Origin of the sequence: Actinomycetospora aeridis, assembly GCF_037400275.1 — a bacterium.
GTDB classification, from domain to species: Bacteria; Actinomycetota; Actinomycetes; order Mycobacteriales; family Pseudonocardiaceae; genus Actinomycetospora; species Actinomycetospora aeridis.
In genome coordinates this window covers 336,631-391,575 of the sequence record NZ_JBBEGL010000002.1, presented here as the reverse complement: position 1 = coordinate 391,575, position 54,945 = coordinate 336,631, and the positions used below count along the sequence as shown (strand labels likewise).

Annotated in this window: 58 protein-coding genes (2 of these 58 cut by a window edge); 27 read left to right on the top strand and 31 right to left on the bottom strand. The window is 74.6% G+C overall.

Translation table 11 applies throughout. The features are described 5' to 3' along the window. A protein-coding gene (gene xylB, locus WCD41_RS07330) for a xylulokinase (RefSeq protein WP_337712747.1) crosses the window boundary here: on the bottom strand, positions 1-459 show its 5' end (the start). Its footprint begins 939 nt before the window's first position; 459 of the gene's 1,398 nt are visible here — the first part of the coding sequence; the start codon lies at positions 457-459; its stop codon lies off the left edge, out of view. A gap of 35 nt (positions 460-494) precedes the next feature. Here xylB and WCD41_RS07325 point away from each other — a divergent pair, with 35 nt between their 5' ends. Continuing rightward, positions 495-2,174, top strand: a complete 1,680-nt coding sequence (locus tag WCD41_RS07325; protein ID WP_337712746.1) for an NAD-binding protein — start codon at positions 495-497, stop codon at positions 2,172-2,174. 66 nt (positions 2,175-2,240) lie between these two features. Then, on the top strand, positions 2,241-2,720 hold the full coding sequence (locus WCD41_RS07320; protein ID WP_337712745.1) for an SRPBCC family protein: 480 nt from the start codon (positions 2,241-2,243) through the stop codon (positions 2,718-2,720). A 1-nt stretch (position 2,721) separates the two neighbouring features. Here the strand turns inward: WCD41_RS07320 and WCD41_RS07315 are convergent, their stop codons facing one another. Beyond that, complete coding sequence (locus tag WCD41_RS07315; protein ID WP_337712744.1) at positions 2,722-3,717, bottom strand: LacI family DNA-binding transcriptional regulator; 996 nt, start codon at positions 3,715-3,717, stop codon at positions 2,722-2,724. Positions 3,718-3,938: 221 nt separating this feature from the next. Here WCD41_RS07315 and WCD41_RS07310 point away from each other — a divergent pair, with 221 nt between their 5' ends. The 6 genes from WCD41_RS07310 (at position 3,939) to WCD41_RS07285 (ending at position 10,033) form a co-directional block, all read left to right on the top strand. After that, positions 3,939-5,315, top strand: coding sequence for an ABC transporter substrate-binding protein (locus tag WCD41_RS07310; RefSeq protein WP_337712743.1), 1,377 nt, complete (start codon positions 3,939-3,941; stop codon positions 5,313-5,315). A 34-nt stretch (positions 5,316-5,349) separates the two neighbouring features. After that, positions 5,350-6,294 carry a carbohydrate ABC transporter permease gene (locus WCD41_RS07305; protein ID WP_337712742.1) on the top strand — a complete coding sequence of 315 codons (945 nt, stop codon included), beginning with the start codon at positions 5,350-5,352 and terminating at the stop codon, positions 6,292-6,294. Beyond that, positions 6,294-7,175 carry a carbohydrate ABC transporter permease gene (locus tag WCD41_RS07300; RefSeq protein ID WP_337712741.1) on the top strand — a complete coding sequence of 294 codons (882 nt, stop codon included), beginning with the start codon at positions 6,294-6,296 and terminating at the stop codon, positions 7,173-7,175. The genes WCD41_RS07305 and WCD41_RS07300 overlap by 1 nt, the downstream gene beginning before the upstream one ends. Before the next feature lie 53 nt (positions 7,176-7,228). Next, positions 7,229-8,320: an ABC transporter ATP-binding protein gene (locus WCD41_RS07295; RefSeq protein ID WP_337712740.1), complete on the top strand. Its 1,092-nt coding sequence runs from the start codon at positions 7,229-7,231 to the stop codon at positions 8,318-8,320. 21 nt (positions 8,321-8,341) lie between these two features. Further along, a complete protein-coding gene (locus WCD41_RS07290; RefSeq protein WP_337712739.1) occupies positions 8,342-8,644 on the top strand; it encodes a Dabb family protein in 303 nt (100 codons plus the stop codon). Between the two features lie 225 nt (positions 8,645-8,869). After that, positions 8,870-10,033 (top strand): macrolide family glycosyltransferase, encoded by a 1,164-nt coding sequence (locus WCD41_RS07285; RefSeq protein WP_337712738.1) that lies wholly within the window; start codon positions 8,870-8,872, stop codon positions 10,031-10,033. Positions 10,034-10,084: 51 nt separating this feature from the next. Here the strand turns inward: WCD41_RS07285 and WCD41_RS07280 are convergent, their stop codons facing one another. From WCD41_RS07280 to WCD41_RS07265, 4 genes are all read right to left on the bottom strand, one after another. Further along, positions 10,085-10,468 carry a VOC family protein gene (locus WCD41_RS07280; RefSeq protein ID WP_337712737.1) on the bottom strand — a complete coding sequence of 128 codons (384 nt, stop codon included), beginning with the start codon at positions 10,466-10,468 and terminating at the stop codon, positions 10,085-10,087. Positions 10,469-10,623: 155 nt separating this feature from the next. Further along, positions 10,624-11,598, bottom strand: a complete 975-nt coding sequence (locus WCD41_RS07275; protein WP_337712736.1) for an aldo/keto reductase — start codon at positions 11,596-11,598, stop codon at positions 10,624-10,626. A 44-nt stretch (positions 11,599-11,642) separates the two neighbouring features. Further along, the gene (locus WCD41_RS07270) at positions 11,643-12,071 is read right to left on the bottom strand and encodes a CBS domain-containing protein (RefSeq protein ID WP_337712735.1); all 429 of its coding nucleotides are present in this window, start codon (positions 12,069-12,071) and stop codon (positions 11,643-11,645) included. 74 nt (positions 12,072-12,145) lie between these two features. Next, positions 12,146-13,249 (bottom strand): MFS transporter, encoded by a 1,104-nt coding sequence (locus WCD41_RS07265; RefSeq protein ID WP_337712733.1) that lies wholly within the window; start codon positions 13,247-13,249, stop codon positions 12,146-12,148. A gap of 174 nt (positions 13,250-13,423) precedes the next feature. Between WCD41_RS07265 and WCD41_RS07260 the strand changes: the two genes are divergently transcribed. Next, entirely contained in the window at positions 13,424-14,065 is a 642-nt protein-coding gene (locus WCD41_RS07260) for a class I SAM-dependent DNA methyltransferase (protein WP_337712732.1), read from the top strand. Positions 14,066-14,081: 16 nt separating this feature from the next. Further along, on the top strand, positions 14,082-16,073 hold the full coding sequence (locus WCD41_RS07255; RefSeq protein WP_337712731.1) for an acetoacetate--CoA ligase: 1,992 nt from the start codon (positions 14,082-14,084) through the stop codon (positions 16,071-16,073). Here the strand turns inward: WCD41_RS07255 and WCD41_RS07250 are convergent. The 10 genes from WCD41_RS07250 to WCD41_RS07205 form a co-directional block, all read right to left on the bottom strand. After that, positions 16,009-16,506, bottom strand: coding sequence for a PAS domain-containing protein (locus tag WCD41_RS07250; RefSeq protein WP_337712730.1), 498 nt, complete (start codon positions 16,504-16,506; stop codon positions 16,009-16,011). The genes WCD41_RS07255 and WCD41_RS07250 overlap by 65 nt on opposite strands. A 176-nt stretch (positions 16,507-16,682) precedes the next feature. Next, positions 16,683-17,339 carry a CoA transferase subunit B gene (locus WCD41_RS07245; protein ID WP_337712729.1) on the bottom strand — a complete coding sequence of 219 codons (657 nt, stop codon included), beginning with the start codon at positions 17,337-17,339 and terminating at the stop codon, positions 16,683-16,685. Beyond that, a complete protein-coding gene (locus tag WCD41_RS07240; RefSeq protein WP_337713337.1) occupies positions 17,336-18,109 on the bottom strand; it encodes a CoA transferase subunit A in 774 nt (257 codons plus the stop codon). Before WCD41_RS07240 ends, WCD41_RS07245 begins: the two co-directional genes overlap by 4 nt. A 2-nt stretch (positions 18,110-18,111) precedes the next feature. Next, entirely contained in the window at positions 18,112-18,876 is a 765-nt protein-coding gene (pcaD, locus tag WCD41_RS07235) for a 3-oxoadipate enol-lactonase (RefSeq protein WP_337712728.1), read from the bottom strand. 51 nt (positions 18,877-18,927) lie between these two features. After that, entirely contained in the window at positions 18,928-19,209 is a 282-nt protein-coding gene (catC, locus tag WCD41_RS07230) for a muconolactone Delta-isomerase (protein ID WP_337712727.1), read from the bottom strand. Between the two features lie 68 nt (positions 19,210-19,277). After that, the gene (locus WCD41_RS07225) at positions 19,278-20,378 is read right to left on the bottom strand and encodes a mandelate racemase/muconate lactonizing enzyme family protein (protein WP_337712726.1); all 1,101 of its coding nucleotides are present in this window, start codon (positions 20,376-20,378) and stop codon (positions 19,278-19,280) included. Next, positions 20,375-21,292, bottom strand: coding sequence for a LysR family transcriptional regulator (locus WCD41_RS07220; RefSeq protein ID WP_337712725.1), 918 nt, complete (start codon positions 21,290-21,292; stop codon positions 20,375-20,377). The genes WCD41_RS07225 and WCD41_RS07220 overlap by 4 nt, the downstream gene beginning before the upstream one ends. A gap of 38 nt (positions 21,293-21,330) precedes the next feature. Continuing rightward, a complete protein-coding gene (locus WCD41_RS07215; protein WP_337712724.1) occupies positions 21,331-22,203 on the bottom strand; it encodes a dioxygenase family protein in 873 nt (290 codons plus the stop codon). Next, entirely contained in the window at positions 22,200-23,384 is a 1,185-nt protein-coding gene (locus tag WCD41_RS07210) for an FAD-dependent monooxygenase (protein WP_337712723.1), read from the bottom strand. Before WCD41_RS07210 ends, WCD41_RS07215 begins: the two co-directional genes overlap by 4 nt. After that, positions 23,381-24,103, bottom strand: coding sequence for an alpha/beta fold hydrolase (locus tag WCD41_RS07205; protein WP_337712722.1), 723 nt, complete (start codon positions 24,101-24,103; stop codon positions 23,381-23,383). Before WCD41_RS07205 ends, WCD41_RS07210 begins: the two co-directional genes overlap by 4 nt. Before the next feature lie 223 nt (positions 24,104-24,326). Here WCD41_RS07205 and WCD41_RS07200 point away from each other — a divergent pair, with 223 nt between their 5' ends. Both WCD41_RS07200 and WCD41_RS07195 read left to right on the top strand, forming a co-directional pair. Beyond that, entirely contained in the window at positions 24,327-24,812 is a 486-nt protein-coding gene (locus WCD41_RS07200) for a flavin reductase family protein (protein WP_337712721.1), read from the top strand. Further along, positions 24,809-26,008, top strand: a complete 1,200-nt coding sequence (locus WCD41_RS07195; RefSeq protein WP_337712720.1) for a CaiB/BaiF CoA transferase family protein — start codon at positions 24,809-24,811, stop codon at positions 26,006-26,008. The genes WCD41_RS07200 and WCD41_RS07195 overlap by 4 nt, the downstream gene beginning before the upstream one ends. A gap of 134 nt (positions 26,009-26,142) precedes the next feature. Here the strand turns inward: WCD41_RS07195 and WCD41_RS07190 are convergent, their stop codons facing one another. Continuing rightward, entirely contained in the window at positions 26,143-26,562 is a 420-nt protein-coding gene (locus tag WCD41_RS07190) for an SRPBCC family protein (RefSeq protein WP_337712719.1), read from the bottom strand. Between the two features lie 55 nt (positions 26,563-26,617). Here WCD41_RS07190 and WCD41_RS07185 point away from each other — a divergent pair, with 55 nt between their 5' ends. Together WCD41_RS07185 and WCD41_RS07180 are read left to right on the top strand one after the other, a co-directional pair. Continuing rightward, positions 26,618-26,890, top strand: a complete 273-nt coding sequence (locus WCD41_RS07185; protein WP_337712718.1) for a DUF3253 domain-containing protein — start codon at positions 26,618-26,620, stop codon at positions 26,888-26,890. A gap of 86 nt (positions 26,891-26,976) precedes the next feature. Next, a complete protein-coding gene (locus WCD41_RS07180; RefSeq protein WP_337712717.1) occupies positions 26,977-28,044 on the top strand; it encodes an alpha/beta hydrolase in 1,068 nt (355 codons plus the stop codon). A 45-nt stretch (positions 28,045-28,089) separates the two neighbouring features. Here the strand turns inward: WCD41_RS07180 and WCD41_RS07175 are convergent, their stop codons facing one another. After that, positions 28,090-29,082: an aldo/keto reductase gene (locus WCD41_RS07175; protein WP_337712716.1), complete on the bottom strand. Its 993-nt coding sequence runs from the start codon at positions 29,080-29,082 to the stop codon at positions 28,090-28,092. Positions 29,083-29,169: 87 nt separating this feature from the next. Between WCD41_RS07175 and WCD41_RS07170 the strand changes: the two genes are divergently transcribed. Then, the gene (locus WCD41_RS07170; protein WP_337712715.1) at positions 29,170-29,616 is read left to right on the top strand and encodes an LPXTG cell wall anchor domain-containing protein; all 447 of its coding nucleotides are present in this window, start codon (positions 29,170-29,172) and stop codon (positions 29,614-29,616) included. On the opposite strand, the gene WCD41_RS07165 is transcribed toward WCD41_RS07170, so the two are convergent. Beyond that, positions 29,613-30,170, bottom strand: coding sequence for a TetR/AcrR family transcriptional regulator (locus WCD41_RS07165; RefSeq protein WP_337712714.1), 558 nt, complete (start codon positions 30,168-30,170; stop codon positions 29,613-29,615). The genes WCD41_RS07170 and WCD41_RS07165 overlap by 4 nt on opposite strands. 47 nt (positions 30,171-30,217) lie before the next feature. On the opposite strand from WCD41_RS07165, the gene WCD41_RS07160 reads away from it, so the two are divergent. Further along, the gene (locus WCD41_RS07160; protein ID WP_337712713.1) at positions 30,218-31,075 is read left to right on the top strand and encodes an alpha/beta hydrolase family protein; all 858 of its coding nucleotides are present in this window, start codon (positions 30,218-30,220) and stop codon (positions 31,073-31,075) included. 6 nt (positions 31,076-31,081) lie between these two features. On the opposite strand, the gene WCD41_RS07155 is transcribed toward WCD41_RS07160, so the two are convergent. The 4 genes from WCD41_RS07155 to WCD41_RS07140 form a co-directional block, all read right to left on the bottom strand. After that, positions 31,082-31,522, bottom strand: a complete 441-nt coding sequence (locus WCD41_RS07155) for a hypothetical protein (protein ID WP_337712712.1) — start codon at positions 31,520-31,522, stop codon at positions 31,082-31,084. Between the two features lie 232 nt (positions 31,523-31,754). Continuing rightward, positions 31,755-33,398: an FAD-binding dehydrogenase gene (locus WCD41_RS07150; RefSeq protein WP_337712711.1), complete on the bottom strand. Its 1,644-nt coding sequence runs from the start codon at positions 33,396-33,398 to the stop codon at positions 31,755-31,757. A gap of 138 nt (positions 33,399-33,536) precedes the next feature. Further along, positions 33,537-33,920, bottom strand: a complete 384-nt coding sequence (locus tag WCD41_RS07145) for a transglycosylase family protein (RefSeq protein ID WP_337712710.1) — start codon at positions 33,918-33,920, stop codon at positions 33,537-33,539. Positions 33,921-34,249: 329 nt separating this feature from the next. Further along, entirely contained in the window at positions 34,250-35,086 is an 837-nt protein-coding gene (locus tag WCD41_RS07140) for an SAM-dependent methyltransferase (protein ID WP_337712709.1), read from the bottom strand. 351 nt (positions 35,087-35,437) lie between these two features. Between WCD41_RS07140 and WCD41_RS07135 the strand changes: the two genes are divergently transcribed. From WCD41_RS07135 to mihF, 5 genes are all read left to right on the top strand, one after another. Further along, positions 35,438-36,595, top strand: coding sequence for a glycosyltransferase family 4 protein (locus WCD41_RS07135; protein ID WP_337712708.1), 1,158 nt, complete (start codon positions 35,438-35,440; stop codon positions 36,593-36,595). Positions 36,596-36,815: 220 nt separating this feature from the next. Further along, positions 36,816-37,730 carry a GNAT family N-acetyltransferase gene (locus WCD41_RS07130; protein WP_337712707.1) on the top strand — a complete coding sequence of 305 codons (915 nt, stop codon included), beginning with the start codon at positions 36,816-36,818 and terminating at the stop codon, positions 37,728-37,730. Next, entirely contained in the window at positions 37,727-38,671 is a 945-nt protein-coding gene (locus tag WCD41_RS07125; RefSeq protein WP_337712706.1) for a lysophospholipid acyltransferase family protein, read from the top strand. Before WCD41_RS07130 ends, WCD41_RS07125 begins: the two co-directional genes overlap by 4 nt. Further along, complete coding sequence (locus tag WCD41_RS07120; RefSeq protein ID WP_337712705.1) at positions 38,661-39,290, top strand: class I SAM-dependent methyltransferase; 630 nt, start codon at positions 38,661-38,663, stop codon at positions 39,288-39,290. The genes WCD41_RS07125 and WCD41_RS07120 overlap by 11 nt, the downstream gene beginning before the upstream one ends. A 310-nt stretch (positions 39,291-39,600) precedes the next feature. Further along, a complete protein-coding gene (gene mihF, locus WCD41_RS07115; RefSeq protein ID WP_274284601.1) occupies positions 39,601-39,912 on the top strand; it encodes an integration host factor, actinobacterial type in 312 nt (103 codons plus the stop codon). A 111-nt stretch (positions 39,913-40,023) separates the two neighbouring features. Here mihF and WCD41_RS07110 read toward each other — a convergent pair whose 3' ends face one another. Next, positions 40,024-40,776, bottom strand: coding sequence for a hypothetical protein (locus tag WCD41_RS07110; RefSeq protein WP_337712704.1), 753 nt, complete (start codon positions 40,774-40,776; stop codon positions 40,024-40,026). Positions 40,777-41,345: 569 nt separating this feature from the next. Here WCD41_RS07110 and WCD41_RS07105 point away from each other — a divergent pair. From WCD41_RS07105 to WCD41_RS07090, 4 genes are all read left to right on the top strand, one after another. Beyond that, a complete protein-coding gene (locus WCD41_RS07105) occupies positions 41,346-42,071 on the top strand; it encodes a pyridoxamine 5'-phosphate oxidase family protein (RefSeq protein ID WP_337712703.1) in 726 nt (241 codons plus the stop codon). Continuing rightward, entirely contained in the window at positions 42,068-43,114 is a 1,047-nt protein-coding gene (locus WCD41_RS07100) for an MBL fold metallo-hydrolase (protein ID WP_337712702.1), read from the top strand. The genes WCD41_RS07105 and WCD41_RS07100 overlap by 4 nt, the downstream gene beginning before the upstream one ends. A gap of 254 nt (positions 43,115-43,368) precedes the next feature. Continuing rightward, positions 43,369-45,756: a HelD family protein gene (locus WCD41_RS07095; RefSeq protein WP_507237351.1), complete on the top strand. Its 2,388-nt coding sequence runs from the start codon at positions 43,369-43,371 to the stop codon at positions 45,754-45,756. Positions 45,757-45,981: 225 nt separating this feature from the next. Next, the gene (locus WCD41_RS07090; protein WP_337712701.1) at positions 45,982-47,391 is read left to right on the top strand and encodes a serine/threonine-protein kinase; all 1,410 of its coding nucleotides are present in this window, start codon (positions 45,982-45,984) and stop codon (positions 47,389-47,391) included. Positions 47,392-47,406: 15 nt separating this feature from the next. Here the strand turns inward: WCD41_RS07090 and eccB are convergent, their stop codons facing one another. Further along, complete coding sequence (eccB, locus tag WCD41_RS07085) at positions 47,407-48,861, bottom strand: type VII secretion protein EccB (protein WP_337712700.1); 1,455 nt, start codon at positions 48,859-48,861, stop codon at positions 47,407-47,409. A 96-nt stretch (positions 48,862-48,957) separates the two neighbouring features. Further along, the gene (locus tag WCD41_RS07080) at positions 48,958-49,467 is read right to left on the bottom strand and encodes a hotdog fold domain-containing protein (RefSeq protein ID WP_337712699.1); all 510 of its coding nucleotides are present in this window, start codon (positions 49,465-49,467) and stop codon (positions 48,958-48,960) included. 150 nt (positions 49,468-49,617) lie between these two features. On the opposite strand from WCD41_RS07080, the gene WCD41_RS07075 reads away from it, so the two are divergent. Continuing rightward, the gene (locus WCD41_RS07075; RefSeq protein ID WP_337712698.1) at positions 49,618-49,995 is read left to right on the top strand and encodes a DUF2795 domain-containing protein; all 378 of its coding nucleotides are present in this window, start codon (positions 49,618-49,620) and stop codon (positions 49,993-49,995) included. Positions 49,996-50,012: 17 nt separating this feature from the next. Here WCD41_RS07075 and WCD41_RS07070 read toward each other — a convergent pair whose 3' ends face one another. The 4 genes from WCD41_RS07070 to WCD41_RS07055 all read right to left on the bottom strand — a co-directional run bounded on the left by WCD41_RS07070 (position 50,013) and on the right by WCD41_RS07055 (position 53,186). Next, positions 50,013-50,666 carry a response regulator gene (locus tag WCD41_RS07070; RefSeq protein ID WP_337712697.1) on the bottom strand — a complete coding sequence of 218 codons (654 nt, stop codon included), beginning with the start codon at positions 50,664-50,666 and terminating at the stop codon, positions 50,013-50,015. Next, complete coding sequence (locus WCD41_RS07065; protein ID WP_337712696.1) at positions 50,663-51,799, bottom strand: sensor histidine kinase; 1,137 nt, start codon at positions 51,797-51,799, stop codon at positions 50,663-50,665. The genes WCD41_RS07070 and WCD41_RS07065 overlap by 4 nt, the downstream gene beginning before the upstream one ends. Before the next feature lie 35 nt (positions 51,800-51,834). After that, positions 51,835-52,854, bottom strand: coding sequence for a DUF418 domain-containing protein (locus tag WCD41_RS07060; RefSeq protein WP_337712695.1), 1,020 nt, complete (start codon positions 52,852-52,854; stop codon positions 51,835-51,837). Between the two features lie 77 nt (positions 52,855-52,931). Further along, entirely contained in the window at positions 52,932-53,186 is a 255-nt protein-coding gene (locus WCD41_RS07055) for a hypothetical protein (RefSeq protein WP_337712694.1), read from the bottom strand. A gap of 111 nt (positions 53,187-53,297) precedes the next feature. On the opposite strand from WCD41_RS07055, the gene WCD41_RS07050 reads away from it, so the two are divergent. Next, a complete protein-coding gene (locus tag WCD41_RS07050; protein ID WP_337712693.1) occupies positions 53,298-54,593 on the top strand; it encodes an MFS transporter in 1,296 nt (431 codons plus the stop codon). A gap of 69 nt (positions 54,594-54,662) precedes the next feature. Here the strand turns inward: WCD41_RS07050 and WCD41_RS07045 are convergent, their stop codons facing one another. Then, positions 54,663-54,945: the 3' end of a glycosyltransferase family 39 protein gene (locus WCD41_RS07045; protein ID WP_337712692.1), read on the bottom strand. 1,751 nt of this gene lie beyond the right edge of the window; 283 of the gene's 2,034 nt are visible here — the last part of the coding sequence; the start codon falls outside the window, past its right edge; the stop codon is at positions 54,663-54,665.

Genomic DNA, 54,945 nt, shown 5'->3' with positions numbered 1-54,945 from the left:
GTGCGGCAGCATCACCGAGCGCGCCCGGGCGGCGTTCTCCGGCTCGTGCTGCGCGGTCCACCGCAGCTTCGTGGCCGTGATGCTCGCGACCGGGACGGTGCCGACGGCCTCGGCCCAGGCCTCCGCGCCACCGAGCTCGTCGATCAGCGCCCGGGCGTCGGGCGCCGAGCGGGTGTCGTTCCAGAGCAGGGCGTCGCGCACGGGCTGGCCCGCCTCGTCGAGCAGCACCATCCCGTGCTGCTGGCCCGCCACCCCGATCGCCGCGACGTCGTCGGTGCCGACCTCGCCGAGCGCGCCGGCCAACGCGTCCCACCAGGCCCGCGGGTCGACCTCCGTCCCGTCCGGGTGCGGACGCCGGGCCTCGCGGATGACGCTGCCGTCCGCGGGGTCGACGACGAGGACCTTGGTGGCCTGGGTCGAGGAGTCGACCCCGGCGACGTACGTCGCAGAACGCGCCATGCCCGCAGTATCCCCACGATGAGAAGGTCCGCATCGTGACCAGCGGGGGGTTCCGGGAACGATTCGTCGTCTGCGGCGAGGACATGCTGTCGCTGCGGATGGTGGAGGCCCTGGTGCGCCAGGGTCCGCGGGGGTCGACGGAGGTCGTCGTGCTCACCGCGCCCGGCGGGGCGGTCGTCGAGCGGCTGCGCGGGATCCGCGGGGTGGAGGTCGTCGAGGTCGCCGAGCCCGACGACGAGGCGTTCGCCGCGGCCGGGGTCGGGTCGGCCACGTCGGTGGCGCTGGTCCACCGCGACGACGTGGTCAACATCCACCGCGCCCTGCGGGTCCAGGAGCTCGCCCCCACCACACGGCTCGTCGTCCGCCTGCACGCCCCGGCGCTCTCCGGCCGCATCCGCATGCTGCTGCCGACCGCCACGGTCCTGTCGGTGTCCGCGACCGCGGCGCCCGCCTTCGTCACCGCCGCCGTCGGCACGACGACCCGCCAGTCGGTCGACCTGCCGGGCCACCCCATGGTCGTGGCCGACCGCTCCGGGGTGCGTCCCGACCGGATCGTCTCCGGCCTCGCCCACCGCCCCGACCGCGGCGCCCCGGTCCTGCTCCCCACCGACGACACCAGCGCCGACCTCGTGCTCGCCCGCGTCCCCGTGCACCGCGAGGGCCGGATCGTCGGGACACGTCGCGCCCTCTGGCGGCGGGTCCTGACGCGCTCCTGGCGGCGCGCCCGCGCGAGCATGACCCGCTCGCTGGCCCGCGCGACGCTCGCGCTGGTCGGGCTGCTCCTGCTCGGCACGGTCGGCTTCGCCACCCTCGCCGACCTCTCCTGGGGCGACGCGGTCTACCTCACCGTGCTCGACACCGCGGGCGCCGCCGACCCCGACACCCACACCACGGTCGTCGCGCGCGTCATCCAGGCGCTGGTGACCGTCGTCGGGATCGCGATCATCCCGCTGGTGACGGCGGTGGTCGTCGACGCCGCGGTCAGCGCCCGCTTCGCCGGGACGCCGCAACGCTCGCGCCCGCGCCGGGGCCACGTCGTCGTGGTCGGGCTCGGCAACGTCGGCGTGCGCGTCGTCGAGCAGCTCCACGAGCGCGGCGTGCCGGTGGTCGCCGTCGACGACGACGAGGGCGCGGGCGTGACGCAGGTCCGGCGGATGGGCGTGCCCGTGATCGTCGGCGACACCACCCGCCGCCAGACGCTCGCCGAGGCCTCCGTCGACAACTGCCGGGCGCTCGTCGCGGTGGGCCGCGACGACGTCGCCAACCTGGAGACCGGGCTGGTCGGACGGTCGTTGCGCTCGCGGCTGCGGGTGGTGCTGCGGCTGCGCGACGACGACCTCGCGAGCCGCGTCGAGCGCTCGCTCGAGGTGGCGGTCTCCCGCAGCGTCTCGTTCCTCGCCGCCCCGGCGTTCGCCGCCGCGATGCGTGACCACCAGGTGGTGGCCACGGTGCCCGTCGGTCGTTCGGTCCTCCTGCTCGCCGACGTCCCGGTGGGGCGCAGCGCCCTGCTCGTCGGGCTGCCGGCGACGACGGCCGAGATCGGCGGCGAGATCCGGGTGGTCGGGGTGTTCCGCGGCTCCGGGGACGACGCGGTGCTCGAGGCCCCGCCCCGCCCGGCGCGCAAGCTCAAGGTCGGCGACCGGCTCGTCGTCGCGGCCACCCGCAGCGGGCTCGTGGACGTCCACGCCCGGTGCGCGGCACGGAACGCCTCCTGACTGTCCTTCCGTTGAATCAAGCGATATCGTTCGAGGACCATCTTCCACGAGCGACGGGAGACAGCGATGAGCACGGACACGACCACCGAGGCCGTGAGCGCGACGCGGCGCATCGAGGCGCCGCGGGAGTCGGTCTTCGCGGTGCTGGCCGATCCCGCGAGCCACGCCGCCATCGACGGCACGGGATGGGTGCGCGAGGCGCTCGACGCCCAGCCGATCACCGAGGTCGGGCAGATCTTCGGGATGGGCATGTTCCACAGCAACCACCCCGACGGCGACTACCGCATGCACAACCGCGTCGAGGTCCTCGAGCCGCCGCGCACGATCGCCTGGCAGCCGGGCCAGTACGGTCCCGACGGCGAGATCGGCTACGGCGGCTGGTCCTGGCGCTACGACCTCGTCGAGGACGGTCCCGGAGCCACGCAGGTGACGCTGCGCTACGACTGGTCGGCCGTCCCGCCCTTCCTCCGCGAGCACATCGCGTTCCCGCCGTTCGGCGAGGAGCACCTGCGCCGGTCGCTGGACAACCTCGCCGCCCTGGTCTGAGCTAACCGCCCGGCGAGCAGCCGCACGAGTCCCGGATCCGCAGCTCCGGCACGATCCGCCGGGTGGTCGGCGGGGCGTCGGGATCGGCGATCCGCGCGAGCAGCAGGTGCACGGCCGTGGTCGCGATCTCGCCGAACGGCTGGGCGACGACGGTGAGGCGCGGCGAGAACAGATCCGCCCACGGGAAGTCGTCGAAGGCGGCGACGGCGACGTCGCCCGGCACCGCGAGGCCCGCCTCGCGCAGGGCCTTGAGCATGCCGATGGCCATGCTGTTGTTGCCGGCGACGATCGCGGTCGGCGGGTCGTCCAGGGCGAGCAGCTGCCGGACCGCCGCCTCCGCCGTCGCGGTCGCCGACGAGCCGCTGACCTCGAGCTCGGGATCGACGCGCAGGCCGCGGGCGACCAGGGCGTCGCGGTGCCCGTCGCGGCGCTCGACGGTGGTGGCGAGCCCGTCCAGCCCGGTGATCAGCGCGATCCGGGTGTGTCCGTGGTCGGCGAGGTGGCCGGTCAGGGCGGCGGTGGCCTCCCGGTTCTCGGTGCCGACCTGGTCGCGCTCGGGGTCGATGAGCCGGTCGAGCAGCACCGTCGGCACCTCGTGGCGGTCGAGGTAGGCCAGGGCCGCGTCCGGGTGCGCCGACGGGGCGAGCACCATCCCGTCGACGCGGTGGTTGTGCAGGCGGGTCACGACGGTGAGCTCGTAGTCCGGGTCCTCGTGCGGGTCGACCAGCAACAGCGTGTAGCCGGCGGCGGCCGCCGCGGTCTCGGCGGCGCTGAGCAGTTCCCCGAAGTACGGGTTGGAGATCGCGGAGAGGACCAGGCCCATCGTCGTGGTGCGCGCGGTGGCGAGGGAACGGGCGACGGTGTTCGGCGTGTAGTGGGTGGCGGCGACGGCCGACAGCACCAGTTCGCGGGTGCGGGCCCGCACGGGCCGGGTGCCGTTGAGGACGTGCGAGACCGTGGCCGTGGAGACGCCGGCCATGCGTGCGACGTCCGCCATCGTGGCCATGCTCCGGCTCCCGTCTGTCGACGTGTCCTCGTTCGCGCGTGGTTCCCGGGGAGTTTGTACCCCGACCGCCGTGGTCGGCGCCTCCCTCCGAAATCGTCGGGCGCAAGCGCTTGCACGTCACGGAGTGCAGCTTTACGGTCACCCCACCGCACGTGGCCCACATCACGGTCCTCGGGCGAGGATCGGTCGGAGGCGGCGGAGCGGGAGGCGCGATGCGCGGGGCGGCGCGACGGGCACGGGGCCGGCTTCCGGCCGCACTCGGGGCGGTGGTGGCCACTCTCGGTCTCCTCGCCGGGTGCTCCGGCGCCGGGGCGCTCGGGGCCCAGGAGGGCGTGGAGACGGTCACCGTCGCCATCGTCTCCAACCCGCAGATGGAGGACGCCATCTCGATGGCGCCCGAGTTCGAGGCCGAGCACCCCGGCATCCGGCTGCGCTTCGTCTCGCTGTCGGAGAACGAGGCCCGCGCGAAGATCACCGCGTCGGTGGCCACCGGCGGCGGCGAGTTCGACATCGTCATGATCTCGAACTACGAGACGCCGCAGTGGGCACAGAACGGCTGGCTGACCGACCTCGAGCCCTACATGGCGGCGACGCCGGGCTACGACCGCGCCGACTTCATCCCGACGGTGCGCGACTCGCTCTCGTACGAGGGCCGGATGTACTCGGTGCCGTTCTACGGCGAGTCGTCGTTCCTCATGTATCGCCGGGACCTCTTCGAGCAGGCCGGCATCCAGATGCCGGCGCAGCCCACGTGGCAGCAGATCGCGGAGTACGCCGCGCGGCTCGACCAGGGCCCGGGCAACCAGCGCGGCATCTGCCTGCGCGGCAAGCCCGGCTGGGGCGAGGTCATGGCCCCGCTCGACACCGTCATCAACACCTTCGGCGGCCGCTGGTACGACCCGCAGTGGAACGCGCAGCTCACCTCGCCCGAGGTGCGGGGCGCCGTGCAGTTCTACGTCGACCTCGTGCGGACCCACGGCCAGCCGGGCGCGTCGCAGTCCGGGTTCTCCGAGTGCGCCACGCAGTTCGGCCAGGGCCAGGTCGCCATGTGGTACGACGCGACGTCGGCCGCCGGCACCGTCGAGGACCCCGCGGAGTCGACGGTCGCCGGCCGCATCGGCTACGCGCCGGCCCCGATCGTCGCGACACCGTCCTCGGGCTGGCTCTACACCTGGTCGCTCGGCATCCCCCAGACCTCGCCCCGCAAGGACGCGGCCTGGCAGTTCATGTCCTGGATGACGAGCCGGGAGTACATCCAGCGGGCCGGCAACAACCCCGACGTCGGCTGGACCTCCATCCCGCCCGGGTCGCGGCAGTCGACCTACCAGGTCCCGCAGTACCAGCAGGTGGCGAGCGCCTACGCGCCGCTGATCCTCGACGGCCTGCAGCGGGCGAACCCGCAGCAGCCGACCGTGCAGCCCGTGCCGTACCAGGGCGTGCAGTTCGTCCGCATCCCGGAGTTCCAGGACCTCGGGACCCGGGTGAGCCAGCAGGTCAGCGCGGCGATCGCCGGTCAGATCACCGTCGACGAGGCGCTCGAGCAGTCGCAGAACTACGCGGAGACGGTGGGGGAGAGCTACCAGCGATGAGCGACACGAAGCGAAGCGAGAGCTGGAGCCGGCCATGACAGCAACCCTGGAAGAACGCCCCGCCGCGCGGGAGAACGCGGGCGGCACGCCGGCCATCGACAGGGCGGAGGGGTGGCGCCGGCGCGGGCCCCTGCTCCCCGCGCTGATCTTCACGATCATCGTCACCCAGATCCCGTTCATCCTGACGCTCTACTACTCGCTGCAGTCGTGGAACCTGGTCCGGCCGGGATCGCAGGAGTTCGTCTGGTTCTCGAACTACCTCGACGTCTTCACCGACAGCCAGTTCCGCACGGTCGCGCTCAACACCGTGGTCATGACGCTCGGCTCGGTGCTCATCGCGGTGGTGCTCGGCCTCCTGCTGGCGCTACTGCTCAACCGCCAGTTCGTCGGCCGCGGCGTCGTGCGCACGCTGCTCATCACGCCGTTCCTCATCACGCCGGTGGCCGCGGCGCTGCTGTGGAAGACGGTGCTGCTCGACCCGACCCTGGGCCTGATCAACTTCGTGCTGACGCCGTTCGGGGGGTCGGGCACCGAGTGGATCAGCAACTACCCGCTGGCCTCGGTGATGGCCGCGCTGATCTGGCAGTGGACGCCGTTCATGATGCTGCTGCTGCTCGCGGGCCTGCAGAGCATGCCGACCGACCAGCTGGAGGCGGCGCGGGTCGACGGCGCCAGCGCCTTCTCGACGTTCCGGGAGCTGACGCTGCCGCACCTGCGGAGGTTCATCGAGCTCGGCGTCGTGCTCGGCACGATCTACCTGGTCAACATCTTCGACCAGGTCTACATGATGACCCAGGGCGGACCGGGCGTGGCCAGCGCGAACCTGCCGTTCTACATCTACCAGCGCGCGTTCCTGGGCTTCGACATCGGCCAGTCGGCGGCGATGGGCGTGGTCGTGGTGATCCTGACCCTCATCGCGGCGAACTTCGCGCTGCGCCTGATCTTCCGGTCGTTCAGCGGTGAGCAGGAGGCAGCCTGATGGCCGTCACGACGAGCACGCCACCGGACACCCAGGCACCCGCGGCACCGCCCGAGCCCCGCCGCCGGAAGCGCAGCGCCGCCAACGTGTGGCTGGGTGTCGTCGCCTGGGTGGTGGGGATCGCGTTCTTCTTCCCGGTGTTCTGGATGGTGCTGACCTCCTTCAAGACGGAGGCCGACGCCTACACCACCACCCCTAAGATCATCTTCGAGCCGACGCTGGAGCAGTACGAGGGCGTCTTCTCGTCGGGCGTCGGGCCGTACCTGGTGAACTCGGTCATCGCGACGGTGTTCTCGACGCTGCTCGTGCTGCTGCTGGGGATCCCGGCGGCGTTCGCGGTGTCGCTGCGCCCGGTGAAGAAGACCCAGGACGTCCTGTTCTTCTTCATCTCGACCAAGATGCTGCCGGTCGTCGCGGTGATCGTGCCGATCTACGTCGTGGTCAACCAGATCGGCATGCTCGACAACATCTGGACCCTGGTCGTCCTCTACACGGGGATGAACCTGCCGATCGCGGTGTGGATGATGCGGTCGTTCTTCCTGGAGGTGCCGGGCGAGCTGCTCGAGCAGGCGAGCATCGACGGCGCCCCGCTGTGGCGCACGCTGCGCGAGATCGTGCTGCCGATCATCTCCCCGGGCATCTTCGCCACGGCGCTGATCTGCGTGATCTTCGCGTGGAACGAGTTCTTCTTCGCGGTCAACCTGACCGCGGCCAACGCCGGCACCGTGCCGGTCTTCCTGGTCGGGTTCATCACCTCGGAGGGCCTGTACTGGGCCCAGCTCTCCGCGGCGGCCACGATGGCCGCGCTGCCGGTGGTCATCGCCGGCTGGGTGGCGCAGAACAAGCTGGTGCAGGGCCTGTCGTTCGGTGCGGTCAAGTAGGCCCGGGACACGCAGCGAAGCGGAGCTGGACCTCAAACAAGGGGAGCAGAACAGTGGCCGAAGTGGTGTTCGACCAGGCCTCGCGCATCTACACCCCGGGCGCGAAGCCGGCCGTCGACAGCCTGGACCTGACGATCGCCGACGGCGACCTCGTCGTGCTCGTCGGGCCCTCGGGCTCGGGGAAGTCGACGGCGCTGCGGATGCTGGCCGGCCTCGAGCCGATCGACGCCGGCTCGGTGCGCATCGACGGGCGCGACGTCGTTGACGTGCCGTCGAAGGACCGCGACATCGCGATGGTGTTCCAGAACTACGCGCTCTACCCGTCGAAGACGGTCGCGGAGAACATGGCCTTCCCGCTGAAGATGCGCGGGATGGACAAGGAGGAGCGCGCCCAGCGGGTCCGCCAGGCCGCCGACATGCTCGGGCTCACCGAGTACCTCGACCGCAAGCCCAAGGCGCTCTCCGGCGGTCAGCGCCAGCGGGTCGCGATGGGCCGGGCGATCGTGCGCGAGCCCCAGGTGTTCCTCATGGACGAGCCGCTGTCGAACCTCGACGCGAAGATGCGCGTGCAGACCCGCGCGCAGATCGCGGAGATGCAGAACCGGCTCGAGGTGTCGACCGTCTACGTGACCCACGACCAGGTCGAGGCCATGACGATGGGCGACAAGGTCGCCGTGCTCGCCAACGGCCAGCTGCAGCAGTACGCGACGCCGCCGGAGCTCTACGACCGGCCGACCAACGCCTTCGTCGCCGGGTTCATCGGCTCGCCGGCGATGAACCTGCTCGACCTCCCGCGCTCGTCCAGCGGCGTCACACTCGGGGGCGTGGAGATCCCGCTGCCGCGGGAGATCGCGGACGCGGCCGGCTCGCGCGACAAGCTCACCATCGGCATCCGGCCCGAGGACTGGGTGCTCGAGAGCACCGACGCCGACGCCGGCACGGTGATCAAGGCGGTCGTCGACGTCGTCGAGGAGCTGGGCAGCGAGTCCTACCTCTACGCCCACCTCGCCGACGACACCTCGACCACGCTGGTCGTGCGCGGCCCGGGCCGGGTGCAGGTGCGCTTCGGCGACCCGATCGCGGTGCGCCCGAACTCCGACGCCCTGCACGTCTTCGACCCCGAGACGGGCAACCGGCTGCCCTGAGGCACGCGCGATGATCGGGACATGATCCGCAACGTGGTGGTGGGCCGTGTCCGCGAGGGCGTGCCGGCCGAGCAGGTGGAGGCCGCGATCCAGGCGCTGCGCGACCTGACGGTCGAGGGCGTCGAGTTCCGGCTCGTCGGGGGCCAGGACCGGGGTCTGCGCGAGGGCAACGCGCACTTCGCGCTGACCGCGGACTTCGTGTCCGAGGAGGCGTACCGGATCTACGATGCCGATCCGGAGCACAACCGCATCCGCCGCGAGCTCTTCGCCCCGATCGCCGCGTCGATCGACCGCATCCAGTTCGCCCTCCCGGACGGCGGCTGAACGTCGTACCGAGGTGTCAGCGGAGTGGCTCCGCAGACGATGAGTGTCCGTATCGCCACGCGCTCGCCCGGGAAATGGTTCGCCCGGGCTGCTCCGCGCGGGCTAGCGTCCGGACCATGATCCAGCAGCTCTACGGCTGACGAGCGCCCCTCTCGCGATCACCGCCGGCCCGGTGCCGTCGGTGATCACCGCTGCCCTCGTCCACCCCCGCTCCTGGAGTCCTCGATGGCCCACGTCCTCATGGTCGGCGTCGCCGCCCACGGCCACACCCACCCGCACCTGCCCGTGATCACCGCGCTCGTCGAGCGCGGCCACCGGGTCACCTACGCGATCCCGGCGACGTTCGCCGAGATGGTCGCGGCGACGGGCGCGACGCCGCTCGTCCACACCTCCGTCCTGCCCGACCAGAGCCGCGGCGAGCAGTGGCCGACCGACCCCGTCGACGGCACCGCGCTCTTCCTCGACGAGGCGATGCTGTCGCTGCCGCAGATCGAGGAGGCGCTGGGTGACGACGTCCCGGACGTCGCCCTGTACGACATCGGCGGCTACCCCGCGATCGTCCTGGCGCGGCGGTTCGGCATCCCGGCCGTGCAGCTCTCGCCGGCCATGGTCGCCTGGGACGGCTACGAGGAGGACCTCGTCGAGGCCCTGGCGTTCCGCACGGAGCCCGGGTACCAGGCCTACCTCGCGCGGTTCGCCGCGTGGCTGGCGGAGTTCGGGATCCACGAGGATCCGGAGCAGGTCGTCGGCCGTCCGCGGCGTTCGATCGTCGAGATCCCACGCGCGTTGCAGCCGTTCGCGGACAAGGTCGACCCGGACATCTACACGTTCGTCGGACCGGACCTCGACCGCCGGGCGGCGCAGGAGCAGTGGCCCGCGTCGGAGCGCCCGCTCGTCCTGGTGTCGTTCGGGTCGGCCTACCACGAGCACCCGGACCTGTTCCGCGCCTGCGCGGAGGCCTTCGCCCCGCTGGGCTGGGAGGTCGTGCTGGCGATCGGACCGCACGTCGACCTCGCGGACCTGGGCGAGCTGCCAGAGCACGTCACGGCGCACCGGTGGGTGCCGCAGCTGGGCGTGCTCGGCCGCGCGAGCGCGTTCGTCACCCACGCCGGGATGGGCGGGTGCGCCGAGGGGCTCTACCAGGGCGTGCCGATGATCGCGATCCCGCAGGCGGTCGACCAGTTCGGCAACGCCGGTCTGCTCGAGGAGATCGGCGTCGCGCGCACGATCGCCACCGAGGACGCGACGCCGGAGACGCTGCGGGAGGCCCTGCTCGCCCTGACGTCGTCGGACGACGTCGCCGCGCGGCTGGCGGAGCAGCGCGACGCGATCCGGCGTGCAGGCGGGGCGCGGGTGGCCGCCGATGTCGTGGAGGCCGAGCTGGCGTAGGCGTCGTCAGCGGAGTGGCTCCGCGGACGATGAGTGCCCGCGGAGCCGCTCTCACACCTGGACCACCGCGACGATGTTGCCGTCGGGGTCGCGGAACATGAACAGCGTCGGGGCGCCGGGCTCGTCCGACACGTCGTCGACGTCGACGCCGGCCTCCCGCAGGCGGGCGTGCTCGGCGCGCACGTCCGGGGTCTCGACGCCGATGCCGCCCCCGCCGGGCTGCCCGCCCATGGGCGGGTTGAGCGCGAGCCGCGCGGTCGAGCCCGGCGGCGCGACCTCGACCCAACGCGCGCCGCCGTCCTCACCGAACCGGGTGTCGCCGCGCAGCTCCCATCCGAGCTTGTCGGTGTAGAACGCGATGGCGGCGTCCTGGTCGGCGACGGTGAACATGGCGACGCCGAGGTTGGTGACGGTGGTGGCGGTGGGCGCGGTCATCGGGTGCTCCTTCGTCGGGACCCGACGTACGGTAGGGCGACTCCGCGGTCCTGAACAAGGACTACGTCGAGTGCTCGACCCGCCCCGGACCGTTCATGATCGGAGTGGCTCCACGGACACTCATCGTCCGCGGAGCCACTCCGCTGACACGGGGGTCAGGCGATGCCCTCCGGGGCCGCGCCGCCGATCTGGACGCCGTCGGCGGTGATCTTCTCGATCTCGGCGAGGTCGTCCGCCGACAGCGTCACGTCCACCGCGGCCAGCGAGCGCTCGATGTTGCGCTCCGAGCGCGCGCCGACGATGGCGACGTCGATGCCGTCCTGGGCGAGCACCCACGCGATGGCGAGCTGCGAGACCTCGACGCCCTTGTCGGCGGCGAAGGACTTCAGGCGCTCGACGACCTCGAGGTTCTGCCGGAACTTCTCGCCGGTGAACGCCGAGGACTGCGAGCGCCAGTCGTCGTCCTCGAAGGTCGAGTCGGTGGTCAGGGTGCCGGTGAGCAGCCCGGAGCCGAGCGGGCTGTAGACCAGCGTGCCGATGTCGTGGGACCGGACGTAGGGCAGGACGTCGTCCTCGATCCCGCGGCGGAAGAGGTGGTATGGCGGCTGCAGCGTCTCGACGGAGCGTCGGCGGTCGAACGCGGCCATCTGGTCGGCGTCGTAGTTCGACACCCCGACGTGGCGGATCTTGCCCTCGTCGACGAGCTCCTGGAGGTACCCGGCGGTGTCCTCGAACGGCGTGTCCGTGTCCGGCCAGTGCACCTGGTAGAGGTCGATGTGGTCGATCTTCATGGCCTTCAGCGACGACTCCACCCCGGAACGCAGCCACTCGCGGCCCGAGTCGCGGGGCTTGTCGCCGCCCGGGTTGATGCCGCCCTTGGTGGCGATCACGACGGAGTCGCGGTCGCGGTCGAGCTCGCCGCGCAGCGCGTTCGCGAGGACCTCCTCGGCCTCACCGAACCCGTAGGCCTGCGCGGTGTCGAAGAAGTTCACCCCGCGGTCGAGCGCCGACCGGATCGCACGCTGCGCCTGGTCGACGTCGTAGGAGCCCCACTCGCCCGAGACCTGCCAGGTCCCGAAGGCGATGCGCGACACCTGCAGTTCGGTCTTGCCCAGCCTCGTGGTCTCCATGCCGGTCGCGTACCCGGGGCCGCGGGCGCCGGAACGCGGCGCGGTCAGCCCGAGATGTAGGCCTCGAGCTGGTCGCGGTGCTCCTCGAGCTGGTCGATCCGGCTCTTGACGACGTCGCCGATGCTGACGATGCCCGCGAGCCGCTCGTCGTCGTCGACGACCGGGATGTGCCGGATGCGGCGTTCGGTCATGGTCCGGCTCAGGGTCTGGAGCTCGTCGCCCCCGCGGCAGGTGGCCACGACCGTCGTCATGATCTCCGAGATCGGGGCGGCGAGCAGGTCGGCCCCGCGGGAGTGGAGGTGGCGCACCACGTCACGCTCGGAGACGATCCCGGCGATCCGCTCGTCGGCAACGACGACGGCGGCGCCGACGTTGCGTTCGGCGAGCACCGCGAGCAGGTCCGAGATCGGGGCGTCGGGCCGGACGGTGAGCACCGCCGTCCCCTTCCGTGCGAGCAGGTCCGCGATGCGCATGGCCGGGCCCTTCGTCGGGTTCGGGACGTGACGAATATGACAGGCACGGTGCGGGTTCGACCAGACCCGGACGGTCACTGCCGCCCCACCAGTACCGCGGTCACCAGAAGGGGGACGGTCAGCGCGGCGAACAGCGTCGGGAGCGCGAACCACACCGAGCCCGTCCCGACGGCGGCGAGCACCCCGAGCGCGACGGCCTCCGAGCCGAGCCCGGCCATCGAGGTGACGGTGGCCCGCGCGTCGCCCGCCACGGCGTCCTGCACGCGGGTCTCGACGACGACCAGCAGCATCTGCAGCACACCCCACCCCGCGCCGACGAGCACGAAGCCTGGCCCGAGCGGCAGCAGCGCCCCGACCCCCACCGCGATCCCCGCGGCGCCCAGCAGCCCGCCGAGCACCGGCCCGCGGGCCCGCGCCACCCGGCCGGCGAGCGCCGCACAGACCGACTCGGCGACGCCGACCCCCGCGAGCACCAGGGCCGCCACCGCCGGCGTCGCCCCGTGCGCGGCGGCGAGCAGGGGCAGGTACTCGTCGAGCGCCATGAGGCCGGTGAGCAGGGCGGTGGTCACCACCGCACGGCGCAGGACGGCGGTCCGCGAGACCTCGCCGACCCCCTCGCGCAGCGTCGCCCACCAGTCGGCCAGGGCGCCCGACGTCGCGGCGCGCAGGCCCCGGCCGCGCGGTTCCTCGGGCAGCGTGAGAGCGAGGGCGGCACTCGCCAGCGACGCGCCCGCCCCGACCAGGCCCGGGAGCACGTAGCCGCCGACGGTCACGAGCGGCGCGGCGAGCGCGGTGGCGCCGAGCGTGGCGGCGAGGTAGCCCGCGCGGGCGCGGCCCATCAGCGTCGCGTACCGCTCGGTGGCCTCCCACCGGGCGAGCGCGTCGTAGGTCAGGGCCTCGAGCGTCCCGGACGACAGCGCGGTGCCGACCCCCCACAGCACGAACCCGAGCGCGAACACCGCCGTGCTGGGGACGAGCACCCACAGCGCGAAGGCGGCGGCCGAGAGCACGGCCGCGGCCGCGAGCATCCGGCGTCGCGAGCTCACGTCGGCCCAGGCGCCGGAGGGCACCTCGAGGACGAGCGTGGTCACCGACCACAGCGCGAACAGCGCCGAGATCGCCGCGTCGGACAGGCCGTGGTCGGCGAAGAGCAGCGCGTAGAGCGGGTAGAGCGGCACGAACTGGCCGAGCGCCTCGACGGCGACGACCCGGGCGCCGAACCCGCGGGGGACCCGCGACCTGCGCGGGGCCCGGTGTCAGCGTCGGCGGAAGAGGTTCTGCACGTGCTCAGCCTATGTGAGCGAACTTCGGGGGTATAGCACCGAAGTTCGCTCACATACGACACTCGGACCATGACCGAGCCCACCACCCCGTCCGGCGACAACACCTACGTCGAGCGGGCGTACCGCCTCGGCGGCCCGGACGACGCCCGCGCCCTCTACGACGAGTGGGCGAAGCACTACGACGCCGACCTCGCCGACGCGAGCCAGGGCTACGTCGCCCCGGCGCTGGCCGCCGAGACCCTCGTGCGCGTCGCCGGTCCCGACGTCACCGTCCTCGACGCCGGCTGCGGCACGGGTCTCGTCGGCGCCGCGCTCGCCGAGCGAGGGGTCCGCGTCATCGACGGCATGGACGTCTCGGAAGGCATGCTCGAGCAGGCCCGCGCCACCGGCGCCTACCGCTCGCTGCAGCCGGTCGACCTCACCCGCGCGCTGCCGACGGCGGCCGACGAGTACGACGCGGTGGTCTGCGTCGGCACGCTCACCCACGGTCACGTCGGCCCGGCGGTGCTCGCCGAGTTCGTGCGCGTCACCCGCCCCGAGGGCTGGGTCGTGGCGACCATCCTCGACGACATCTGGGAGTCCGGCGGCTATCGCGCCGAGGTCGACCGACTGGTCGGCCAGGGCGTGACGGAGCTCGTCTCGGCGGAGACCGCGCCCTACCGCAGCGGGGTCGGCGTCGAGGCGCGGATGCTGGTGCTCACCGTCCGCTGAGGGATAGAACGGGGGCATGAGCGACGACGCACCCGAGATCCTCTGGCGACCCGACGAGACCACGGTGCGGGACGCGCGGATCACGGCGTTCGCCGAGCGGGTCGCCTCCGAGCACGGCGTGACGGTCGACACGTACGACCAGCTCTGGGAGTGGTCGACGTCCGACCTGCCGGCCTTCTGGGGCACGGTCGTGGAGTTCCTCGGCGTGCGTTTCCACGACGCCCCGCGTGAGGTGCTGGGCGCCGAGACGATGCCGGGCGCGGAGTGGTTCCCGGGCGCGACGATCAACTACGCCGAGCACGCGCTGTGGCCGGCCGAGGGTGGCGCGGACGGCGACACGGCGATCGTCGCGGTGCGTGAGGACGGGCGCCGGGTCGCGCGCACCTACGGCGAGCTGCGGGCCGACGTCGCCCGCGCGCGGGCCGGGCTGGTGGCGCTCGGGGTGGGCCGGGGCGACCGGGTCGTCGCGCTGTCCCCGAACTGCGTCGAGACGCTCGTCGCGTTCCTCGCCGCCGCCTCGCTGGGCGCGACGTGGTCGTCGTGCTCGCCGGACTTCGGGCCGCGCGCCGTCGTCGACCGGTTCGCGCAGATCGAGCCGTCGGTCCTCGTCGTCGTCGACGGCTACCTCTACAACGGCAAGTCCTACGACATCCGCGCCACGGTGGCCGAGCTGCGCGGCCAGCTGCCGACGCTGCGCGCCACCGTCGGGATCGACTACCTCGTCGACGGCGCCTGGGCCGACCGGGTCGATGACGGGGACGACGTCGTCGGCTGGGCGGAGTTCACGCAGGACGGCGACGCCCCGCTCGCCGTCGACCCGGTGCCCTTCGAGCACCCGCTGTGGATCCTCTACTCCTCGGGCACCACCGGGCTGCCGAAGGGGATCGTGCACTCGCACGGCGGCATCGTCGTCGAGCACCTCAAGTCCCTCGCCCTCCAGCACGACCTCGGTCCCGGCGACCGGTTCACGTGGTTCACCACCACGGGCTGGATGATGTGGAACCTGCTCATCTCGGGGCTCCTGGTGGGGTCGACGGTCGTCGCCTACGACGGCAGCCCGGGCCACCCCGACCTCGACGTGCTGTGGAAGATGGCCGCCGACGAGGGCGTCACCGTGTTCGGGACGTCGGCGTCGTTCGTGCAGTCGTGCCTCAAGGCCGGGCTGCGACCGAAGGACGCCTTCGACCTCTCGGCGATCCGCGCGGTCGGGTCCACCGGCTCGCCGCTCTCGCCCGAGGGCTTCGACTGGATCCGCGACGCCGTCGGTGACGGGGTGCAGATCGCCTCGGTCTCCGGCGGCACCGACACCTGCGCCGCGTTCGTCGGCGTCGCACCGACCGTGCCCGTGTGGCGCGGCGAGATCTCCTGCCGCGCGCTCGGGTGCGCCGTCGAGGCGTTCGACCCGCAGGGCAACGCGGTGGTCGACGAGGTCGGCGAGCTCGTCATCACCCGGCCGATGCCGTCGATGCCGGTGATGCTGTGGAACGACCCCGACGGCAGCCGCATGACCGAGTCGTACTTCGAGGACTTCCCCGGCATCTGGCGTCACGGTGACTGGCTCCGGATCACCCCGCGCGGCTCGTGCGTCATCCGCGGCCGCAGCGACTCGACGCTCAACCGCGGCGGCGTGCGGATGGGCACCGCCGAGTTCTACGAGGTCGTCGAGTCGTTCGACGAGGTGCTCGACTCGCTCGTCATCGACACCTCGGGGCTGGAGGGCGCCCGGGACGGCGGGGAGCTGCTGTGCTTCCTCGTGCTCGCCGAGGGCGTGGGCTTCGACGACGTCGAGCCGCAGCTCAAGAAGGCCCTGCGCACCCAGCTCTCACCGCGTCACGTGCCCGACCGGTTCCTGCTCGTCGCCGACATCCCGCGCACGCTGAACGGGAAGAAGTCCGAGGTGCCGGTCAAGCGCATCCTCGCCGGCACCGCGCCGGAGAAGGCCGTCAGCAAGGACGCGCTGCGCAACCCCGAGGCCCTCGAGGACGTGGTGACGCGGGCCCAGGAGTAGGCGAGAGCGTCACGGTCGCGCCGAGCACGCGGCCGCGGTCGTCGCGCCGGGAGGACACCAGGACGTCGAAGAAGCGCGGGCGCGACGGCGCGTGGCAGGGCACCTCGACGCGCGCCGGGGCGGGGAGGTCCCCGCCGAGCGCCGTCCGGATCGCCGCGGCCACCGTCGCGCTGTGACCGTCGGTGGCTGCCGCCTCGTCGCACAGGGCCAGGTAGGACCGGCCGGCGCCGGCGCGGGCGGGATCGCCGCCGTTGGCGGTGCAGAAGTCCCGCCAGGCGTCGTCGACCCAGACGATGACGCCGTCGGTGTCCAGCAGCGCCGTCTCGACGGCCCCGCCGACGACCTCCGGCGCGGAACGGGCGGGCCGGAGGCCGTCGAGCACCATGCGGGCGGCCCGCCCGGGGATCACTGTCAGGTCGCGGTTCGTGATCATGGGTGGTCGACCGGCGGGGATCGGTGGTGGTGGGGTCCCGCCGGAAGGGGGCCCAATATGCGCGTGACCCTGGTGGACGACAAGCAGACGCCGCGAGGTGTGCGTTGTGCGAGCGTCGGGTTCGGCCGGCGTCCAGATCAGGCGTCCAGATCCGGTGTCCAGGTCAGGTGTCCAGGTCAGGCGGCGATCTCGGTCAGGTCGTCGGCGTCGGCCAGCGGCGCGCCGGTCTGCTCGCGGACCTCCTCGGCGGTGACGCCCGGCGCGAGCTCGCGCAGGACGAAGCCGCTCGGGGTCACGTCGACGACGGCGAGGTCGGTGATGACGCGGGAGACGACGCCGCGCCCGGTCAGGGGCAGCGAGCACGACTCGACGAGCTTGGCCGCGCCCTTCTTGGTCACGTGCTCCATGACGACCAGCACCCGGCGGGCGCCGTGCACGAGGTCCATCGCGCCGCCCATGCCCTTGACCATCGCGCCCGGCACCGCCCAGTTCGCGATGTCGCCGGTGACCGCGACCTGCATGGCGCCCAGCACGGCCGTGTCGACCTTGCCGCCGCGGATCATCCCGAACGACAGCGCGGAGTCGAAGAACGAGGCGCCCTCGCGGACGGTCACGGTCTCCTTGCCGGCGTTGATGAGGTCCGGGTCGACCTCGTCCTCGGTCGGGTAGGGGCCGACGCCGAGCAGCCCGTTCTCCGAGTGCAGCAGCACGTCGACGCCGTCGGGCAGGTGGTTCGGGATCAGCGTCGGGAGCCCGATGCCGAGGTTGACGTAGGAGCCGTTCGTGAGCTCGCGCGCGGCGCGGGCGGCCATCTGCTCGCGGGTGAGGCTCACGGGGTCTCCCTGACGGTGCGCTTCTCGATGTGCTTGTTCTGCACCTGCTCGGCGGTCAGCTCGACCACGCGGTGGACGAAGATGCCGGGCACGTGGACGTCGTCGGGGTCGATCTCGCCGGGCTCGACGAGCTCCTCGACCTCGGCGATCGTGGTGCGCCCGGCCATCGCCGCGAGCGGGTTGAAGTTGCGCGCCGAGCGGTGGAAGACGAGGTTGCCGTGCCGGTCGCCCTTGGCCGCGCGCACGAGCCCGAAGTCGCAGACCAGGGAGAGCTCGAGGACGAACGGGACCCGTTGGCCGTCCACGTCGAACTCGCGGACCTCCTTGGGTGGCGAGGTGATCGCGACCGAGCCGTCGGGGGCGTAGCGCCACGGCATCTCGCCGTCGGCGACCCAGGTACCGACGCCGGCGGGGGTGTAGAAGGCGGGGATGCCCGAGCCGGCCGCGCGCATCCGTTCGGCGAGGGTGCCCTGCGGGGTCAGCTCGACCTCGAGCTCGCCGGCCAGGTACTGGCGCCCGAACTCCTTGTTCTCGCCGATGTAGGAGGCGACGACGCGGGCGATACGGTGCTGCTCGAGCAGGATGCCCAGGCCCCAGCCGTCGGTGCCGCAGTTGTTCGACGCGACGTGCAGGTCGGTCGCGGTGCCGCGGGAGAGGGCGTCGATGAGCACGATCGGGACGCCGGACAGGCCGAACCCGCCGACCGCGAGCGAGGCCCCGTCGGTGATGTCGGCGACGGCCTCGTCGGCCGAGGCGACGGTCTTGTCGATCGTCACGATGCTCCCTTCGCGTGCTCGCGCAGCAGCGGCGTCACGACCTCGGGCCGCTGGAACGACGCCAGGTGCGCGGCGTCGGTGACGGACTCGAGGCGGGCACCGGGGATGCCGTCGGCGAGGATCTGCTGGTGCTCCGGCGGCGTGGCCGGGTCCTCGACGCCGCTGACGACGAGCGTCGGGACGGCGATGCCGCCGAGGTCGTCGACGACGTCCCACGCGGCGACCGCCTCGGCGCAGCCGGCGTAGCCCTCGGCCGGGGTGGCGGCGATCTGGTCGCGCATCCGCGCCACCGTGTCGGGCTGCGCGTCGGCGAAGTCGTCGGTGAACCAGCGCGCGACGACGCCGTCGGCGATGGCCGCCGTGCCCTCCGCGCGGACCTTCTGCGCCCGGTCGCGGAAGGTGTCGGCGTTGGGGAAGCGGGCCGCGGTGCACAGCATCGCCAGCGTCGAGGCGCGCTCGGGGGCGTGCAGGCCGATCCACTGCGCGATCGCCCCGCCGAGCGAGACGCCGGCGAAGGAGGCCCGTTCGATGCCGAGGTCGTCGAGGGTCTCGAGGACGTCGCGCGCGAGGTCCTCGACGTGGTACGGACCGTCGGGCACCGGGGAGCCGCCGTGCCCGCGGGTGTCGAGGGAGATCACCCGGAACTCGTCGGCGAGCTCGGCGCGCTGCGGCGCCCACATGTCGACGGTACTGCCCAGCGAGCACAGCAGCACCAGCGGCGGTCCGTCGGCGGGACCCTCGGCGACGTGATGGAGCTTCACGCCCTCACCGTGCCCGGCGTCGGGGGGCGGCGAACCGTGGGCTTCCGTTCATCAGGACTCGAGCTTCGACGGGTGCACGGTCAGCGCCGTCACCTCGACCTGCATGTACGGGAACAGCGGCAGGCTCGTCAGGAGCTGGTGGAGCTCGTCGCCCGACTCGACGTCGAAGCGGCTGACGTTCGCGTACTGCCCGACCACGCGCCAGAGCTCCGGCCACCTGCCGGAGGCCTGGATCTCGTGGGCGCGCGCCTTCTCTCGGGCGCGGAGGTCGTCGGCGACGTCCTGCGGCATGTCGTGGGGGAGGCGGACGTCCATGCGGACGAGGAACTGCACGGGGTGCTCCTGGTTCGAGGTGGGGGATTTCCTGACGTTGAGCGTCAGCGTGGCCGCCAGGCTGACAACTAGGTGTCGACGCGGTAGCGGGCGAGCTTGTCGGGGTCGATCGTGACACCGAGGCCGGGCTCCTGGCGGGCGGCGGCACGGCCGTCGACGATCGACGGGGGCTCGGTGAGGACGTCGTCGGTCATCAGCAGGAAGTTGGTGACCTCGACGGGGTGGCGGGCCAGCGAGCGCAGGCCGCAGGCGAGCGCCGTCGACGCGACGGTGCCGAGCATGCCGTCGATCTGGTTGCCGACCATGGTGCTGACGCCGAGGCCCTCGCACAGCCCGACGATCTTGGCGGAGTCGGTGAACCCCGTCCGCGCGACCTTGACGCTGATCGCCTGCGAGTCACCGTCGACCAGGGACCGGGCGACCCCGCCGAGGGTGATCGTGGACTCGTCGCCGACGATCGGGATCGGGCTCGACCGCACGATCCGGCGGCGCCCGAGCACGTCGTCGGCGGGGTTGGGCTCCTCGAGCATGGTGACGTGGAAGTCGGCCAGGCGGCGGGCGGCGACGACGGCGGTGTCGGCGTCCCACCCGCGGTTCGCGTCGGCGTAGAGCTCGACCGAGTCGCCGAGCTCGCGGCGCAGCTCGCGCACCGCGGCGAGGTCGTGCGCGAGATCCCGGCCGACCTTCACCTTGAACGCCTCGACGCCGTACCGGTCGTTCATCTCGAGGGCGTCGGCGACCATCTCCGACGGCGTGCCGAGCCCGATCATGTGGGCGACCGCGACGTCGTCGGCGGCGTGCCCGAGCAGCACGTGCACCGGCTGGCCGCAGGCCTGGCCGACGAGGTCCCACAGGGCGACGTCGACGGCGCCGCGGGCGGCGTTGTTGGCGACGGTGCGGGCGAGGTCGGCGCGGAGGCGCTCGCGCGCGAACGGGTCGGCGCCGACGAGGACCGGGGCGAACAGGTCCCGTACCGCGGCGACGATCGAGCTCGCGGTCTCGCCGTAGGTGTAGGGGCGCGGCGGGGCCTCGCCGTGCCCGACCAGCCCGTCGTCGGTGGTGATCCGGACGAGGACATGGTCGGCGGCGGTGGCCTGCCCGCTCGCGAAGGTGAACGGCCGTCGGAACGGGACGGCGAGGGGGATGGCCTCAATGGAGGTGATCTTCATGCGCGTCGGGTCTCCGGGTGATCGGGGCGGCACAGCACGGCGAGGGCGCGCGCCAGGGCCGGTTGCGGGTCGTCGCGCCGCCAGGCCAGGGCGACGTCGGTGGTCACGGGTTCCTGTTCGTCCAGCTCCACGTAGCGCACGCCCTCCACGGTCACGGCGAGCACCGATGACGGCAGCAGCGCCACGCCGACCCCGGCCGCGACGAGCGCCAGGACGATCGAGGTCTGGTCGGCGTCGTGGGTGCGACGCGGCGTGAACCCGGCGGCCCGGCACGCCCGCGCCGCCGCCTCGCCGACCACCGAGCCCGGCGCCGCGTAGACGACGAAGTCGTCGTCGGCGAGGTCGGCGAGATCGGCCAAGGGCGAAGGTCTCGAGGTGGCTGGCGCGAGCCGGTGGTCCGCCGGGACCGCCAGCACGAGCCGCTCGCGGGCGAGGACGTGCTGGGCGAGCCCCGCGTCGCCCACCGGCGGGCGCAGGACCGCGAGGTCGATGCGGTGGTCGGCGAGTGCGGTCTCGAGCGACGGGGTGAGCATCTCGGTGGTGAACGCCAGCGCCAGGCCGGGCAGGTCGGCGGTGAGGCGGCGGACGATCTCGGGGACGTGCCGGTAGGTCGCCAGCCCCGTCGCGCCGATGCGCAGCCGCCCGAGCGCTCCCGCCGCGACGCGGCCCACCTGGTCGCGGGCCGCGTCGAGCGAGGCGAGGATGCGCACGGCCTCGGGCAGCAGTGCCTCGCCGGCGGCGGTCAGGTCGACCCGCCGCGTGGTGCGCTCGAACAGGGGAGCGCCCAGCTGCGCCTCGAGCTGCCGGATCGCCTGGGACAGCGGCGACTGGGCGATGTGCAGCCGCTCGGCGGCCCGCCCGAAGTGCCGCGTCTCGGCGACCGCGACGAAGTAGCGCAGCTGGCGCGTCTCCACTCGTCCTCCATGGTCGAGCTCCGCTTCGCTCCGTCTCCCTAGTCGCCCGGCTCCAGCACGAAGTCGCGGTCGGAGCGCACCTCGTCACCGTGGCCGGTCGGCTGCGGGTCGAGGGTCAGCTCGGGCTTGTCGGCCGAGGCGACGTCGTTGCCGAGGTAGGGGTCGCCGGTGAAGAACAGCTGCGACGTCAGGGTGCGGTGCCCGGGGGCGGCGACGAGCAGGTGGATGTGCGCGGGGCGCCAGGGGCTCCAGCCGGCGGCCTGGGTCATCTGCCCGGTCGGGCCGTCGAGCGGGATCGTGTACGGCGCGGGCCTGCGGGTGTGGATCTCGAAGCGGCCCTCGTCGTCGCAGGCCACGACGCCGCGCAGGTTGCCGGCCGGCGGCTTCGCGGCGAAGCCGGAGTACCAGCCCTCGTCGTCGGTGTGCCAGATGTCGACGGTCGCCCCGCGCAGCGGCGTGCCGTCGGTCGAGGTGACCTGGCCGGCCAGGATCATCGGCGTGCCCGGCTCGTCGTCGCGCATCGGCAGCGTCGCGGGCGAGGTGAGCCGGGCCTGCCCGTCGAGCCAGAACGGGCCGAGGATCGTGCCGACCGAGCCCTGCTGGGTCTGCGCGGCGACCTTCTCGACCTCGAACTCCAGGTAGACGTCGAGGAACAGCGGCCACTCGCCGGTGTCGGAGACCGCGATCAGCCACTGCTTGAACGCGTCGAACTCCTCGTAGGTGACCCGGTGGTCCCGGATCGCGGCGCGGATGCCCTCCAGCGCGGCGCCGACGACGGCGGCCACGCGCTGCTGGTCGACCTGGCCGGCGCCCTGACCGCGCAGGTTGGAGAGCCCCGCGCGGGCGGACTCGGTGGCGTGCGAGCCGGCGGTGACGGCGTCGGAGACCGACTGGTCGTTGGTGGTGGTCATGCGGGAAGAGCTCCTCTGGCGGTGGTGGCGGCGTCGTGGTCGTGGACCCAGGCGTGGTCGGGCAGGTAGCCCGCGAAGCGCTTGTCGCGCTCGGCGATCCGCGGGTGGTCGTCGTCGAGGTGGAGCAGGGTCCCGGTGTCCCAGGCGCTGGCGGCGATCGCGCGAGTGCGGGCGCGGCGCTCGCGGGGGTAGGCCGCGAGCGCGGTGGCGGGATCGTGCGTGGTGATCAGCCGGGCGAGCGTCACGGCGTCCTCGATCGCCTGGTTTGCGCCCTGGCCGTGGTGGGGCAGCATCGCGTGGCAGGCGTCCCCGAGCAGGGCGAGCCGGCCGCGCGTCCAGCGCGTCAGCGGCTCCTGGGACAGCAGCGGCCAGCGGGGGCTCTGGGGGACGGCCGCGAGCATCTCCCGCACCGCCGGGTGCCAGCCCGCGAACCCGTCGAGCAGTTCGCCCGCCGGTGCCTCCCGCTGCGCGCCCTGCCAGGTGTCGGGCCCGCAAAGGACGGCCAGGAAGTTGACGGTGTCGTCGTCGCGGCCGAGCGCGTAGTGCAGCAGGTGCGCCCCGGGGCCGGCCCAGAACTGGATGGCGTGGGGGTCGGGCAGGCCCGGCAGCGCGTCGATCGGCACGAGGCCCCGGAACCCGCTGGTCCCGGTGTAGGTCGGGCCCGTCCCCGGCCCGGTGACGGCGTCGCGCAGGAGCGAGTGCACCCCGTCGGCACCGACCACGACGTCGCCGACGGCCTCGGTGCCGTCCGCGAGCAGGAGCGCGCCGCGGTCGGCGTCGACCCCCGTGACCGCCGTGCCGAGGTGCAGGTGCTGCGCCCCCGCGGCCTCGACGAACGCGGCGGCGAGCGTCTGCTGCAGGTCGACGCGGTGCACGCCCCAGTAGGGCGCGCCGTGGCGCTCGCGGTAGCTGTCGCCCCCCGGGTGGGCGGCGATCCGCGCCCCGGTGCGTCCGTCGCGGTAGATCAGCTCGGTGGGCTGCGTGGCGACGGCGTCGAGGGCCTCGCCGACCCCGAGGCGGTAGAGGTGCCGCGACCCGTTGGCCGACAGCGCGACGGCCGCCCCGACCTCGCGCAGCTCGTCGGCCCGCTCGTGGAGCTCGACGGTGACGCCGGCGCGGGCCAGCGCGATGCCGAGCGTGAGTCCTCCGATGCCGGCCCCGGCGACGACGACCCGCGTCACCTGCTGACCCGCAGGATCGCCTCGGTCAGCTCCGCGGGCCGGGTGAAGTTCGCCTCGTGGCTGCCCGGGGTCTCGACGATCGTCGGGTCGGCCAGCCGCGTCGCGAACCGGTCCCAGCCCCACTCGCCGGGCGGCAGGGCGATGTCGTCGGTGGTGCGGATGTAGGCCGTCGGGGTGTCGAGGGCGAGGAACGGCTTCTGGTTCGCCGCCTCGGTGAACGTCGCGAACGGCTGCGGGGCCATCTGGGCGTGCGTGATCTGCTGGACCTCCGGCGTGCCGTCCTGGATGAACGCCGACGACCACACCTCGAACGGCATGGTGATCGTGTCGTCGGTGCTCGCGGCGGCGAGGCCGGTGAAGAGCTCGCGGTAGGGCGGGGGCACGGCGTCCATCAGCGACTCGCCGTCCTCGGGGACGAACGCGCTCCAGAACACGGTGCGCTTGAGCTGGGGCGCGATGACGGGCGCCGCCCCGCAGGCGACGAACCCGCCCCAGCTGTGCGCGACGAGGGTGACGTCGCGCAGCTCCTCGGTCTCGACCAGACCCACGACCGCGTCGACGGCGTCGGTGAGCGTCACCCCGCGCGGGTCGTCGTCGATGCCGAGGCCGGGCAGCGTCGGCGCGAGGACGCGGTGGCCCTCGGCGCGCAGGCGCGTCGCCACGGGGCGCCAGCTCCAGCCGCCGTGCCATGCCCCGGTGATGAGGACGAACGTCTCCATCGTCGCTGCCTCCGCTCGACGTTGAACGTCTGGATGACCGTGTGGCCACGAGCGTGACACAAGCCATCCCGGACGAGAAAGCGCCGAATACAGAACGACTGAGACGTGACGGCTCTGGATCGTCGGCGTGATCAGACGACGGCGTGGGCGGGCTCATGTCGGCGCGGTCCGGTCGGGAGCAATACGGTTCCGGAGGTACGGCCGTCATCCCGGGAGGCACTGAATGAGCGAGGGCACCGACGCCTCGACGATGCGCCAGGTGCTGGGGCACTTCCCCAGCGGCGTCACCATCGTCACCGGCACGACCCCCGACGGACCGGCCGGCTTCACGTGTCAGTCCTTCTCCTCGCTCTCCCTCGACCCGCCGCTGGTGCTGATCCTGCCGGGACGCTCGTCGTCGAGCTGGCCGAAGATCGAGGCGACCGGGAAGTTCGTCGTCAACGTGCTCTCCGCCGAGCAGGAGGCGCTCTCGACGACGTTCGCAGTCTCGGGCGGCGACAAGTTCGCGGGCGTCGAGTGGACCACCTCGGGGCTGGGCTCCCCGATCCTCGGCGGGGCGACGGCGTGGATCGACTGCACGCTGCACGCCGTGCACGACGGCGGCGACCACCACATCGTCGTCGGCGCGGTGCACGACCTCGGCGCGCCCGGCAGCCCGCCGCTGCTCTTCCACCGGGGCGGGTACGCACGAACGTCGGTGCCGGAGTGAGCCAGGGGCCGCTGGCGGACCTCCGGGTGCTCGAGCTGGGCACGATCGTCGCCGGCCCCTTCGCCGGCCGGCTGCTCGCCGACTACGGCGCCGACGTCGTCAAGATCGAGCCGCCGGGCGGGCAGGACCCGATGCGCGACTGGGGGCAGGAGTCCTACCGGGGTCACCGGCTCTGGTGGACCGTGCACGCCCGCAACAAGCGCTGCATCACCCTCGACCTGCGCTCCGGGCGCGGGCAGGAGGTGTTCCTGCAGCTCGTCGAGGGCGCCGACATCGTCGTCGAGAACTTCCGCCCCGGCACGCTCGAGCGCTGGAACCTCGGGTGGGACCGCCTGTCGGCGGTGAACCCGCGCCTCGTGCTCGCGCGCGTGTCGGGCTACGGGCAGACCGGCCCCTACGCCGACAAGCCGGGCTACGCGTCGGTGGCCGAGGCGCTCTCGGGCCTGCGCTACATCAACGGCTACCCCGGCGAGGCCCCGCCGCGGCAGGCGATCTCGCTGGGCGACTCGCTGGCCGGGATGGTCGCGGTGCAGGGCGTGCTCGCCGCGCTGCACCACCGCTCGGTGACGGGGGTCGGCCAGGTCGTCGACGTCGCGCTGACCGAGGCGTGCCTCGCGGTGCTCGAGTCGATCATCCCGGAGTACGACAAGCTCGGCCGCGTGCGCCAGCCCGGCGGCACGAAGCTCGAGGGCATCGCGCCGTCGAACGTCTACCGCACCGCCGACGAGCTGTGGCTGGTCGTCGCGGCCAACCAGGACACGGTGTTCCGGCGGCTCTGCGCGGCGATGGGTCGCCCGGAGCTCGCCGACGACCCGCGCTACGCCGACCACTACGCCCGCGGCGAGAACCAGGACGAGCTCGACGGGATCGTCGGCGACTGGGTCGGCTCGCTCCCCGCGTCCGAGGTGCGCCGCGTGCTCGACGAGGCCGGCGTCATCTGCGGGCCGATCAACACCGCGGCCGAGGTCGTCGCCGACCCGCAGTTCCGGGCGCGGGGGATGCTGGCGCCGCACTTCGACGAGCGGTTCGGCGAGGACGTGCTGGGCCCGGGCGTCGTCCCGGTCTTCTCCGACACCCCGGGGGAGGTGCGCTGGGCCGGCCCGCCGGTGCCGGGGCACCACAACGCCGAGGTCTACGCGGAGTTGGGGCTCTCGGACGCGGACGTCACGGCGCTCGCCGACGCGAAGGTGATCTGAGCGGCCTGCGGCTGTGTCAGCCTGGCGGCCACGCTGACGTTGAACGTCAGGAAACCCACCACGATCTTGAGCGGATCGAGCTGGTGGCGATACTGACGTTGAACGTCAGGGAGGCCCCCACGCTGACACGGGGCTCAGCCCTCGGCGTCCTTCTTGATCGACGCGAGGTTCTTCTCGGCGCTGGAGCCCATGGCCCGCTGCAGGCCCCAGCGCGGCACGCCCTTGACGGTGACCTCCATCGTCGACGACATCTCGAGCCGCGTCCGGGCGCCCTCGTCGTGGGCGGTGTAGGCGATCGTGCTCTCGCGGATCAGCCGGGCGTCGACGCAGCTCAGCGTGATGGAGTTGTCGCCGTAGCTGACGTCGTAGGTCGCGTCGGTGGTGAACGTGAGGGCCCCGAGGGTGACGACGATGCGGGTCGGACGGCCCTGGTCGTCGTGGGACTTCACCTTCGCCGACTTCGCCTCGTTGGCCCACCGGTCGGTGTTCTCGAGGTCGGCGACCACCTCGAGCACCCGCGCGACGGGCGCGTCGATGGTCACGTCACGGATCACCGGGTCGCTCACCTTCTCCCGGTACCCCGTTCGTGGGGACGGGTATCCGACTGTCGTGGCCGACACGGACCGGGCGCTCGCCGACGCGATCGTCGCGCTGCTCGACGACCGCGCGGCGGGGAAGACGATCTGCCCGTCGGAGGCGGCGCGCCGCGTCGACCCGGACGCGTGGCGCGACCTCATGCCCGATGCCCGCCGCGTCGCCGGGCGGCTGGCCGGCGACGGCACGATCGAGGTGACCCAGCGCGGGGAGGTCGTCGACCCGGCGACCGCCCGTGGTCCGATCCGCCTGCGCTACCCGGCCGACGGGTCTCACGCGGACCGGTGAGGTGTCAGCGGAGTGGCTCCGCAGACGATGAGTGTCCGCAACTCCACTCCGTCGGGCCGATCCGGGACGCCTAGGCTCTCCGGGTGATGTTCCGCGTCCTCCGGCGCATCCTGCGCGCCCTCATCGCTCTCCCCCGTCCGCTCCGCCGGTTGCTGGCCGGTCCGACCGTGACGCGCGACGGACAGACCCTCGATCTCGACGTCCAGCTCGTCCTGCGCCTGCTCGGGATGCTCGCCGGCGGGGAGGAGCCGTCGCTCGTCGAGCAGCGCCGGGCCACCGATCGGGCGGCGGGGCTCGCCGAGTCCTTGACCCCGGGCGTGTCCACGCTCCCCGTGCGGCTCCCGGTGCCGGCCGGTCCGGGTCGCGACGAGCCCGGAATGCTCGCCGCCCGGCTCTACACGTCCGCCGAGGCCGTCGGGCGACCCGCGCCGCTGCTCGTCCACTTCCACGGCGGCGGGTTCGCGCTGGGCAGCATCACCTCGAGCGAGCCGCTGTGCCGGGTGCTCGCGTACCAGACCGGCGCGCGGGTGCTCTCGGTCGAGTACCGGCTCGCGCCCGAGAACCCGTTCCCGGCCGGCCTGGCCGACGCGGCGGCCGCGCTGCACCACGTCCTGACCCACCGCGAGGAGTTCCACGCCACGACCGTCGCGGCGGGCGGCGACTCGGCCGGCGCGAACCTCGCGCTGACCGCCGCCCACCAGCTCGCCCGCCACCGGGAGGAGACCGCGGCGTTCGTGCTGGCCATGTACCCGGTCACCGACGCCGGGCGGGCGCACGGTTCGCGCGAGCTGTTCGCCGAGGGCTTCGGCCTGCGCACCGTCGACATCGAGGTCTTCGAGCGCTACTACCTGCCCGACGGCATCGAACCGATCCGGCTCACGGGGCTGCTCGAGGTCGACGACCTGGCGATCATGCCGCCCTGCTACGTCTCGACGGCGGGCTTCGACCCGCTGCGCGACGAGGGCGAGGAGCTCGTCGCCGCGCTGCGGGCGGCCGGGGTCCCGGTCGCCGCCCGCCGCTTCCCGGGCCTCGTGCACGGCTACGCGGGGATGGCCGGCGTCGTCCCGGCCGCCCGCGACGCCGTCCTCGACGCCGCCTCGGCGCTCCGCGCCGGCCTGGCCCTGACGACCGACCGGGAGCGGGCCAGTATGTGAGCGAACTTCGGGGCCATAGCCCCGAAGTTCGCTCACGTAGGCCGGTCAGTGGTGCAGCATCCGCATCGCCGCGGCGGGGTAACGGTCGCCGCTGGCGACGCCGGACGGGGCGACCTTCTCGATCGCCTCGAGCTCCTCGGCGCTCAGCGTGACGTCGGCGGCACCCACGTTCTCCTCCAGGTAGGTGCGGCGCTTGGTGCCCGGGATCGGCGCGACGTCCGAACCCTGCGCCAGCACCCACGCCAGTGCCAGCTGGGTCGGCGTGACGCCCTTGCGCTCGGCGAGCGAGTTCACCTCGTCGAGCACCCGCAGGTTCGCCTCCAGCGCCTCGCCCTGGAACCGCGGCGAGTTGCGGCGCCAGTCGCCCTCGGGCAGGTCCTCGGTGCGCCGGATCGTGCCGGAGAGGAAGCCGCGCCCGATCGGGCTGTAGGGCACGAACCCGATCCCGAGCTCGCGGCACGTCGCCAGCACCCCGTTGTCCTCGACGTCGCGGGTGAACAGCGAGTACTCGGTCTGCACCGCGCTCATCGGCGCCGTCGCTTGGGCCCGGCGGATGGTCTCGGGCGCGGCCTCGGAGATGCCGAGGTAGCGGACCTTGCCGGCCGCCACGAGCTCGCCGAGCGCACCCCAGGTCTCCTCGATCGGGACGTCGGGGTCGACGCGGTGCTGGTAGTAGAGGTCCACGTGGTCGGTGCCGAGACGCTGCAGCGAGCCGTCGATCTGTCCGCGCAGGTAGCCGGGACGCCCGTTGACCCGCCCCGTGCCCGTGCCGTCGGGGCCGATCTCGTTGCCGAACTTGGTGGCGAGGACGACCTCGTCGCGCCGCCCGTGCAGCACCGAGCCGAGCAGCTCCTCGTTGGTGTGCGGGCCGTACATGTCGGCGGTGTCGAGGAACGTCACGCCGAGCTCGAGGGCGCGCTCGATGGTCGCGCGCGACTCGGTGTCGTCCTGACCGCCGTAGGCGAAGGTCATGCCCATGCAGCCCAGGCCGAGCGCGGACACGCGCAGGCCCTGGCCGCCGAGAGTGCGTTGCTCCATGGCGCGTGGCTGCCCGCGGCCGATGCGCCCTGAACGTGTGCGGTGACGCTGGCCCTTTGGAGGCGTCGGGGGTGGGACGGTGACCCCATGCGCCTGCTGCTGACGACGCTGGTGGCCGCCCTGCTCTGCCTGGTGGGCGGGGGGACGGCCCTGGCCGACCCCGGCCTGGTGATCGGCGACGGGGCACCCGCCGCACCCGGGACGTCCCTGCGCGCGCAGATGGGCTGCGAGGAGGCCGGGACGACCCCGGTCACCGGCCCCGGCGTCACGGGCGGGGCGTGGGAGCGCGACGCCGACGGGCACCAGCCCTGGGCGGTGTTCTCCGCGGTGACGGTCGCCGCCGACGCCGCCCCGGGGCCGGTCACGGTGACGGCGACCTGCGGCGGACGTCCGATGGAAGCGACGCTGACCGTCGCCGCGCCCGACACCGGGGACACCACCTGGCGCGTCGTCGGCGGCGCCGCGATCCTGCTCGTGATCGTCGCGGCGATGGTCCTGCTGCAGCGTCGGCGCAAGCAGGCGGCCGGTCGCTAGAGACCCGCGAGGAACTCCTCCGCCGCGGCGTCCACGCGCGCCCGGTCGCCGGTGGCGAGCAGGTCGAGCAGCAGCCCGCGCAGGGTGGCGACGACGACCGTCGCCCGCCGGGTGGCGACGGCCGCGTCGACGTCCGGGCCCTGGGCCTCGCGCAGGATCGCGATCCAGTCGGCGCCGAGCTGCTCGAGGAAGCCGGTGTAGGTCTCCGGGGACTGCACGGCCCGCCCGTAGACGGCGAAGAACAGCCTGAACGTCGGCCGGCGGTGGTCGTCGGAGCTCCAGGCCCAGAAGGCCCGCGCGGTGGTGGCGAGGTCGGCGCCCTCGCCCGCCAGCTCGCGGCTCGCCGCGACCAGGCGCTCGCGCAGCCGCCCGAGGATGGCCTCGAGCATCTGCTCCTTGGTGCCGAAGTGGTGCACGAGCGTCGTCGTCGAGACCCCCAGCGCGGCGGCGACCGACCGCCACGACAGCTCGGAGAACACGTGCTCGACGGCGTGGTCGACGGCGGCGTCGAGCAGCGCTGCGCGGTGCTCGTGGTCCACCGGTCGTCCGGCCATGGGCTCCAGCTTGACTTCCTATAACGATCGTTCTAGTAATGGGGTCCATGAGCGCACCCGTCGTGTCGGTGAGCCCCGTGGTGCTGGGGGAGCGCGAGCTCCGGGTCTCCGCCCCGACGACAGGGTCGGATCTGCCGGTGCTCCTGTTCTCCCACGGCTTCGGGTCGTCGTCGCGGGCCTACGGTCCACTCGTCGACTGGTGGGCCGCGCACGGCTTCGTCGTCGTCGCGCCGACCCACCTCGACTCCCGCACGCTCGGCCTGGCCGACGACGACCCGCGGCGGCGGTCGTTCTGGCGCCACCGGGTCGACGACATGCGGCGCGTCCTCGACCACCTCGACGTCGTCGAGGCCGCCGTCCCCGGGCTGGCGGGCCGGGTCGACCACGACCGGGTCGTCGCCGCCGGGCACTCGTTCGGCGGGCAGACGACCGGCGTGCTGCTGGGGTTGCGGGTGGACGGCGAGGACCTCGCCGACCCGCGCGTGACGGCCGGTGTCCTGCTCGCGACGGCCGGGCGGGGCGGCGACGCCCTCCGGCCCGGGGTGATCGAGATGTTCCCCTGGCTCGCCCCCGACTTCTCCGCGATGAAGGCGCCGGCGCTCGTCGTCATGGGCGACGCCGACAGCAGCGCGTTGAGCACCCGCGGACCGGACTGGTCGGCCGACCCCTACCTCCTGAGCCCGCCGGGCAAGAGCCTGCTCACCTTGGTGGGCGGCGAGCACTCGCTGGGCGGGATCCCGGGGTACGAGGCGGCGGAGACGACGGACGAGGACCCGGCGCGGGTGGCCGCGCTGCAACGGTTGACGACGGCCTACCTGCGCACGGCGCTCGACGCGGACGATCCGGCCTGGCTCGAGGCCGCGACGGCGCTCCCGGCGTCGGTGGGGCGGGTCGAGTCGCGCTGAGGCGGGTCAGCCGCACTCGTCCTCGGGGATGTAGCCCTGCTCGCAGCCCCACTGCGTCTGGATCTCGCCGGAGCTCGGAGCGCGGCCGGCGGACGTGCCGGGGTCGAGGTAGCCCTGGTACTCGTCGCACGACGCGTCGAACCGGCCCGCGGTGACCGCGCGCTGCCCACAGCCGGAGGAGCTCCCGCGGGTGCTCGTGGCACGGGGGCGGTAGGCGTCGTGAGACGCCCGGGTCCGGGACGTGGTGGGTGTCGGGTGCGCGGTGACCGGGGCCGCGGCGGCGAGCGGGGCCGGAGCGACCGGGGCGACGACCGCGACGGCGGGCTCGGCGGCGACGGACGCGGCCGGTGCCACGGACGTCAGCACCACGGTCGCCGCGGCCATCACGCCGACGATCGTGCTGCCCAGCGCGTACCGCACGGCGTTGCGTCCCCCCGACTGCGTCATGCACCGCGCATCGCAGCGGATCGGCCCGGTCGTTAGCGCCACGACCTGGCGCGGCCCTCGCACCACTCGAACGAGCTACCGCCAAGATCGTGGGGGCGTTCCTGACGTTGAGCGTCAGCGTGGCCGCCAGGCTGACTCACCCCGTGCGTCGCCGCGCTCGGCGTGTCGCGCGAGCGAGGATGCAGCGATTCTGGCGTCAGACGCCAGCAAAGCCGCATCGCTCGTATCGGGCTCACGCCAGCGCGCGACCCACCTGGCGCCCGGAGAACAGGCACCCGCCGAGGAACGTCCCCTCCAGCGAGCGGTAGCCGTGCACCCCGCCGCCCCCGAAGCCCGCGGCCTCGCCGGCCGCGTACAGGCCGGGCAGGGGGGAGCCGCCGTGCTGCAGCACCCGCCCGTCGAGGTCGGTCCAGAGCCCGCCGAGCGTCTTGCGCGTGAGGACGTGCAGCTTCACGCCGACCAGCGGGCCGGCCGCGGGGTCGAGGATGCGGTGCGGCGGGGCGACGCGGACCAGGCGGTCGCCCAGGTACGCGCGCGCCGAGCGGAGGGCGGCGAGCTGGCCGTCCTTGCCGTAGGGGTTCGCGAGCTCGGCGTCGCGGGCCAGGACCTCGCGCTCGATGGTCGCGACGTCGAGCAGCGGTTCGGGGGTGAGGGCGTTCATCTTCCCGACGAGCTCGCCGAGCGAGCCGGCCGTCACGAAGTCCTCGCCCGCACGCTGGAACGCGGCCACCGGCTCGGTCGGCCCCGGGCGGGCGCGCTGGAGGGTCAGCCGGATGTCGCGGCCGGTGAAGTCCGGGTTCTGCTCGGAGCCCGAGAGCGCGAACTCCTTCTCGATGATGCGCTGGTTGAGCACGAACCACGTGTGGTCGTGGCCGGTGCGTCCGATGTGCTCGAGCGTGGCGAGGGTATCGAACCCGGGCCACAGCGGCGCCGGCAGGCGCCGGCCCTCGGCGTCGAACCACAGCGACGACGGGCCGGGCAGGATGCGGATGCCGTGCAGCGGCCAGACCGGGGAGTGGTTGACGATCCCCTCGGTGTAGTGCCACATCCGGTCGCGGTTGACCACGCGCCCGCCGGCGGCCTCGCTGATCCCGATCATCCGCCCGTCGACGTGGGCGGGCACCCCGGAGATCATGGTCCGCGGCGGGGGGCCGAGACGGTCCGGCCACGCGGCCCGGACGGCGTCGTGGTCGCCGCCGATGCCGCCCGAGGTGACGACGACGCTGCCGGCCGCGAGCGTGAAGGACCCGACGGCCTCCCGGGAGCTCGACTCGCCCCGGGCGACCTCGGAGGGCCGGAGCAGCGTGCCGGAGACGCCCGTGACGGCGCCGGCGGTCGTCTCGAGGGCGTCGACGCGGTGGCGGCAGCGGATGGTCACGCGCCCGTCGGCGACCGCGGCGTGGACCCGGCGCAGGAACGGCTCGAGGATGCCGGGGCCGGTGCCCCAGACGATGTGGAACCGGGGCACGGAGTTGCCGTGCCCCGTGGCCGACGCCCCGCCCCGCTCGGCCCAGCCGACGACGGGGAAGAAGCGCACGCCCATGCCGTGCAGCCAGGCCCGCTTCTCGCCGGCGGCCCACTCGACGTAGGCGCGGGCCCACTCGCGGCCCCAGCGGTCCTCGTCGGCGCGGTCGAAGCCGGCGCTGGAGGTCCAGTCGGACCAGGCGAGGTCGAAGGAGTCGCGCACCCGCAGACGGCGCTGCTCGGGGCTGTCGACGAGGAACAGCCCGCCGAACGACCACCACGCCTGCCCGCCGAGGGAGGCCTCCGGCTCCTGGTCGAGCAGGATCACGCGGCGGCCCGCGTCGGCGAGCTCGGCGGTGGCGACGAGACCGGCGAGGCCGGCTCCCACCACGATGACGTCGGCGTCGGGCATACCGGGCATCGTGGCAGGGCGTCGATCGCGCGGGCGGATTTCCTGACGTTGAACGTCAGTGCTCGGCCTTCGGCGCGGCAGCTCCCGCTCCGCTCCGTGCCGCGTGTGGCCGCCAGGCTGACACAGCCCGGCGAGCGACTACTGCAGGCCGAGCTTCTCCGAGCAGGTCGGCCAGGCGTTCCAGCCCTGCTCGTCCTGGACCTTCTTGGCCACGCGGATCTGCTCCTCGCGGCTGGCCTCGTCGGGCGAGGAGGCGTACCGCTCGCCGCCGAACTCGCTCCAGGTCGAGTCGGTGAACTGCAGGCCGCCCTTGAAGCCGTTGCCGGTGTCCGCCTCCCAGTTCTGGGTGCTCTCGCACATCGCGAGGCGGTCCCAGGTCGCGTTCGACTCGGGCGAGACCGACGGTGCGGCCATGGCGGTGCCGGTGATCGCGAGCGGGCCGGTGACGGCAGCCGCGGCGACGACGCCCGCCTTGAGCAGCGGGCGGGACGAGGCGGACGGCAGGTGGTGGCGACCAGACATCGGGGCTCCGGTTCGTCTCGGGGTGTCGGCCCTGGGGTCGACCCGGGTGGGTGGTCGGGCCCGGATCGGGCCCTACGCGCCGCCCGGGGTGGTGCTCGGGGAGCGGAACGACGCGACCGGGACCGTAACCGAACCGAGACCTTCCGTGACAAGACGTGACGGGCCCTCGGCCGGACGTCGCGGTGAGTGGTCGAGATGTCGCGTTCGGCGGCGAACGGAGTAGCGGCGACCGGTTCGGGCTGCTCCGTTCGGTGCGACCACGTCGCGAGAGGTCGAGCCGAGCGGTGCATGGACCGAGGGAGGACGGCGGACGCCGCCGGGCGGGGAGGTCAGGCGGGCACGAAACCCACGGCCGCCCGGTGCCCGCAGCAGGGCTCGTCGAGGGGGCCCCGGTGGCGGCGGGCCTCGGGGCGCCACTGCGCGGCGTAGACGAGGCCCGGGTCGACCAGCTCGATGCCGTCGACCAGCTCGGCGAGCTCGGCCGCCGAGCGTGGGGTGGCGCGGCCGTTCGGGTAGGCGCGGGTCGGCCCGCAGATCGCGTCGATGTCGATGCGCGGGTCGTCGCCGGTCAGGTGGGAGACGGCGAGCGCGCTGCCGGGCACGACGCGCGCGACGAACTCGTCGACGACCCCGCCGGGGTCGTGGTCGGGCGAGACGTGCTGGAGCACCGAGAACATCAGCACGCCGACCGGCCGCGAGAAGTCGAGCACGTCGGTGACCGCGGGCGCCGCGAGGACCTTGTCGGGGTAGCGCATGTCGGCCTGGGTGACCGACACCCCCGACGCCGACGCGCCGATCAGCAGCTCGCCGTGGGCGACCGCGACCGGGTCGATGTCGACGTAGGCCACCCGCGCGTCGGGGACGACGCGGCGGGCGACCTCGTGGGTGTTGCCCATCGTCGGGATGCCCGAGCCGAGGTCGAGGAACTGGTCGATGCCCGCGTACGCCAGGTACGTGACGGCCCGGCGCAGGAACGACCGGTTCTCGCGCACGATCGACACGACGAGCGGCTCGGCGCGGGCGAGGTCGCGGCCCATCATGCGGTCGACGGCGCCGTGGGACGTCCCGCCGAGCAGGAAGTCGTAGACGCGCGCGGAGCTCGGGAGGTCGAAGTTGGCGGCGTTGGGCGGACCGAGCGGCCAGGGGTAGGAGGAGTCGTCGACCACGGTGCTCCTCCCCTCCGTTCGCCCTGCGCCCATCGATTTCGCCTGGTGACCCGCGAACTCGCTTCGTGTCGTGCTCGCTGTCCAGTAGCCGACAGCACTACCGAGCTGTCAACACGAGGGATTCCCCCGACACGCGCAGCACAAGTCCCCTCATCCACCGTCCGTGATCGACATGCCGGGGACTCGGGGCGCGACACGCCGGTGGAGCGCCATCGGCCGGACACGATCTGACGGTGGGTGATCTATCAACGGATCTCCGGGAACGACCCGAACGCAGTGTTGGGTCGGTGTTAGGACGAGGGACACGTCCTTGTCGGCCGACGGGGCCCCTAGGGCGGCCACCGTGCGGCTGTGCGCGTCGCCGTCGTGACCGAGTCGTTCCTGCCCGCCGTCAACGGCGTCACCAACTCCGTGCTCCAGGTCGTCGCCCACCTGCAGCGCCGCGGCCACACCGCCATGGTCATCGCGCCGGGCGCGGGGCCCGACGTGGTGCCGGGTGCCCCGCACGTCCCGGTGGTCCGGGTCCCGGCCGTCGACGTGCCCGGCGTCGACTCGCTGCCGGTCGGGGTCCCGACGCCCGCGGTCCGCGCGGCGCTCGAGGAGTTCCGGCCCGACGTCGTGCACCTCGCGTCGCCGTTCGTCCTCGGGGCGCGGGCCCTCACCGTCGCCCGGCGCCTGCGCGTGCCGTCGGTGGCCGTCTACCAGACCGACGTCGCCGGCTTCGCCTCCTCGTACGGCGTCGGCCTCACCGCCCGGGCCGCGTGGCGCTGGATCCGGCGGTTGCACGGCGGTGCGACGCGCACGCTCGCGCCCTCACGGTGGGCGGTGGACGCGCTGGAGTCCCACGGCGTGCCCCGCGTCTACCGCTGGGGCCGCGGGGTCGACACCGCGCGCTTCGACCCGGAGCGCCGCGACGACGCGCTGCGCGCGGAGCTCGCCCCGGACGGCGAGATGCTCGTCGGCTACGTGGGCCGGCTGGCCCCGGAGAAGCAGGTGGAGCGGCTCGCGGCCCTGGAGGGCCTGCCCGGTGTGCGCGTCGTCGTGGTCGGGGACGGCCCGTCGCGCGGGCGGCTCGGGGAGCTGCTGCCCTCGGCGCGCTTCCTGGGCTTCCGGGGCGGCACGGAGCTCGCCCGGGCCTACGCCTCCTTCGACGCGTTCGTGCACACCGGGCCCCACGAGACCTTCTGCCAGGCGGTGCAGGAGGCCCAGGCCTCGGGGCTGCCGGTGATCGCGCCCGATGCCGGCGGCGTGGCCGACCTCGTCGACGTGGGGCGCACCGGCTGGCTCTACGACCCGGCCTCGCCGACCGCGGGCGCGGAGATCGTCGGCCGGGTGGCCGCGTGGCGCGACGACCCGGAGTCGCGGCGGGACTTCGGTGCCGCCGGGCGCCGCCGCGTCGCCGGACGCACCTGGCCCTCGGTCTGCGAGGAGCTCCTCGGCCACTACGCCGCCGTGATCGCCGGCGACGGGACCGCCGAGGGCAGGTCCGTCGCGACCCCCGCCGCCTGAGCCGCGTCGAGCGTGTGGCGTGACGGACGTCCAGTGTCTGCGGTGGCCCACCGCTGACACCGGACGTCCGTGATGCCACACGCTCGCGGTGGGTCCCCGGGCAGGACGTACCCCCGGGGAGCGGCAGGTCACGGTCCCGCGCGCCGAGTTCACCCGGACCACACTCGACCGTCACGCCGGGGTGGGCCCCCGGGCGATCTCGGCCCGTAGACACCGCCCCATGGCCACATCCCAGGTGCTGGCGCGGTCCGCCGGACCCGCCTCCGAGAGCCAGGACGAGCGCGACGCGGCGACCGCCGTGCCGCCCACCGGCCCCGCGCCGGTCGCTGTCGACGGGGCCGGGGCGGCGGACGCCGCCGCGGTCGCCGCCGGCCGCTACAGCCTGCTCCTCACCCGCGAGCCCGCCCACGTCACGGCCGCCCAGCGGCTGCGGCACCAGGTGTTCGCCGGCGAGCAGGGCGCCCGGCCCGCCGCGGACGACGAGATCGCGCTCGCGGCCGCCGCGGAGGGTCGCGACGCCGACGCGTTCGACGCCCACTGCGACCACCTCGTGGTGCGCGAGGACGCGACGGGCGAGATCGTCGGCACCTACCGGATGCTCACCCCCGAGGGCGCCCGGGAGGCGGGCGGCCTCTACGCCGACACCGAGTTCGACCTCTCCGGCCTCGACGGGATGCGCGACGACATCGTCGAGGTGGGGCGCTCCTGCGTGCACCCCGACCACCGCCACGGCGTCGTGCTCTCCCTGGTCTGGGCCGGGATCCTGCGCTACATGATGCTCACCGGGCGCCGGTGGGTCGTCGGGTGCGCGAGCGTCCCGCTGGGTGCCGACGGGACGATGCCCGGCGGCGTCTGGTCGCTCGTGGCCTCGAAGCACCTCGCCCCGGCCGTGCGGCGGGTCCGCCCGTGGCGCGAGGCCCCGATCGGCGCCCACGACCCCGAGGCGCCGGGCGCGAAGAAGGCGGCCCGGGCCGGCCTGCCGCCGCTGCTGTGGGGCTACCTGCGCCTCGGCGCCGAGATCGGCGGCGTCCCGGCCCTCGACCCGGACTTCGGCGTCGCCGACCTGTTCATCCTGCTCGACCACACCGCCATCGACCCGCGCTGGCGCCGCTACCTCGCCGGGGAGCAGGCGTGACCGGCGTGGTGAACCACTGGGCGCCGACGTCGCCGTGCGACCCGGGCTGCCTGCCCGTCGCCGGGCCCGCGACCGGGCGGGCCCGCGTCGTGCGGGCGGTCCGGCTGACGGTCCGGGGCACGGCCCTCGCCGTCGTGGTCCTCGCGGGTCTCCTCGCGGCGCTCGTGGTGCCGCTGCTCGGAGCGGCGGCGATGGCCTGGGTGCAGCGGCTCTGGGCGGCCGCGGTGCTCTCGGCCTGCGGTGTCCGCGTGCGCCACACCGGGCCCGCCGCGCCGCCCGGGGCGCTCGTCGTCGCCAACCACGTGTCCTGGCTCGACGTGTTCGCCCTGCACGCCGTCGCGCCCGTGCGGATGCTCGCCAAGACCGAGGTCCGGCAGTGGCCGCTGCTGGGGCTCATGGCCGCGCGGGCGGGCACGGTGTTCCTCGATCGCGACCGGTTGCGCGCCCTGCCCGACGCGGTCGCCACGCTCGCCGCGGCGCTGCGGGCCGGCACCCCGATCGGGGTGTTCGCCGAGGGCACCACGCGCTGCGGCCGCGACCTCGGCACCTTCCGGCCCGCCGCGTTCCAGGCCGCGTCCGACGCCGGTGCCCCCGTCGTGCCGGTGGCGCTGCGCTACCGCCGCCGCGGCGACCGTCCCGGTGACGCCCCGCTCGACGCCACCGCCGCGTTCGTCGGCGACGACACCCTGGCGTCGTCGCTGCTGCGCGTGCTCGCCGCGCGGGGGGTCGACGTCGACGTCACCGCCGGCCCGGTCATCGACACCACCGACACCACCGCGGTGCCCGCCGGCCCCGCCCGGGCGAGCGCGCGCCGCGCCCTGGCCCGGGAGTGCGCGCGGACGATCGCGACCGCCCTCCCACCCGACCTCGGAGGACATCCCGCCGCCGTGCGCCCCGTCACCGCGCTCCCGATCGCCCCGGACCTCGAGCATGTCGCCTGAGCGGGACGGGCCCGCGGACGCCTCGTTCGCCGACCGGGCCGTCTTCGCCGCCCAGTTCGTCCGCGCCCCCGTCGCGACGGCCTCGGTGTGGCCGAGCAGCACGGCGCTCGCCTGCGGGATGGCCGACGCCGCGCTGCGCACGGCGCCCCCGGACCCGGTGGTGGTCGAGCTCGGCTCGGGCAGCGGGGCGTTCACCGGGCTGCTCGCGCACCGCCTCGCCGGCCGTGGCCGCCAGCTCGCGGTCGAGATCAACCCCGTGCTCGCCCACCGCCTCGCCGAGCGCTTCGCGACCGTCGAGGTGGTGCCGGCCGACGTCGCCGAGCTCGACGCCCTGCTCGCGCTGCGAGGCATCCAGGGGGCGGACGTGGTGGTCAGCGGGCTGGGCTGGTCGGCGACACGTCCGGGGCGCGAGGACTCGCTGCTCCCGGCGGTCGTGCGGGCCCTGGCCGACGACGGCGTGTTCGTGCAGTTCGCCTACCGCTGGACGGCGTGGGCCGCGCCCGCCCGGGCGCTGCGCGAGGAGCTCGGGGAGTGCTTCGCCGAGGTGGAGACCTCTCCGGTCGTCTGGCGCAACCTGCCCCCGGCCGTCGTGTACCGGGCCGCGTCGCCCCGTCGCTGACCGCGACGGGACGACGCCACGGCCGCGGGCCGCGTCGCCTGGGGCGCGCGTGGGTGAACGCCGTCGCCCGGATGTCACCGCGGGCGCCGACGTCGACGACGGACCGGTGATCCGCCCAGGTCAGGGGCAGGGCACCCATCCGGAGGGTGTACGGTCCCGCAACCATCGGCCCGGGCGTCCGGATCGCGGCACCGTCGCGGCGTGGCGTGCGGCGTCGACCGACCGTCCGTGTGACCGTCAGTTGCGACCGGTCCGACCGACGTCGTGGTTCCACCGCGACGACCGCACCACAGAGAGGGGAGACACCGCGATGGCCCTCCCGACGTTGACCCCCGAGCAGCGCGAGGCCGCCCAGGCCAAGTCCCGCGAGGCCCGGCAGGCCCGCTCCGCGCTCCTGGCCGGCATCAAGAGCGGCGAGGAGTCGATCCCCGCCGTCCTCGACCGCGGCAAGAGCGACCCGATCGCCGGCAAGACCAAGGTCTCCCAGCTCGTCCGGGCGCTGCCCGGCTACGGGCCGGCCAAGGCCTCGGCCGTGCTCGAGCAGGCCGGCATCCCCGAGGACCGGCGCGTCGCCGGCCTCGGCTCGCGCCAGCGCGAGGCACTGGTGAGCGCCCTCGGCTGAGGCCGATCACCCGCACGACACGACGGGCGGTCGGTGGTCCGGACATCCGGACCACCGACCGCCCCGTCGTCTGTGTGCCTCTGTGGTTGCCTCTGAGCGCCTCGGGGGGCGCTAGTAGCCGCCGCTGTCGGCGGAGGTGTCGGCCCGGTGCCGGCCGCCCTGGCGCTCGCCCTGATCGGCGGCCGGCAGCTGTGCGGCCGCGGCGGCGCTCTCCGCCGCGTTCGCGACGTCGGCGGCCCCCGGGGCGCGGAACTCGCCCGTCGTCGGGGTCGGGTCGGCGGTGAGGACGGCGTTGCCGCCCACCACCGCGACGCCGCCCCCGGCGAGCGCGCCGATCAGGGCCAGGGCCCCGGCGGTGCGGGTGGGCAGCGGGACCCGGCGGTCACGACGCCCCACGGCCGGAGCCGCGTGCGGGGGCGTCGGCGGGGCGAGGGCGCTGGGGACCGCGGCCGGGTAGGCCGGGCGCGGCGTGCCGCCCGTCGTCGGGTCGGCCGCCGGCACCGCGCCGGAGACAGGGGTGGAGCCGGTGCGCGGGAGGCGCGTCTCGCCGGTGTGCGCGCCGCCCGCCGGGCGGCCGGCCGGGCCGGCGCTCGCCGCCGCCAGGGCGATCGCCGCGAGGTCGAGCGCGGCGGTGTCCGCATCGAGGCCCCGCGAGGAGCGCGTGCCCCGGGCGCTGCGGGCCCGCGGGAGGGGCCCGGAGGGGTGCGCCTCGGTGAGGCCCTGGCGGGGCAGGGCCGGCGCGGGGACCGCCGTCGGGTCGGCAGCGCGGCGGCCGCCGGTCAGGACCGCGGTGGCGGTGCGGGAGGTGGGTGCCTCGGGGGCAGGCGCCGCCGCTCGGGCGGGCGCCGCACGGTGTCGGGACATGCGGGGTCTCCGTCGCGCCGCCGATCGACCTGGCCGAGGGGGAGCGAACCAGGTGCCGCGCGACCGGTGGGGAGTCCGGTGCGACGGCGTTCGGCCTGTCACCGCTGGGGTCGGGGGCCGCGTCCGCCGGACAGGCCCGGGCGGGACGGACGCGGGTCCGGCACCAGCTGCCACGGGTGTCCGGACCCGCACGAGAGTAGGTCGCCGGGGAAGACCCCGTCACCGGCCGGAGTGCTCCGGGAACGCTGGGTGTGCGGTCCGTTGCGGCTGCTCAGGCCCCGGACGCGCGGTCACGCCGACGCGGCGGTCCGGTCTCGGCCGTGTCACGGAGTGATGCACATCACACCCAAGTGCGGCTGTTCGGCCCACCGACCCTGCCGCGGAGTGCGCAGATCGGTTGCGCCGAGCGAGGGTTGGGCTACGGAGCGGCTCGACAGCACCCGGACGAAAGGGTTCCATCGGGACCCGTCCCCCGACCACGCGGCTCCCCAGGGGCGGCGCGTCCCCGGCGCCCCGCCCGTCCCGCCGCACCGACACGGCGGTCCCGCCCGGGCCGCGGAGAGGCGTCGATGAGCGACCGGGTCACCCCCCAGCCCGATCAGCCCGACCCCCACCCCGACGGTCCCGGTTCCGCCGGCGAGCGCGCCCTGCAGGACGCCCTCGGGACGTCCGCGCGGGCCGCACGCTTCTACGACGACCAGATGTGCGACCGCCTCGTGCCGTCGATGCAGGACTTCCTGGGCCGGATGTCGATGGCGTTCGTGGCGACCTCCGACGCCCACGGCGAGTGCGACTCGACCTTCCGGGCCGGGCCACCGGGCTTCGTCCGGGTGCTGGACGACCGGCACGTGGCGTGGCCGGAGTACCGCGGCAACGGCGTCATGGCGAGCCTCGGGAACATCAGCGAGAACCCGCACGTCGGGCTGATGATGATCGACTTCACCGACGAGCTCATCGGGCTGCACGTCAACGGTTCGGCGCGCATCGTCGAGGACGACGCGCTGCGCGCCGAGCACCCCGACCTCCCGGAGGAGGCGGTGCCGGGGCGGCGGGCCGATCTGTGGGTGGAGGTCACCGTCGAGGAGGCCTACATCCACTGCCGCAAGCACATCCCGCGGATGGTCCCCGTCGACCGCACCCAGTCCTGGGGCACCGACGACGTCAAGCGCAAGGGCGGCGACCACTTCGGCGTGGCCGGCGCCCGGCGCGCCGAGGCGCGTGAGCGGGCCGACACCGCCGTGGGCGACCCCCGCACAGCGGAGCACGCCGGGGCAGGGGCATCCTCCGGGGAGTGATCTCCGACCGGCACGCGTGGACCAGACCCGAGCTCGAGACCGTCGTCCCGGGCGTCCACCGCCTGCCGCTGCCGCTGCCGAACGACTCGCTGCGCGCGGTCAACGTGTACGCGCTGGCCCCCGACGGTGACGCCGGCGAACTGACCCTGATCGACGGCGGCTGGTCGATCGACGAGTCGCGCGACGTCCTGGCGCGCCTGCTCACGGGGATCGGCGCGGAGCCGGGCGACATCCGGCGCTTCCTGGTCACCCACGTGCACCGCGACCACTACAGCCAGGCCGTCGCGCTGCGCCGTGCCCACGGCGCGCGGGTGGCCCTCGGCGCGGGCGAGGCCGACTCCCTCGAGACGGTGCGCGGGCGCGACACCGGCCTCGACGCGCAGATGGTCGGCCTCCGGCGCGCGGGCGCCCCCGGGCTCGCCACCGAGATCCACTCCTGGGTGGCCGCCGCGGAGGCGCCGCCGGCCGACGACTTCACCGACCCCGACGAGTGGCTCGCCGACGGCCAGGAGCTCCGCGCGGGCGGGCGCTCGCTGGTTGCCCGCGAGACGCCGGGACACACGCGCGGGCACCTCGTGTTCGTCGACGAGACCACCGCCGACGGGCCGATGCTCTACGCCGGCGACCACGTCCTGCCCCACATCACGCCCTCGATCGGCTTCGAGCCCGCGGCGCGGCCCGGCGCGCTGATCCGCTACCTCTCGTCGCTCGCCGCCCTGCGGGCCGAGCCCGACCGCCTGCTGCTGCCCGCGCACGGACCCGTCGCGCCGAGCGTCCACGAGCGCGTCGACGAGCTGGTCGCCCACCACGACAAGCGCCTCGACGAGATCGCCGCGGCGGTCGAGAAGGGCCTGCCGACCGCGGCCGAGATCGCCGGCGCCCTGCGCTGGACCCGCCGCGAGCACCGCCTCGAGGACATGGAGACCTTCAATCGCATGCTCGCGGTGCTCGAGACCGACGCCCACCTGGAGGTCCTCGCCGGGCAGGGCCGGGTGGTGCGCACGTCCGGGGACGACGACGTGTTCCACAACGTCCCCGCCTGACCCCGCCCCGGCTAGACCCGCCCCGTCACCACCCGGCCACCTCCCCGACGCGCGCCGGACACCGACCGACGGCTCCGGTGCGGCTTCCCAGCGCCGGGCAGCGCCTCGGTGGCGGCGCGCGGTCGGGGGACAGCGCTACCGTGGAGGGTCGTCCCGGCACACCGGCGCCGGACCGCCCGCTGGAGAAGGCCTGCGTGACCCGTACGTCCCCGTCTGCCGCCGACACCGCGCGCGCCCCTGATGACGATCCCGTGGTGGCCGAACAGCCCTACGTCTCGATGCTCTACGGCAAGCTCGACGAGCGCCGGGCCGAGACGGCGGCGCTGCTCGCCCGCGTCCTGCGTGACGAGACCACCGGCACCCCGCAGGCGGTCTCCGAGCGCGACGCCGCCGCGCAGATGTACTCCGAGCAGCTCGCCACGCTGTCGGCCGTGGAGCAGGGCCTGTGCTTCGGGCGCCTCGACCTCGACCCGGACCGCCCGCCGCCCCCGCCCGTCGACGGTGACCCAGACGCCATCGAGGGCCTCGACCAGGACGTCCTCTACGTCGGGCGCCTGGGCCTGCTCGACGACCAGCACGACTACGAGCCCCTCCTCGTCGACTGGCGGGCGCCCGCGGCCCGGCCGTACTACACGGCGACCGCGGCCTCGCCCGACGGCGTGCGCCGCCGGCGCCACATCCGCTCGCGCAGCCGGCGCGTCACCGCCGTCGACGACGAGATCCTCGACCTCGACGAAGCAGCAGCGGCCGCCGCGGCCCGGGGAACCCAGCGCACCGGGCTGACCGGCGAGGCCGTGCTGCTGGCGGCCCTCTCGGCGGGCCGCACCGGGCGGATGGGCGACATCGTCGCGACCATCCAGGGCGAGCAGGACCGCGTCATCCGCTCCAGCGCCAACGGCGTCGTCGTGGTCGAGGGCGGACCGGGCACCGGCAAGACCGCCGTGGCCCTGCACCGCGCGGCCTACCTGCTCTACACCCACCGCCGGCAGCTGGCCCGCCGCGGCGTGCTCGTCGTCGGGCCGAACCCGACGTTCCTGCGCTACATCGAGCAGGTCCTGCCCTCGCTCGGCGAGACGAGCGTGCTGCTCTCGACCGTCGGCGAGCTCTACCCGGGTCTCGCCGCGCACCGCGCCGAGGCGCCGGCCGCCGCCGCGCTCAAGGGCCACCTCGAGATGGGCAAGATGCTCGCGACGGCCGTGCGCGACCGCCAGGAGCTGCCCCACCGCCCGATCCGGCTCGTCGTCGACGGCGAGCCCGTCGTGGTGGACCGCGACGTCGTCGCCCAGGCCCGTACCCGTGCCCGGCGCACCCGGCGGCCCCACAACGACGCGAAGCGCACGTTCGTGCGCGAGGTCGTCGACCAGCTCGCCCGCCGCGAGGTCGACCGGGTGAGCCGCGACGTCGACGGGTCGACCACCCTGCTCGACCGCGCCGACCTCGCCGACGTCCGCGCCGGGCTGCGCGCCGACCCCGACCTGCGCGCCGTGCTCGACGAGCTGTGGCCGACGCTGACCCCGCCGCAGCTGCTCGCCGACCTGTGGACCGACCAGCGGCGGCTGCGGGCGGCCACGCGCGGCTGGTCCGACGCCGACCGCGACCTGCTGGCCCGCTCCGGCGGGGTGCCCGACGACCTGCTCGACGGCGCCTGGTGGAGCCCCGCCGACGCCGTGCTGCTCGACGAGGTCGCCGAGCTGCTCGGCGAGGACGACACGGCGGCCCGGGAGGCCGAGGAGCGCAAGCGCGAGGCCGACGAGGCCTACGCCGCCGGGGTGCTCGAGATCCTCGCGATGGAGGAGGACTGGGACCCCGAGCTCCTGCGCCCCACCGACGTCGTCGACGCGAGCGTCCTCGCCGACCGGACCCGGGAGGCGACCTACGCGTCGGCCGCCGAGCGGGCCGCCGACGACCGCACCTGGACCTTCGGGCACGTCATCGTCGACGAGGCCCAGGAGCTCTCCCCGATGGCGTGGCGGGTGCTCATGCGCCGCTGCCCCAGCCGCTCGATGACGCTGGTCGGCGACGTCGCGCAGACCGGGGCGCGGGGTGGGGCGTCGTCGTGGGCCGAGGTGCTCTCGCCGTACGTGAAGGCGCGCTGGCGCCGCGAGGTGCTCACGGTCAACTACCGCACCCCGGCGGAGATCATGGCGGTGGCCGCCGACGTGCTCGCCGCGATCGACCCGGGGGCCACGCCGCCCGAGTCGGTCCGCGAGGCGGGCGAGTCGCCGCGGGCGGTGGCGACCGACGAGCGCGGGCTGGTGGAGGCCGCCGTCGAGCAGGCCCGCCGGGCGCGGGCGGCGGTCGTCGACGTCGAGGGCGCCGGCCGCGTGGCCGTGCTCGCCCCGGGGTCGCGGGTCGACGCGCTGGCCGCGGCGCTCGGGGTGGCGGCGGGGCCGACCGGGGCTGCCGATGCGCCGGGCGACCCGGCGGTGGACCTCGCCTCCGAGGTCGTCGTGTGCGAGGTCGCCGACGCCAAGGGCCTCGAGTTCGACGCCGTCGTCGTCGCCGATCCGCAGGGCGTGGTGGACGTCTCACCGCGCGGGCTCAACGATCTCTACGTCGCCCTCACCCGCGCCACACGTGCGCTGGTCGTGGTCCATCCCGGCGCCCTGCCGGGGGTCCTGGGCCGCCTGCAGCCTTCCTGAGGTCCGCCTGAGATCGTCCCCGATCGGGTAACGCCCGCCCGCCCGGCGGCGAACACCCCGACACGGGCCGGGCGAGGTCGGGCGACGTGGTGTGCCCGCAGGCGCGCCGTGCGCTCCGCGGGCAACCCGCCGTTCGGGCGACGCATCGCCCGGGACGTCACGCAGACGAGGGACCCCGTCATACGGGATGATCGGGCCGACCGCGCACCGGGAGGAGGGCGGGCAGTGAGCACCGACATCGGTCCGCCCGCGATGGTGGGCGGGCGCTACACGGTCGGCGACCTCATCGGGCGCGGCGGCGCCGCGGACGTCTTCCGGGCCCGCGACGAGCTGCTCGGCCGCGACGTGGCGATCAAGATGTTCAACGCGGCGGGCTCCGTCGCGGCCCCCGACGCCGCCCCCGGCGACCCGGCCGACCCCGCCGAGAAGATCGGCGACATCGAGGAGGGCCAGGAGGCCCGCCACCGCCGCGAGGTGCTCACCCTCGCCGGCCTGTCGCACCCCGGGCTCGTCACCGTCTACGACGTCGGCGACGAGGACGGCCGCGCCTACTTCGTCATGCAGCTCATCGAGGGCGACACGCTCGCCCAGCGGGTGCGCGCGGGCCCGCTGCCGGTCGTCGACGTCGTCGCCCTCGGGGCCGCGCTCGCCGACGCGCTGGCCTACGTGCACCGCCGCGGCGTCGTGCACCGCGACGTCAAGCCCGGCAACGTCCTGCTCGACGCGGAGGGCCGGGCGCACCTCTCGGACTTCGGCATCGCCGCGGTCCACGACGCCGCGCCCGTCACGGCGGCCGGCATGGTCATCGGCACCGCGTCCTACCTCAGCCCCGAGCAGGTGCGCGGCGAGCCGATCGACGGCGGCGTCGACATCTACGCGCTCGGTCTCGTGCTCATCGAGTGCCTCACCGGGCGCCGCGAGTACCCGGGCAACGCGCTCGAGGCGGCGGTCGCCCGCCTGCACCGCAGGCCCGTGGTGCCCACCGGCCTGTCGCCGGGCCTCGAGGGGCTGCTGACGGCGATGACCGCCGACGACGCGGTCGACCGGCCGACCGCGGAGGAGGTCGTCGCCGGCCTGCGCGGGGTCTCCCGCGAGGTCGGGATGGACGCCGAGACCGTGCTGTCGCCGGTGCTCATGACCGCACCGACGAGCGTCGTCGCCGGGTCCGGGGCGTTCGCGGCGGGCCCTCCGGTGGCCCCCACCCTCGATCCCACGGGCGCCTCGCCGCTCGCCCGGCCGACGCCGCGCCGTCGCCGCCGCCTGGCCGCCGCCGTGGCCGCCGCGGCCGCGGTGCTCCTCATCGCAGGGTCGGCGGTGGCGTACGCGGTGCTCTCCGAGGAGCAGCCGCTGCCGCCCACGCCGTCGGCGACCCTGGCGCCGCCCCCGCCGCCGCTGCCGGTCGCCCCGCAGGTCACCACCACCGAGGAGACCGAGGTGGCCACCGCCCCGCGGACGCGGCGCACCACCACCACGCCCCGGCGGACGACCACCACCACGACCACGACGACCACCACGACGACGGTGCGTCCGCCGGTCGTGGTGCCGCCGCCGGTGGTCGAGGACCCCGACGAGGACGACACCACGACGAGCTCGGCCCCGGCGCAGGTGCCGGCGCCGGGGGCGCGTGTCCAGTAGGGCGTCCAGTAGGGCTCAGCCGCCGCCGGGCAGCGGGTTCAGCGCCGCGGCCACCGACAGCACCGGCCCGGCGGGCAGCAGGCCGACCACGGCGTCGGGAGCGGGCGGGAACGCCTCGCCCAGGCCGAGCGCGGCCGCGGTCTCCGGGTCGGGCACCGCCGACGCGAGACCGGAGCCCGAGATGACCGTCGGGCTGCCGGGGGCGTCGTCCCGCCCGGTCGGCACCGCCCGCACCACGACCCCCGCGCCGGGCAGCACGACCGCGTCGACACGGTCGCCCGAGCCGTCGGCCTGGGCGAGCGTGGTGGGCGGTGCCGGGCCGCTCGGGGGCTGCGTGCCGACGGTCAGCGCCACCGGCCCGCCGCCCTGGGCGCCGGCGCAGGTGGTGGGCGCCTCGTCCATCGGCACCGCGCGGGGCACCGGATCGGGGTAGGCGCCCACCGCGATCCCGCGGGCGGTGGCGAGCGGGCGCAGCTGGCCGGGGGAGACGATCGGGACCGGGGCCCCGGCCCGCGCCGGGTCCGGGTCGTCGAGGCGGACGAGGCGGGCCACGACCTCCGGGACCTCCTGCACGCCCTCGCGCTGCACGACGTACCAGCGGTCCGGCGTCCCCGGGCCGACGAGGCGCACGACACCGCCGACCGGCTCGCCGGCCAGCAGCCCGGCCGGCGGGACCTCGCCGCGCCCGGCGATCACGGGCGCGACGATCGAGGGCCCCTCGGTGAGGGTGTTGAGCAGGCTCGTGCTCACCGGGCGGGGGATCTGGCCCTCGAGGTCGAAGGCGATCACCACCGCCGGGTCCCGCAGGTCCAGCCGCGACCGGATGCCGTCGTGGACGAGCCACGTGCCGTCGAACCGGTCGCGCAGCAGCAGCCCGCGGCCGGGATCGAGCGGCCGGGCGGGGGCCGACGGGCCGGCGAGCACGGTGGTCCACACCCGCGGCTGCTCCCACGGGCGCGCGGCCCCGGGCCGGGGGCTGCCGGTGTCGCACACCGACCACACGGGCGGGACGGGTGCGCCCGCCGGGGGCAGCGGCGGGGCGTCCGGGATGCCGACCCCGCGCTCGCGGGGCGCGGTGGCGAGGTCGGCGTCGGCGACCTCGACGGGTGCGGGGTCACCGGCCGTCCCGCCGGCCGCCGCGAGGGCGGCCAGCACGAGGCGTGCGGACGCGAGGTTGGGCACCGGCACCAGCCGGTCGGGCTCGTGGACGACGACGTAGAGCGCCCCGGAGCCCTCGGCCACGACGACGCCGGCGCTGCGCCAGTCGGCGGGGCGGTCGAGCAGGCCCCACACGGCGGCGACGCCGAGGGCCAGCGCGGCGATCAGCGCGCCCGCGACCGTGGCCCGGTGCTGCGCGCGCAACGGGTCGCCCGCGGGCACGGCCTGGCGCCGGACGAGCGCCGACTGCAGGCGACGCAGCCCGAAGCGGTAGGCGTGGACCTGGTCGGAGGTCGTCGTCGGCGGAGGCATCTCGCTGCGGATCGTGGCACGTCCGTGTGCAGCGAACGTGCCGTTCGCTGCTTCTAGCGCAGCGAACGCCACGTTCGCTGCCTCGGGAGGCGAGGCTCAGGCGGGGGCGGAGGCGGTCGCTGAAGCGGGGAGGCGCGAGGGGCGCGGGGAGATGCGCAGGGTGATCGTCGCGTGCACGACCTCCTGCCCGCGGGCGTCGGTGATCGTCACGTCCGCGTCGACGTCCTCGCCCTCGTCGCCGAACGTCGGGGCCTGCGGGAAGGTTGCCACGGCGAGCAGGTCGGTGTCCGCCTTCGCGAGGTACCGCACGGTCATCCCGCGCGGGATCCAGCGGTGCGACGCCGGGGTGGTGGCCTCGGCGAGCACCCCCATCGCGTACTCGGCGAGGTTGCACGACGCGATGGCGTGCACGGTGCCGAGGTGGTTGTGGACGAGCCACCAGTTGCGCAGCGACACCTCGGCCCGCCCCGGCGCGAGGTCGCGGATCATCGGCGCCGCGGTGAGGAAGTAGGGGGCGCGCAGCCACACGGCCGCGCTGACCAGCAGGCGGCCCGGCCACGAGCCGGAGAGGCGGTGCCACGCGCCCAGCACGCTCGGAGTGCTCACGGCCGCGCAGGTTACCGGGCGGTAGTAGGTCGCGGCGACCGTGCGGACACCAACGATCATCCACTCAGGGGTGACGTTGCGGATTGACGAATGGTCATTCGGGGAACTCCTGTGTCGCGCCGCGTCCAGCGCTCCTGCCCGGAGGACCCGATGACCGCTCGTCCCGAACGGCCCACCCCGTCCGCCCCCGCACCGTCGGACCTCCCCGACCGGATCGCCGCGGTGCTCGGCGACCTGGTCCTCCCGGCGCACCGCTGGCAGGTGCTCACCACGGCCGAGATGTACGGGGTCGACACCGTGACGCGCACCCTGCTCGAGCGCCTCCCGGAGCGTCGGTACCACTCGCTCGGCGAGGTCGTGGCCGTCCTCGCCGCCGTGCTCGCCGGCCGCCCCGTCGCCGCGGTCGGCCAGGCCGGCCCGCCGCGCACCCCGCGGACGGCTCCGCGACGCGGCCCCGTCGTCGCCCGCCCGGTCCGGCCCGTCGCGCCGTCCGCGGCGCAGCGCCGCCCGGTGCGACCCGTGGCCTGACGGGAGTCCCGGCGTGGTCATCCGTCGAGCCCGACGAGCCCGGCGGCGAAGGCGAGGAGCCCGGCCTGGGTGCGGTTGTCGCAGTCGAGCCGCTCCATCAGCCGCGACACGTAGCCCTTCACCGTCGCCTCCGACAGGTGCAGGCGGGCCCCGATCGCGGCGTTCGACAGCCCTTCCCCGAGCGCGGTGAGCACCTCGGTCTCGCGGTCGGCGAGGTCGCGGATGCGGGCGCGGGCGGTCTCGCGCGTGCGGTCCTCGCGGCTCGACGCCACCGCCAGCCGCCGAGCGGCTTCCGGCGAGAGCACCGTGTGCCCGTCGGCGGCGACCGCGACGAGGCGGCGCAGGTCGTCGGGCGGTGTGGACTTCAGCAGGAACCCCTGGGCGCCGGACGCGAGCGCCTGCAGCACGTAGGCGTCGACGTCGAAGGTGGTCAGCACGACCACGGCGGGCCGGTCGTCGAGCGCGGCGATGTGCCCGAGCGCGGTGAGCCCGTCGACGCCGGGCATGCGGATGTCGAGCAGCACGACGTCCGGGCGGTGGCGCACCACCTGCTCGAGCGCCTCGGCGCCGTCGTGGGCCGCGCCGACGACGGTGATCTCCCCGGTGCCGAGGATCGTGGTCAGGTGCGTGCACACCATGGGCTCGTCGTCGACGACCAGCACCCGGATCATGCTGCGCCCCCCGTCGGCACGTCGTCGGGCAGGTGCGCGCCCACCCGGAACCCGCCGTCGCGGGTCGGGCCGGCGGTGAAGGTGCCCCCGACCAGCCCCACCCGGCGGCGCAGACCGTCGAGGCCCACCCCGCCGCCGGTGGTGTCGGGGTCCGCCGGAGCGTCCGGCGGCCCGTTGGTCACCGTGGCGCACACGCGCCCGTCGGTGTGGCGGACCTCCACGCGCACCGCGGCCCCGGGGGCGTGCTTGCGGGCGTTGGTGAGGGACTCCTGGACGACGCGGTGCAGGGTCCGGCGCACGGTCGGCGCCGGACCGGACGGATCCCCGGTGACCTCGAGGTCGACCTCGACCCCCACCCGGCGGGACTCGTCGACGAGGCCCGCGAGCTCGTCGGCCGGCACGTCCGCGGCCACCGATCCGGGCGTGCGGCCGGCGCGCAGCACGCCGACGAGGTCGCGCATCTCGGCCAGGGCTTGGACGCCGGCCTCGCGCAGCTCCTCGGCGGCCGCGCGCACCGCCGGGTCCTCGGTGCGGACCCCGAGGGCGCCGGCCTGCAGGACCATGAGGTTGATCCGGTGGGTGACGACGTCGTGCATCTCGCCCGCGAGCCGGACGCGCTCGTCGGCCCGGGCCTGCTCGGCGAGCAGCTCCTGCTCGCGCTCGGCGCGGTCGGCACGCTCGACGGCCCCGGCGATCGCCTCGCGGCGGGTGCCGACGTAGAGCCCGGCCAGCGTGACCAGCGACGCGACGAACAGCAGGAACGCGTGGTCGTTGACGCGGAAGCCGACCCAGCCGCGGTCGCCGACGAACGACGTCGCGACCACCAGCGGGGCGAGCAGCCACAGGCTCCAGCGCCGCCGGGCGTAGGCGCCCGCGGAGTACAGCGCGATGTAGCCGAACCAGGACCCGGGGAACGGCAGCGCGAGCAGCGCGACGACCACCGTCACCACCACCGGCGCCCGTCGGCGGAACACCAGCACGACCGTGGAGAGCGCCACGCCGGCCAGCAGCGCCGGGCGGCCGAGGTCGAGCAGGGTGCCGGTCTGGCGGGGGAAGAACAGCACGATGCCGGCCATGAACGCGCCGGCGAGCGCGGCGACGGCGACGTCGAACGCCCACCGTCGACGGCTCATGACCAGCACGGTAGTGGCGATCACCCGGCGCCGGATCACCGACGGAGCGGGGCGACCTGCCACCAGGTCAGGCACCGCCACGCCCACTCGGCGGGGCCGTAGCGGAAGCGCCGGAGCCACCAGCTGCTCCACACCGCCTGGACCAGCAGGATGCCGACGGTCAGGCCGGCGATCGCCGCGCCGTCGTCGAGCGAGTCGATGCCGAGCGCCGGGCCGAGGGTCACGAACAGCACGGTCGCGGTGAGGTAGTTGGTCAGCGCCATCCGGCCCATCGGGGCGAGCACCCGCCCGATCACCGCGCCCACCGGCGTGCGCAGCACCAGCAGCAGCGCCGCGGCGTAGGCGATCACCGTCGCCAGCGCGGCCAGTGGCGGCAGGAGGCTCTGGAACCCGCCGAGGCCGCCGCCGAGGACGTTCACCCGGGGCGGCTCCCACCCGGCGGTGAGCGCGACGGCCCAGGCGAGCGCGAGCGTGCCGGTCACGGCGAGCACGGCGGCGGTGCGTCCGGGGTACCGCCCGAGCGCGGCGGGCAGGCCGAGCCGGGCCAGGGCGAAGCCGACCGCGAGGAGCGCCACCGTGAGCCCGTAGCCCATCTGGACCTGCGGGGCGACGAGGAGCAGGACGAGCGCCACGACGAGGCACGCCCGGGGCGGCAGGAAGCTCATCGGCAGCAGGATCACGAGCCCGACCAGCGCGTACGGCACCAGCGCCTCGCCCGGCTGCAGGAACTGGTGCGCGATCCCGATCAGCAGCAGGACCCCGAGCCGGCGGGCCAGCACGACCCGGGGCCGGGTGGTCCGCGTCGCGGCGCGGTCGAGGAAGAGGCCGAACCCGAGGCCGAAGAGGAGCGCGAACAGGGAGAGGAAGCGCTCGTAGAAGACGAGCTCGACCGGCAGCGGGAGCATGCGGGCACGACCGGACAGGGGCACGAGCTGCTGGACGATGTTGACGACGAGGATGCCGCAGAGGGCGAAGCCCCGGAGGACGTCGAGCTCGCCGATCCGGCGGCCCGGGGTGGAGACGTCGGTGTCCGGAGCCGTGATCGGCGCGTTCATGGTGATCGACGTTAGGTGGTCGCCCGGCCCGGCCGGCAGCGCCGGACGTCGCGCGCGCGACCGACGAAAGTCGTGTGTCAGTCCTGCTCGTCGAGGTCGAAGGCGTCGTCGCCGACCCAGACGCGCAGGCCGTCACCGTCGTCGGTGATCGCGCCCTCCTCCTCCTCGGACAGCTCACGGGCGGCGCCGAGCGAGCGCTCGTCGTACGCCACCCGGCCGTCGCCGAGATCGCGCGGCCGGTACTCGGAGGCGAGGACGGCGGTCCGGCTGCGCGTCGCGAGGAACGCGGCGTTCTCCGGTCCGACCTCGGCGACCCACCGTTGCGCGCGCACGCGTGACGGTCTACTCGGTTCCGCCCCGGGGAGCAACGGAAACCGGTGGACCTCGACCCCGGTGCAGCACCTAGCGTCGCGGGTGCCCGTCGTCGGAGGAGGTCGAGTCCCATGCGTGCCCTGCGCCCGTTGCGCCGGTCCGCCTACCGGCGCCTGGCCGCGGCGCTCGCGCTCTCGGTGCTCGCCGAGGGGCTGTGGACGCTGGCCGTGGTGTGGCAGGTCGTCGAGCTCGGCGGCGGGCCCGCCGGGCTCTCCGTGGTGTCGGGCGCGCTCGCGCTGGGCGTGATCGTCACCGCGCTGCTCGGTGGCGTGCTCGCCGACCGGGTGCCGCAGAAGCGCATCCTCGTCGGCGTCATGGCGACGCTCGCGGTGTCGATCGGGCTCGTCGCCGGCCTCTCGGCGCTCGGCGCGCTGTCGGTGCCGCTGCTCGCGGTGGTCGCGGCGGCGATCGGCCTGTCGATGGGGCTGTTCTTCCCGGCGTACTCGGCGCTCGTGCCGGCCATGGTCGACGCCGACGAGCTGCTGGCGGTCAACGGGCTCGAGGGCGTCGTGCGCCCGGTGCTGCTGCTGGGCGCGGGCCCGGCGCTCGCGGGCCTGCTCGTGGCCGCGTACTCGCCGGCGGCGGCGCTCGCGGCCACCGCGGTCGTGTGCGTGGCCGGGCTCCTCGCGGCGTTGTCGCTGCCCCGTCGTGCGCTGCGTCGTGACCTCGACGCCGAGGACGCGGGCGGCAAGGGCGTGGGTGCGGTGGTGCGCGACCTCGTCGAGGGCTTCCGCTACATGGTCGCCACGCGGTGGCTGCTCGTGACCCTGGTGTTCGCGTCGCTGATGGTCCTCGTGGTGCTCGGGCCGCTCGAGGTGCTCGTCCCGTTCGCGATCATCGAGCGCGCGGGCGGCGGGCCCGGCGGGCACTCGCTCGTGCTACTCGCCCACGGGGCCGGCGGGGCGATCGCGTCGATCCTCGTCGCCTCGCTGCGCCTGCCGCGGCGCTACCTGACGACCATGATCGTCATGTGGTCGGCGGGCTGCGTGCCCATGGTCGTCTTCGGGCTGGTGTCGACGCTCTGGCCGATGATCGTCGCCGGGTTCGTCGTCGGCGCCCTGTTCAGCGCCCCCCAGGTGATCTGGGGGACGCTGCTGCAGCGCCGCGTCCCGCCGGCCCTGCTCGGGCGCGTGACGAGCCTCGACTTCTTCGTCTCGCTCGCCTTCATGCCGGTGTCGATGACCCTCGCCGGGCCGGTGAGCGAGGTCGCGGGCCTCACGCCGGTGTTCCTCGCGGCCGGGCTCGCGCCGCTGGTGGTGGGGGCGCTCGCGCTGGTGCTGGGCCGGCTGGGTCCCGACGAGATCGCCCACCCCCTCGACGTCGCGACGCCGGACGACGAGGTGCGCGACGGGCGTCAGGCGGCCTGAGCGCCGCGCGTTACTGGCTGGTATCTCTCGCTGAGCGAGAGATGCCAGCCAGTAGTCCCCGGGGAGGGGTCAGCTCGCGGGGGCCGTGAGGTCGTAGACCGTCGTACCGCCGACCGTCGTGGCCGTGTAGTGCGCCGCGACCCACTCGCTGATCTCGCTTCCGACGCTGTCCCCGCCGCCCCCGGGGCCGCCGCCCTGGCCGCCCTGGCCGCTCGCGACGAACCAACCGATGTCGCCGGCGGCGACATAGGCCTGGAACTGGGCGAGGCTCGGGGCGGCGTCCGACCCGGTGAACCCGCCGATCGCCATCACGGCGGTGCCGCTGGAGAGCTCGAGACCCGAGGCGCCCTGC

Excerpts from the sequence above, each read along its gene's own strand:
- WCD41_RS07320 (WP_337712745.1), top strand. The coding sequence starts at position 2,241 with ATGAGCACGGACACGACCACCGAGGCCGTGAGCGCGACGCGGCGCATC.
- WCD41_RS07315 (WP_337712744.1), bottom strand. The coding sequence starts at position 3,717 with ATGGCGGACGTCGCACGCATGGCCGGCGTCTCCACGGCCACGGTCTCG.
- WCD41_RS07310 (WP_337712743.1), top strand. The coding sequence starts at position 3,939 with ATGCGCGGGGCGGCGCGACGGGCACGGGGCCGGCTTCCGGCCGCACTC.
- WCD41_RS07305 (WP_337712742.1), top strand. The coding sequence starts at position 5,350 with ATGACAGCAACCCTGGAAGAACGCCCCGCCGCGCGGGAGAACGCGGGC.
- WCD41_RS07300 (WP_337712741.1), top strand. The coding sequence starts at position 6,294 with ATGGCCGTCACGACGAGCACGCCACCGGACACCCAGGCACCCGCGGCA.
- WCD41_RS07290 (WP_337712739.1), top strand. The coding sequence starts at position 8,342 with ATGATCCGCAACGTGGTGGTGGGCCGTGTCCGCGAGGGCGTGCCGGCC.
- WCD41_RS07285 (WP_337712738.1), top strand. The coding sequence starts at position 8,870 with ATGGCCCACGTCCTCATGGTCGGCGTCGCCGCCCACGGCCACACCCAC.
- WCD41_RS07280 (WP_337712737.1), bottom strand. The coding sequence starts at position 10,468 with ATGACCGCGCCCACCGCCACCACCGTCACCAACCTCGGCGTCGCCATG.
- WCD41_RS07275 (WP_337712736.1), bottom strand. The coding sequence starts at position 11,598 with ATGGAGACCACGAGGCTGGGCAAGACCGAACTGCAGGTGTCGCGCATC.
- WCD41_RS07270 (WP_337712735.1), bottom strand. The coding sequence starts at position 12,071 with ATGCGCATCGCGGACCTGCTCGCACGGAAGGGGACGGCGGTGCTCACC.
- WCD41_RS07260 (WP_337712732.1), top strand. The coding sequence starts at position 13,424 with ATGACCGAGCCCACCACCCCGTCCGGCGACAACACCTACGTCGAGCGG.
- WCD41_RS07255 (WP_337712731.1), top strand. The coding sequence starts at position 14,082 with ATGAGCGACGACGCACCCGAGATCCTCTGGCGACCCGACGAGACCACG.
- WCD41_RS07250 (WP_337712730.1), bottom strand. The coding sequence starts at position 16,506 with ATGATCACGAACCGCGACCTGACAGTGATCCCCGGGCGGGCCGCCCGC.
- WCD41_RS07225 (WP_337712726.1), bottom strand. The coding sequence starts at position 20,378 with ATGAAGATCACCTCCATTGAGGCCATCCCCCTCGCCGTCCCGTTCCGA.
- WCD41_RS07215 (WP_337712724.1), bottom strand. The coding sequence starts at position 22,203 with ATGACCACCACCAACGACCAGTCGGTCTCCGACGCCGTCACCGCCGGC.
- WCD41_RS07205 (WP_337712722.1), bottom strand. The coding sequence starts at position 24,103 with ATGGAGACGTTCGTCCTCATCACCGGGGCATGGCACGGCGGCTGGAGC.
- WCD41_RS07200 (WP_337712721.1), top strand. The coding sequence starts at position 24,327 with ATGAGCGAGGGCACCGACGCCTCGACGATGCGCCAGGTGCTGGGGCAC.
- WCD41_RS07180 (WP_337712717.1), top strand. The coding sequence starts at position 26,977 with ATGTTCCGCGTCCTCCGGCGCATCCTGCGCGCCCTCATCGCTCTCCCC.
- WCD41_RS07175 (WP_337712716.1), bottom strand. The coding sequence starts at position 29,082 with ATGGAGCAACGCACTCTCGGCGGCCAGGGCCTGCGCGTGTCCGCGCTC.
- WCD41_RS07170 (WP_337712715.1), top strand. The coding sequence starts at position 29,170 with ATGCGCCTGCTGCTGACGACGCTGGTGGCCGCCCTGCTCTGCCTGGTG.
- WCD41_RS07165 (WP_337712714.1), bottom strand. The coding sequence starts at position 30,170 with ATGGCCGGACGACCGGTGGACCACGAGCACCGCGCAGCGCTGCTCGAC.
- WCD41_RS07160 (WP_337712713.1), top strand. The coding sequence starts at position 30,218 with ATGAGCGCACCCGTCGTGTCGGTGAGCCCCGTGGTGCTGGGGGAGCGC.
- WCD41_RS07155 (WP_337712712.1), bottom strand. The coding sequence starts at position 31,522 with ATGACGCAGTCGGGGGGACGCAACGCCGTGCGGTACGCGCTGGGCAGC.
- WCD41_RS07150 (WP_337712711.1), bottom strand. The coding sequence starts at position 33,398 with ATGCCCGACGCCGACGTCATCGTGGTGGGAGCCGGCCTCGCCGGTCTC.
- WCD41_RS07145 (WP_337712710.1), bottom strand. The coding sequence starts at position 33,920 with ATGTCTGGTCGCCACCACCTGCCGTCCGCCTCGTCCCGCCCGCTGCTC.
- WCD41_RS07130 (WP_337712707.1), top strand. The coding sequence starts at position 36,816 with ATGGCCACATCCCAGGTGCTGGCGCGGTCCGCCGGACCCGCCTCCGAG.
- WCD41_RS07120 (WP_337712705.1), top strand. The coding sequence starts at position 38,661 with ATGTCGCCTGAGCGGGACGGGCCCGCGGACGCCTCGTTCGCCGACCGG.
- mihF (WP_274284601.1), top strand. The coding sequence starts at position 39,601 with ATGGCCCTCCCGACGTTGACCCCCGAGCAGCGCGAGGCCGCCCAGGCC.
- WCD41_RS07110 (WP_337712704.1), bottom strand. The coding sequence starts at position 40,776 with ATGTCCCGACACCGTGCGGCGCCCGCCCGAGCGGCGGCGCCTGCCCCC.
- WCD41_RS07105 (WP_337712703.1), top strand. The coding sequence starts at position 41,346 with ATGAGCGACCGGGTCACCCCCCAGCCCGATCAGCCCGACCCCCACCCC.
- eccB (WP_337712700.1), bottom strand. The coding sequence starts at position 48,861 with ATGCCTCCGCCGACGACGACCTCCGACCAGGTCCACGCCTACCGCTTC.
- WCD41_RS07075 (WP_337712698.1), top strand. The coding sequence starts at position 49,618 with ATGACCGCTCGTCCCGAACGGCCCACCCCGTCCGCCCCCGCACCGTCG.
- WCD41_RS07070 (WP_337712697.1), bottom strand. The coding sequence starts at position 50,666 with ATGATCCGGGTGCTGGTCGTCGACGACGAGCCCATGGTGTGCACGCAC.
- WCD41_RS07065 (WP_337712696.1), bottom strand. The coding sequence starts at position 51,799 with ATGAGCCGTCGACGGTGGGCGTTCGACGTCGCCGTCGCCGCGCTCGCC.
- WCD41_RS07060 (WP_337712695.1), bottom strand. The coding sequence starts at position 52,854 with ATGAACGCGCCGATCACGGCTCCGGACACCGACGTCTCCACCCCGGGC.
- WCD41_RS07050 (WP_337712693.1), top strand. The coding sequence starts at position 53,298 with ATGCGTGCCCTGCGCCCGTTGCGCCGGTCCGCCTACCGGCGCCTGGCC.